This is a genomic window from Actimicrobium antarcticum (assembly GCF_039536745.1).
Classification (GTDB): Bacteria; Pseudomonadota; Gammaproteobacteria; order Burkholderiales; family Burkholderiaceae_D; genus Actimicrobium; species Actimicrobium antarcticum.
Map to the genome: position 1 here is coordinate 56,956 of NZ_BAAAZE010000007.1, position 54,246 is coordinate 111,201.

The 54,246-nt window shown below is 60.0% G+C and carries 36 protein-coding genes (1 of these 36 only partly in view); 10 read left to right on the forward strand and 26 right to left on the reverse strand.

All coding sequences use genetic code 11. The annotated features are described in order from the left end of the window. Positions 1-709, forward strand: the 3' portion of a protein-coding gene (locus ABD720_RS06540; protein ID WP_344762460.1) for an MBL fold metallo-hydrolase. The gene continues 356 nt to the left of window position 1, outside the view; the window shows 709 of its 1,065 coding nt (coding positions 357-1,065); the start codon falls outside the window, past its left edge; its stop codon occupies positions 707-709. A gap of 439 nt (positions 710-1,148) precedes the next feature. Here ABD720_RS06540 and ABD720_RS06545 read toward each other — a convergent pair whose 3' ends face one another. The 6 genes from ABD720_RS06545 to ABD720_RS06570 form a co-directional block, all read right to left on the reverse strand. Then, complete coding sequence (locus ABD720_RS06545) at positions 1,149-1,322, reverse strand: hypothetical protein (protein WP_344762461.1); 174 nt, start codon at positions 1,320-1,322, stop codon at positions 1,149-1,151. 613 nt (positions 1,323-1,935) lie between these two features. Further along, positions 1,936-2,856, reverse strand: a complete 921-nt coding sequence (locus ABD720_RS06550; protein WP_344762462.1) for a delta(1)-pyrroline-2-carboxylate reductase family protein — start codon at positions 2,854-2,856, stop codon at positions 1,936-1,938. 41 nt (positions 2,857-2,897) lie between these two features. Beyond that, positions 2,898-4,091: an aminotransferase-like domain-containing protein gene (locus ABD720_RS06555; protein WP_344762463.1), complete on the reverse strand. Its 1,194-nt coding sequence runs from the start codon at positions 4,089-4,091 to the stop codon at positions 2,898-2,900. A 107-nt stretch (positions 4,092-4,198) separates the two neighbouring features. Then, positions 4,199-4,657 carry a RidA family protein gene (locus tag ABD720_RS06560; RefSeq protein ID WP_344762464.1) on the reverse strand — a complete coding sequence of 153 codons (459 nt, stop codon included), beginning with the start codon at positions 4,655-4,657 and terminating at the stop codon, positions 4,199-4,201. A gap of 102 nt (positions 4,658-4,759) precedes the next feature. Then, positions 4,760-5,362, reverse strand: coding sequence for a LysE family translocator (locus ABD720_RS06565; RefSeq protein WP_344762465.1), 603 nt, complete (start codon positions 5,360-5,362; stop codon positions 4,760-4,762). Continuing rightward, positions 5,363-6,340, reverse strand: a complete 978-nt coding sequence (locus ABD720_RS06570; protein WP_344762703.1) for a threonine dehydratase — start codon at positions 6,338-6,340, stop codon at positions 5,363-5,365. 103 nt (positions 6,341-6,443) lie between these two features. On the opposite strand from ABD720_RS06570, the gene ABD720_RS06575 reads away from it, so the two are divergent. Then, positions 6,444-7,859: an aminotransferase-like domain-containing protein gene (locus tag ABD720_RS06575; RefSeq protein ID WP_344762466.1), complete on the forward strand. Its 1,416-nt coding sequence runs from the start codon at positions 6,444-6,446 to the stop codon at positions 7,857-7,859. Positions 7,860-8,437: 578 nt separating this feature from the next. Continuing rightward, entirely contained in the window at positions 8,438-9,403 is a 966-nt protein-coding gene (locus tag ABD720_RS06580; protein WP_344762467.1) for an IS110 family RNA-guided transposase, read from the forward strand. 109 nt (positions 9,404-9,512) lie between these two features. On the opposite strand, the gene ABD720_RS06585 is transcribed toward ABD720_RS06580, so the two are convergent. From ABD720_RS06585 to ABD720_RS06615, 7 genes are all read right to left on the reverse strand, one after another. Next, entirely contained in the window at positions 9,513-10,844 is a 1,332-nt protein-coding gene (locus ABD720_RS06585) for a hypothetical protein (RefSeq protein ID WP_344762468.1), read from the reverse strand. 9 nt (positions 10,845-10,853) lie between these two features. After that, complete coding sequence (locus ABD720_RS06590) at positions 10,854-12,167, reverse strand: HlyD family type I secretion periplasmic adaptor subunit (protein ID WP_344762469.1); 1,314 nt, start codon at positions 12,165-12,167, stop codon at positions 10,854-10,856. Next, positions 12,164-12,829, reverse strand: a complete 666-nt coding sequence (locus ABD720_RS06595) for an OmpA family protein (protein WP_344762470.1) — start codon at positions 12,827-12,829, stop codon at positions 12,164-12,166. The genes ABD720_RS06590 and ABD720_RS06595 overlap by 4 nt, the downstream gene beginning before the upstream one ends. Positions 12,830-12,838: 9 nt before the next feature. Further along, a complete protein-coding gene (locus tag ABD720_RS06600; protein ID WP_344762471.1) occupies positions 12,839-14,293 on the reverse strand; it encodes a TolC family protein in 1,455 nt (484 codons plus the stop codon). Next, positions 14,290-16,023 (reverse strand): peptidase domain-containing ABC transporter, encoded by a 1,734-nt coding sequence (locus ABD720_RS06605; protein ID WP_344762472.1) that lies wholly within the window; start codon positions 16,021-16,023, stop codon positions 14,290-14,292. The genes ABD720_RS06600 and ABD720_RS06605 overlap by 4 nt, the downstream gene beginning before the upstream one ends. 662 nt (positions 16,024-16,685) lie before the next feature. Beyond that, positions 16,686-34,070 carry a beta strand repeat-containing protein gene (locus ABD720_RS06610; protein ID WP_344762473.1) on the reverse strand — a complete coding sequence of 5,795 codons (17,385 nt, stop codon included), beginning with the start codon at positions 34,068-34,070 and terminating at the stop codon, positions 16,686-16,688. Positions 34,071-34,554: 484 nt separating this feature from the next. Beyond that, a complete protein-coding gene (locus tag ABD720_RS06615) occupies positions 34,555-35,622 on the reverse strand; it encodes an SDR family oxidoreductase (RefSeq protein ID WP_344762475.1) in 1,068 nt (355 codons plus the stop codon). A 99-nt stretch (positions 35,623-35,721) separates the two neighbouring features. Between ABD720_RS06615 and ABD720_RS06620 the strand changes: the two genes are divergently transcribed. Next, the gene (locus ABD720_RS06620) at positions 35,722-36,636 is read left to right on the forward strand and encodes a LysR family transcriptional regulator (protein ID WP_344762476.1); all 915 of its coding nucleotides are present in this window, start codon (positions 35,722-35,724) and stop codon (positions 36,634-36,636) included. A gap of 102 nt (positions 36,637-36,738) precedes the next feature. Beyond that, complete coding sequence (gene htpG, locus ABD720_RS06625; RefSeq protein WP_344762477.1) at positions 36,739-38,652, forward strand: molecular chaperone HtpG; 1,914 nt, start codon at positions 36,739-36,741, stop codon at positions 38,650-38,652. An 83-nt stretch (positions 38,653-38,735) separates the two neighbouring features. On the opposite strand, the gene ABD720_RS06630 is transcribed toward htpG, so the two are convergent. The 8 genes from ABD720_RS06630 to ABD720_RS06665 all read right to left on the reverse strand — a co-directional run bounded on the left by ABD720_RS06630 (position 38,736) and on the right by ABD720_RS06665 (position 43,526). After that, the gene (locus ABD720_RS06630) at positions 38,736-39,050 is read right to left on the reverse strand and encodes an antibiotic biosynthesis monooxygenase family protein (RefSeq protein WP_344762478.1); all 315 of its coding nucleotides are present in this window, start codon (positions 39,048-39,050) and stop codon (positions 38,736-38,738) included. 21 nt (positions 39,051-39,071) lie between these two features. After that, complete coding sequence (locus ABD720_RS06635) at positions 39,072-39,662, reverse strand: hypothetical protein (RefSeq protein ID WP_344762479.1); 591 nt, start codon at positions 39,660-39,662, stop codon at positions 39,072-39,074. 2 nt (positions 39,663-39,664) lie between these two features. Further along, the gene (locus ABD720_RS06640) at positions 39,665-39,868 is read right to left on the reverse strand and encodes a hypothetical protein (protein ID WP_344762480.1); all 204 of its coding nucleotides are present in this window, start codon (positions 39,866-39,868) and stop codon (positions 39,665-39,667) included. 258 nt (positions 39,869-40,126) lie between these two features. Beyond that, entirely contained in the window at positions 40,127-40,489 is a 363-nt protein-coding gene (locus ABD720_RS06645; RefSeq protein WP_344762481.1) for a hypothetical protein, read from the reverse strand. 1 nt (position 40,490) lies between these two features. Then, on the reverse strand, positions 40,491-40,835 hold the full coding sequence (gene imm45 / locus ABD720_RS06650) for an Imm45 family immunity protein (protein ID WP_344762482.1): 345 nt from the start codon (positions 40,833-40,835) through the stop codon (positions 40,491-40,493). A 180-nt stretch (positions 40,836-41,015) separates the two neighbouring features. Then, positions 41,016-41,393, reverse strand: a complete 378-nt coding sequence (locus tag ABD720_RS06655) for a hypothetical protein (protein WP_344762483.1) — start codon at positions 41,391-41,393, stop codon at positions 41,016-41,018. Between the two features lies 1 nt (position 41,394). Further along, positions 41,395-42,690 carry a polymorphic toxin-type HINT domain-containing protein gene (locus tag ABD720_RS06660; RefSeq protein ID WP_344762484.1) on the reverse strand — a complete coding sequence of 432 codons (1,296 nt, stop codon included), beginning with the start codon at positions 42,688-42,690 and terminating at the stop codon, positions 41,395-41,397. Beyond that, the gene (locus tag ABD720_RS06665) at positions 42,681-43,526 is read right to left on the reverse strand and encodes a TadE family protein (protein WP_344762485.1); all 846 of its coding nucleotides are present in this window, start codon (positions 43,524-43,526) and stop codon (positions 42,681-42,683) included. Before ABD720_RS06665 ends, ABD720_RS06660 begins: the two co-directional genes overlap by 10 nt. 502 nt (positions 43,527-44,028) lie before the next feature. On the opposite strand from ABD720_RS06665, the gene ABD720_RS06670 reads away from it, so the two are divergent. From ABD720_RS06670 to ABD720_RS06680, 3 genes are all read left to right on the forward strand, one after another. Further along, entirely contained in the window at positions 44,029-45,324 is a 1,296-nt protein-coding gene (locus tag ABD720_RS06670) for an acetyl-CoA hydrolase/transferase family protein (protein WP_344762486.1), read from the forward strand. 781 nt (positions 45,325-46,105) lie between these two features. After that, positions 46,106-47,185, forward strand: a complete 1,080-nt coding sequence (locus tag ABD720_RS06675; protein ID WP_344762487.1) for a calcium/sodium antiporter — start codon at positions 46,106-46,108, stop codon at positions 47,183-47,185. 319 nt (positions 47,186-47,504) lie between these two features. Continuing rightward, a complete protein-coding gene (locus tag ABD720_RS06680) occupies positions 47,505-47,858 on the forward strand; it encodes a cupin domain-containing protein (protein WP_344762488.1) in 354 nt (117 codons plus the stop codon). Positions 47,859-48,129: 271 nt separating this feature from the next. Here ABD720_RS06680 and ABD720_RS06685 read toward each other — a convergent pair whose 3' ends face one another. The 5 genes from ABD720_RS06685 to ABD720_RS06705 all read right to left on the reverse strand — a co-directional run bounded on the left by ABD720_RS06685 (position 48,130) and on the right by ABD720_RS06705 (position 52,428). Beyond that, entirely contained in the window at positions 48,130-48,339 is a 210-nt protein-coding gene (locus ABD720_RS06685; RefSeq protein WP_344762489.1) for an antitoxin, read from the reverse strand. A 356-nt stretch (positions 48,340-48,695) separates the two neighbouring features. Beyond that, positions 48,696-49,850 carry a hypothetical protein gene (locus ABD720_RS06690; protein ID WP_344762490.1) on the reverse strand — a complete coding sequence of 385 codons (1,155 nt, stop codon included), beginning with the start codon at positions 49,848-49,850 and terminating at the stop codon, positions 48,696-48,698. A gap of 228 nt (positions 49,851-50,078) precedes the next feature. Next, positions 50,079-51,092: a 2-dehydropantoate 2-reductase gene (locus tag ABD720_RS06695; RefSeq protein WP_344762491.1), complete on the reverse strand. Its 1,014-nt coding sequence runs from the start codon at positions 51,090-51,092 to the stop codon at positions 50,079-50,081. Between the two features lie 10 nt (positions 51,093-51,102). Beyond that, positions 51,103-51,552 (reverse strand): Mpo1 family 2-hydroxy fatty acid dioxygenase, encoded by a 450-nt coding sequence (locus ABD720_RS06700; protein WP_344762492.1) that lies wholly within the window; start codon positions 51,550-51,552, stop codon positions 51,103-51,105. Between the two features lie 60 nt (positions 51,553-51,612). After that, positions 51,613-52,428 carry a YoaK family protein gene (locus ABD720_RS06705; protein ID WP_344762493.1) on the reverse strand — a complete coding sequence of 272 codons (816 nt, stop codon included), beginning with the start codon at positions 52,426-52,428 and terminating at the stop codon, positions 51,613-51,615. A gap of 84 nt (positions 52,429-52,512) precedes the next feature. Between ABD720_RS06705 and ABD720_RS06710 the strand changes: the two genes are divergently transcribed. Further along, entirely contained in the window at positions 52,513-53,010 is a 498-nt protein-coding gene (locus ABD720_RS06710; protein WP_344762494.1) for a DNA-deoxyinosine glycosylase, read from the forward strand. Positions 53,011-53,033: 23 nt separating this feature from the next. Further along, positions 53,034-53,861, forward strand: coding sequence for a spermine/spermidine synthase domain-containing protein (locus ABD720_RS06715; RefSeq protein WP_344762495.1), 828 nt, complete (start codon positions 53,034-53,036; stop codon positions 53,859-53,861). Positions 53,862-54,246 lie beyond the last annotated feature (385 nt).

The window sequence follows — 54,246 nt, forward strand, 5'->3', positions numbered from 1 at the left end:
GGCATCGCCGGTCAGTTTTTACGGACCGAAGCGCAAGGTGCGGCTGCCGCTGACAATCGCGCAATTGCCGCATGTCGATGTGGTGCTGATCTCGCACAACCACTACGACCATCTTGATCGCGACAGCGTCGACCAGCTCAACCGGCAAGCCGGTGGCCCGCCCTTGTTTCTGGTACCGCTAGGATTGAAGGCGTGGATGGCCGATGCCGGCATCACCAATGTGCGCGAACTCGACTGGTGGCAGCAGACCGATGTGCCCGGACTGGACCTGCATCTGGTACCAGTGCAGCATTGGTCGGCACGCAGCCTGACCGATCGCTTCGAGACGCTGTGGGGTGGCTGGATGGTGCGCACTGCCGCCAGCGCGAAGCAGCCGTTTTCCTTCTTCTTTGCCGGCGACACCGGCTACTCGGCCGATTTCACGGACATCGGCAAACGCTTCCCGACGGTCGATCTGGCGCTGCTGCCGATCGGGGCGTATGCGCCGCGCTGGTTCATGGCGAAGCAACATATCAATCCGACCGAAGCGGTGCGGATACATCGCGATTTGCATGCGACGCGCTCGATCGGGATTCATTGGGGGACGTTCGAATTGACTGATGAGCCGCTGGATGAGCCGCCTAAAGCGCTGATGCAGGCGCTGAGGGATGCTGCGGTGCCGGTTTCGGAATTCAGCGTGTTGCGGCATGGGGAGACGGTCAGATTTTGAGGGGGAAGCTGTCCAGCTGGTCGTATCAACCGGAACGTAGGTTTGGCTGCGAAGTTGAACATGGGGTAGGGTTGGTGCGCGGTTGGCGGTTGGCGGTTGGCGGTTGGCGGTTGGCGGTTGGCGGCCTGCGGTCTGCGGTCTGCGGTCTGCGGTCTGCGGTCTGCGGTCTGCGGTCTGCGGTCTGCGGTCTGCGGTCTGCGGTCTGCGGAAGCTAAAACGGGTTGCGCTCCGTTGATGCAAGCCGGGGGCGGCCCGGCAGCCGGTCACTTCTTTTTGCTTCGCCAAAAAGCAGTAACCAAGAAAAAGGCGACCGCAAGACCGCTGCCCTGCGGGTTCCCAAAAACCGGGTACGGCAAGAGGGAAGCCCGCAAACTCGCTTCGCTCAGACAGTGCGGGCTTCTGATCCTCTTGCCGCACCCGGTTTTTGGCAGCGATCTTTTTATGCGGAATTCAACGTCAAGACCAAGCCAAGCCTTGGAACCAGCGAGATGGTCGTGCTCGCTTTGCGCGAGAAAACTTCCTCGTCGTGATCGACTTCGAGTTCAAAACCAACGTCAAAACCAACGTCAAAACCAACGTCAATACCAAAACCTACAAGGCTTTTACAATCCATCTTTCTCGCGCAAAGCGAGCGTGACCCTGATCGAACCACCAAGGCTGGGCTTGGTTTTGAACTTGAATTCCGCATAAAAGAGCGCTGCCAAATACCGTGGCTGGGCAGGGGATAAGAGGGCCGCACTGTCTGAGCGCAGCGAGTTTGCGGCCCTCCCCCTGCCCGGGCACGGTATTTGGGAACCCGCAGGGCAGCGGTCTAGCGGTCGCCTTTTTTTGCTTACTTTATTTGGCGAAGCAAAAAAAGTGAGCGGCTGCCGGGCCGCACCCGGCTTGCATCCACGGAGCGCAACCCGTTTTAGCTACCGCAGCCCGCGCGTCGCGGCGACCCGCAAAGCAACCTGACGCATGTTGGGCTTCGCAGCCCAACCTACGACCCAAGGCCGTAACGCCGCCGCGCAAAGAACCGGTTACCGGGCCGCACCCGGCTTGGCGCCACGGAGCGCAACCCGTTTTAGCCACCGCAGACCGCGCGTCGTGGCGACCCGCAAAGCAACCTGACGCATGTCGGGCTTCGCAGCCCAACCTACGAACCAAGGCAACAACGCCGCCGCGCAAAGAAGCGGCTGCCGGGCCACACCCGGCTTGCCTCCACGGAGCACAACCCTTTTCAGCTACCGCACACCCGCCAGCACCACCCGCGCCGCCGCAAGATCCCACGCCGCCTGCCCCACGGTCTTGAACACCGGCACCACAGGCGTGACCGCAACGTCACCCGACAGCATCGACGCCAATCCACGCACCGCCGTCCAGTCAATCCGCGCCTGGATCAGGTCACCCGCTTCATGGTGCGCACCCTCGAGATCATCGACAACGATCTGACGGGCATGCAATAGCGCCGCCGGGAACTCCACCATGTCCGGCTTGAACGCACCGACGCCGATGGCCAGGGTCGACGCCGCGATATGCGCCGGAATGACAGGCATGCGCGAGGTCGTCAGCGCGATCACCAGATCGGTGTGCGGCAGATGATGTTCGAGCATGGCGCTGTCCACGGGGACTGCACTGATCTGCGGATAACGCTGCCGCAAGGCCGCGCAAAACTGCGCTGTCTTTGCGAAGTCACGCGCCGCCACATGAAACCGGACGATGCCAAAAAATTCGATCAGCGCCGTCACATGCGCCAGTGCCTGCACGCCGGTGCCGATGATCAAGGCCGACTCTGGCACACGTGGCAGCAAAGTCTGAATGCCCAGCAAGGTCACCGCTGCAGTCCGCCGCGCCGTCACGGTCGGGCCATCCAGCAGCGCGAGGCGCTGGCCGGTCGCGGTGTCGAAGACCACTACTTCGCCCTGGATCACGGGCAAGCCGTGGCGGGCATTGTCGGTATGGACGGTCACCAGTTTGGTGACGCCGATATCGCTGGCGGTGGCCGGCATGCATAGCAGCACGCCGCCGCCAGCCAGCGGCACGATCTGTCGTTCGGGGGCACGGAGTTTTCCGGAGGCCAGTTCGAGCGCGGCGACGGCTATGGCGGGAACCAGCTGGTGATACGGCAGCGCTGCGGCGGTCTGCCCGGCGGTAAAGAGTCGCATGAAAAAGATCCTGTCGGGACAAAGACCGACAGGCTACAACATCAGAGCCGGGCGGCGATCAGTTTGCCTAATTTTTCGACACCTTCGCGGATGCGGTCCGGCGTCACCGTCACGAAACTCAGTCGCAAGGCATGGCGTACGGGATCATTGGCATAGAACGGCGCACCCGGTACAAAAGCGACGTTCTGCGCAATCGCTGCATCCAGCAATTGCATGCTGTCGATATGTTGCGGCAGCGTGACCCAGATGAACATGCCGCCATCGGGTTTGGTCCACGTCACACCCGCCGGAAAGAACTCGGCCAGCGCCGCCAGCATCGCATCACACCGGGCCGCATACAGCGCGCGGGTGGCCGGAATATGCTGATCCAGGAAGCCATCCTTGATCACTTCGTGCACCACCATCTGGGTCAGTTGCGCGGTGTGCAGGTCGCTGGCCTGCTTGGCCTGTTCGAGCTTGCGCACCAGCGGTTGCGGTGCGACCACGTAGCCGAGACGGATGCCTGGCGTGAGCGTTTTGGAAAATGATCCCATGTAGATCACGCCTTCCGGATGCATCGTCAGCATGGTCGGCAACGGCGTGGCGCGGTAGTTCAGTGCGCCATACGGATCGTCCTCGATCAGCGGCAAACCAAGACGGGCGCAGATATCCACCAGCGCCACGCGGCGTTCGAGCGACAACGTGCGGCCGGTCGGGTTCTGAAAATTCGGCAGTGCATACAGCAATCGGGCACCGACACCCAGCGTCTCTACCGCCTCCGGCAACAGGCCGCCATCATCGGTCGGCAACGAGACAAATTCGGGACCGTAGACGGAGAACGCCTGCAGCGCACCCAGATAGCTGGGCGTTTCGACCAGCACCTTGCTGCCCTCATCGATGAACACCTTGCCCAGCAAATCCAGCCCCTGCTGCGAGCCCGACACCATCAGCACCTGCTCCGGCGAGATCGTCACGCCATCGATCGACAGTGAATTGGCGACCCATTCGCGCAGCGGCAAATAGCCATCGGTCGGACCATATTGCAGCGCTACGCGGCCGTTGGTCGACAGCACCTTGTCGAAGGCTGCCTGCATGCGCTCGATGGGGAAGGTATCCGGCGATGGCAGGCCGCCGGCAAACGAAATGACTTCCGGGCGCATCGTGATTTTCAGGATTTCGCGGATCACGGAGCTTTGCAGCCGTTGCGCGCGTTCGGCAAAGTGCCACTGGATTGGGGTTGGTGTGTGGGTGTTCATTCTGGTCCCGGTGAGTGGAATGATCAGGCCTGCTTTTGGCTGCCCTGGGGGAACGGAACAACGCCGGGTAGGCGCTGTTCCGTGTGCTTCTTTTTATAGCAGAAAAATCAGGCGATCTCGGCAATCATTTCGATTTCAACGCAAGCGCCCATCGGGATCTGCGCCACGCCAAACGCGGACCGCGCATGGATGCCCTGCTCGCCAAACAGTTCGCCGATCAGTTCGGAGGCGCCGTTGGTGACCAGGTGCTGCTCGGTAAAGTCGCCGGTCGAATTGACCAGGCTCATCAGTTTGACGATGCGTCTGACGCGGGTCAGGTCACCGCCGCAAGCGGCCTGCAACGTGGCGATCAGGTCGATGGCAACGGCGCGCGCCGCCAGTTTGCCTTCTTCGGTAGTGATGTTCTTGCCGAACTGGCCGACCCAGACCTTGCCGTCTTTTTTGGCGATGTGACCGGACAGGAACACGGTGTTGCCAGTCTGGACCGACATCACGTAGGCGGCAGCAGGAACGGCGACGGCCGGCAGCGTGATGTTGAGTTCGGTCAGTTTGTCGTAAATGGACATGCGGTACTCCAGAAAAAAATCGCCGGCGGCACCTGCCACCGGCCAATAAAAAAGCAGGGTTGGATTATCTCAAAGATTCGGTGCGCCACCCGGAAACCAGCATCACAACCAGATCGCCACTGCCGAATACAGCGTCAGCACCACCATCACCACACAAAAAACGCGCTGCCATTTCGGCTCCGCCAGAAAGCGCCGCAGCACCGAACCGGCGCCGGCCCAGACACTGACGCAGGGCAGATTAATCGCGCCAAACACCAGGCAAAACAGTGCAATCGACAGCCATACCGGTTGCACCACGGGCAGAAATGCTGCCACACCGGTCACGGCCATGACCCATGCTTTTGGATTGACGAACTGGAATAGCGCTGCGCCGAAAAACGTCATCGGTCGCTGGTTTTCATCGACGCGCTGCCGGAATGCGATGCTGCGCAACTGCCACGCCAGATACACCAGATAGCCGGAACCGGCGACTTTGAGCGCGACGTGCAAGGTGGGCATCGCCAGGATCAGGCTGCCGATGCCCAGCGCGCACAAGGCCAGCATCACCGCAAAACCGAAGGTAATGCCGAGCATGTGCGGGATCGAGCGCTTGAAGCCAAAGCGGATGCCCGAGGACGTCAGCATGATGTTGTTCGGCCCCGGCGTGATCGACGAGACAAAAGCAAACACGGCCAGCGGAAAAAGTGACGAGAAAAGTGAGTCCATTCAGGGTACCGGTTGCGACATGAGCACGGCAGCGAATTGATCGTGATCGACATTACCGCCGCACAGCGGCAGGCCGATCTGCTTGCCGGCGATCTGCGTGCGCAGTTGCATCGCTGCCGCGAGCGCCGCAGCACCCGCGCCTTCGGCGACGTTGTGGGTCGCCACGAAAAACAGTCGCATCGCTGCCGCCACTTCATCATCCGTCACCGCCACCACCTGGTCGACATGCTGCAGGATGATTTCCAGCGACTCGGCATCGGGCACCCGGCAGGCCATGCCATCGGCAATCACCGTCGTCACCGGCGACTCCTGGCGGCACTTCTGGTCGAACGATTTCTGATACGCCAGCGCATGCGCCGACACCACGCCGATGATGCGGGTCTGCAGGCCAAGCGCATTGCGCGCCGCCACCGCGCCGCAAATGCCGGAGCCCTGCCCGATCGGCACGAACAGACTATCCAGGCCGGGCTGCGCCACCAGCAGTTCGGTCCAGTAGCTGGCCACGCCACTGACCAGGTCGCGATGAAATGACGGAATCATGTGCAGGTCGCGTTCGGTGGCAAGCTGTGCTGCATGCTCGCGGCTGTCCTGGAAGTCGGTGCCGTATTCGATCAGCGTTACGCCCAGAGCGCGCATCGCCGCGTTTTTTTCTTTACTGTTGCAGAGCGGGACGACGATGGTTGCCTGCACCCCGTGACGACGCGCCGCAAACCCGATCGACTGGCCATGATTGCCTCGCGTGGCCGAAATCACGCCACGCACATGCGGCGCACGGCGTGTTAGCGCATCGAGATAGACCAGCCCGCCACGCACCTTGAAGGCACCGGTCGGACCGTGGTTCTCGTGCTTGATCCAGGCCTGCGTGCCCAGCGCGGCGTTGATCAGCGGCCAGGAGTATTGCGGGGTCGGTGGCATGGCCCGATATACGACGGCAGCGGCGGCATCGAGTTCGGCCAGGGTGGGCAGCAGCAGGGACATGGAGGCTTTCGTGGTGACTTTGGTGACGAATTCATCGTAATCGACATTACCAGTACAGCACCAGTACAATTCACCATTCATTTTCTGAGACTGTTACGGTGCCATGACCAGTACAAATCCTCCGCTACTCTCGCGCGACAGTGCCGAATCGCTGGTTGAACAGATCGTGCGTTCGGTCGGCTTGCGGATCGATGACAAGCTGCTGCGCACCGGCGCCCGGATGCCGTCGATCCGCCAGTTCTCCGATCTGCATGCCGTGTCGCGTTTCACGGTGGTCGAGGCGTATGACAGATTAGTCGCCAAAGGCTATCTGGAATCGCGGCGCGGTTCCGGTTTTTATGTGCGCGAACGGCATGCGATGGCTAGCGCCGGATACCCTCCGGATGCCGCCGCAGCGACTCCGCCCAAGCTCGATGTGGTCTGGCTGGTGCGCAATATGTTTCGGCAGTTACCACCCCAAAAAATGCCCGGCAGCGGCTTGCTGCCGAATGACTGGCTCGATGCCGACCTGATCGGCAATGCGTTACGCGCGGTGGGTCGCAGCAACCAGAACCTGCTGCTGCAATACGGCGTGCCGCAAGGATTTTTACCGCTGCGCCAGCAACTGCAATTGAAGCTGGCCGAACTCGACATCGCCGCCACGCCCGAGCAATTCATCACCACCACCGGCGTCACGCAGGGACTCGATCTGGTCGCGCGGCATTTCCTGCAACCGGGCGACACCATCTTTGTCGACGATCCGGCCTGGTTCCTGATGTTCGGCTCGTTCTCGCTGCTGGGTGCCAAGGTCATCGGCATTCCGCGGCTGGCCGATGGCCCCGATATCGCCCGCCTGGCCGAGATGGCCGCACTCCACAAGCCGCGCCTGTACGTGATCAATTCGGTGCTGCACAACCCCAGTTCGACCTCGCTCTCGGCGGCGAAAGCATTCCAGATTTTGAAACTGGCCGAACAGCACGATTTCATGATCGTCGAGGACGATATCTATTGCGACATGCATCCCGGTGGCGCGACGCGCATCGCCGCGCTGGATCAGTTGCAACGCGTGATTTACCTCGGTGGCTTTTCCAAAACGCTGGCCGCCAACCTGCGCGTCGGCTTCATCGCCACCTCGCCCGAACTGGCAGTGCAACTGGCCGACCGCAAGATTCTCTCGACCCTGACCACCAGCGAAATCGGCGAGCGCGTGGTCTACAAGATCCTGTCCGAAGGCCGCTACCGCAAACACCTCGACCGCCTGCGCAGCCGCCTCGACAGCGTACGCGACGCCACCACCCGTCGACTCGACGGCATCGGCATCCGGGTCGATACCGGCAGTACCAGCGGCATGTTCGTCTGGGCCGATGCCGGTTGCGACACCAACCTGCTGACCGAAAACGCCATGGCCGAAGGGTACTTGCTGGCACCGGGCTGCCTGTTCTCGCCGCGACAATTGCCGTCGCACCGGATGCGGATCAATGTGGCGACGATGGAGGATGCGGGGGTGTGGGGGTTTCTGGAGCGGTCCGTGGGAAGGTAAGTGGCGGCGGTTTCGGCCGGGGCGGCCCGGTAGCCGGTCCTGTTCGCGCCGTCGGGCACGTTGCCGGATCGTTGCCGGGCTGCGAAGCCAGCCCTTTCAAGGTGTTCGTCGAGTCGTAAATTTCACCACGCAAACCACCGGCTGTAGGTTGGGCTGCCAAGCCCAACATGCGTCAAGTTCCGTAAACGGTCGGTGCAAGCGGAAGTGATTTGGCTCCGTCGGGTAACGCCTGGCTTAATGCTTCGGAGCGCTAACAACTTCCGCTACCGAATACCGTACAACAACCGCACAGCAAGCTTGACGCATGTTGGGCTTCGCAGCCCAACCTTGTATTATAAATTTGAAGATGTCGTTGGTTTTAAAGTTGTTCCGGTGCCATCGCATCGGGATGAAGTGGTAGCAGTTCTTGGGGGGCACCCCAAGGACGAGCGGCTGGATGCAGTGCCCACCCTTTGGCCTCGCGCCAGTAAGGTAGATTTTTGCAGCAGCCGCTCACCCTCACAGAAAGATCGGACAGTATCTTTGGCCCGGCTTGCCGGCAGCCCGTATTGACAAGGTAGATCACCGGAGGACGTTGTATGCAGAACTATTGTTTAGGAATCGATGTTGCAAAGGCCAAACTGGATTGCGCTTTGCGCCTGCCCGATGGCAAATACAGAAACAAAGTCGTCGACAATTCACCCACCGGCTATGCCACGTTGCGCCAATGGCTGGTCAAGCATGAAGCCACACAAGCGCACGTCTGCATGGAAGCCACTGGCGTGTACTGGGAAGCTTCTGCCGAATACCTGGCCGCGCAGGACATGATCGTTAGTGTCATCAATCCTGCTCAGATCAAGTCGTTTGGCGCCTCCCGCCTGGTACGTACTAAGACCGATCGCGTCGATGCGCAATTGATTGCCACGTTCTGTTTCGAACGTCGTCCCGATGCGTGGAAAGCGCCAGCGCCGGCCGAGCAGGCTTTACGGGCCTTGGTGCTGCGGCTCGACGCGCTGCAAAACATGCATACCCAGGAGCACAACCGCCATGGCGTCGCGCGTGATGCCGTCAAGGCCGGTATTGCCAAGCATCTCGACTGGCTCGATGGCGAAATCAAAGCCGTTATTGCCTTGATACGGGATCACACGAATGGCGATCCCGACCTTAAGGACAAGCAAGCTCTTCTCGATAGCATTCCCGGCCTGGGCGAACGTACTATTGCCATCCTGTTGGCCTTTTATGCCGATACGGAACGCTTCACCAATGCCAGAAAAGCAGTCGCGTTCGCTGGCCTCGACCCGCGACAGCATGAGTCTGGTAGCAGCGTCAAAGGAAAGCCGCGCATGTCCAAAGTCGGCCATACCTTCCTGCGTAAGGCACTTTACATGCCAGCCATGGTCACCTTATACAAAACCGCATGGGGCAAAATCTTCCGCGAGCGCTTGAGCGCTGCCGGCAAGCCGCCGATGCTCATCATTGGCGCCATGATGCGAAAACTCGTTCATGTCGCCTTCGGCGTTCTTAAATCAGGAAAAACTTTCAATCCGAAACTGCATAGCACTTGACCGGCTTAACAGTATCTACAAATCGGCAACAGAAATGACATTAGGTAGGTAACGCTGAATTGACAAAGGCAAGCCCAACAACTTGCCACTGGCTGCAGTCTGCTGCCACTCAGCGCTTGGTTGCAATCGCCGCCCCAAACGCATCCCGCAATACGTCCTTTTCGACATCCCACAAAACACCATCCATGCGCGTGACCACCACAGTCTGCTGTCGCACGCCCGCTTCGATGGCCTCTGTCGATTTTTCGAGATTACCCACTTGCGCGCCAAGCCGGTTGATACGCGCGACCACCTGCACGACTTCGTCAGTCAACTTGTCTTGTGCAGGGATCAGTGCCAGCATTTTTTCGACGCGCACATTCGATGTCGCGACCTGCTCGAGGATGCTGACAGACGCATTGGCAAGGTTAGCCATCGAAGGAATGACCAGCGCGACGGTACTGATTTTTTCCGAAGCGGCTTCCAGTGCGTGCTGCTGGGATTGCGTGCAGCGGACCAGTTCGGCGGTGGTGTTTGCGCTGCTCCTGACTTCAGGCACCAGCTCATCGAGCCGGCGGATGACGCTGGCAAGTCCGGTGCTGGTGTCCTTGTGCGCCGACAGGATGTCGGTCAGCAGACTCGCCAGAAACTGTTCGGAGACCTCGGCTTGCGCATTGACCTTGTTCTTTTCGGCCAGCGACAAGACCTCGCGCCGGACCCGTTCGACAAAGTCCTGCGCCGTCTTGCGCACGATCACCATCTGGAAACCCAGCGTGATCGATCCGACCAGACCGAACATCGATGCCGAAAACGCCGTGCCCATCGCCGTCAGCGGTCCCTGCAAACCACCGACGATCTTGGCAAATTCCTGTTCCATGTTGTTGCCCGCGCCGGAGCTTTTGGCAATCGTGCCGATCAGCGAGCTGGTTTGCACCAGGGTTTCCAGCAAGCCGACAAAGGTACCCAGCAAGCCCAATGCCACCATCAGGCCCACCAGGAATTGGGACAACTCCTGCTTTTTGTCGAGGTACTGCTCCAGCGAGTCCAGCTCCGGCTGCATCACTGAACTGTGCAAATACACCTGATGCCCCAGTCCCATTTTGCTGAGCCGTTCAATCATTCCCAGCACATAGGCATGGGGGGTGCGCGGCATCGCTGGCCCGTTACTGTCGGTGCCGCCCAGCAGCCAGACCAGGCCATGCCGGAACACTGCATCCTCGCGATAAATCCGGGCCACGTGACCGAACATCGTGAACGCGCCCCATGCCATCACCGCAAAAATCAAGCCATTGAGGGCAGGATTGGCCATGATCGCAAAGCTGACGAAATGCCAGAACGCCGCCGCGAAAACGAACACGGCAACCACCGGCAGCGCGACGAGCAAGCGGTAGCGACGGCCCATGCGGACCGGCTTTGCGCCTTCGAGTGTGGGTAGAAGCTTGATGGTCGATGTCGGGTTCAAGGCAAGTCCTCAGTGACGGTCTCTGAACGCAGTCGAGGCCAGGCCTCTCAGCGGCGATAACAAATATTGCGCAACGGTGCGCTGGCCGGTGACCAGGTCGGCAGTGACTGCCGAACCTGGCGTCAGTGGCCGATCGAAGCTGCGCTGGCTGGCCGCATCGACCAGCAGGCCGATCCGGAAATACCGTTCACCGCGTTCATCGGTCAGCGAATCGGCACTGATCTCGGTGATGCGCGCCGGCAGCGTGCCGAACACCGTGTAGTCGAACGCAGCCACCCGCACCACCGCCCGCTGCCCTACCTGCAGCGGGCCGCGTTCTGCCGGCGTGGCGCGCGATTCGATCACCACGGCACCATCGGCAGGCGTCAGTTCCAACAGGGTTTCGCCAGGACGAATCACACCACCAACCGTATTGGCCAGCAGCTTGTTGACGGTTCCCGCCACCGGTGCCGTGACGACGGTGCGATTGACGCGATCGTCTTCGGCGGTCATATCCTGTTCAAGGCGCTGCAATTCGACCCGGGTTTCGGTCAGCGCCGATTGCGCTTCGCTACGGAACTGCGCGCCGATTTCGGCTAGCCGGGCCTGCAACTCGGAGGCCGCCGAGGCCAGCCGGGGCAATGCGGTTTCGGCTTCGCGCACCTGCGTGCCGAGGCGTTCGACGCGCGCCTGCGCTTCCAGCAATTCAAACTGTGACGCCGCATTGCGGGACATCATCGTGCTCACCAGCGCCAGTTGCTGGCGCGCGACTTCGGCTTCGGCAGCCAGGCCCTTGCGACGCGCACCCAATTCGGTGGACTCTTGCCGCTTCTGCGCCAGCTGCTCTTCCAGCACGCGACGGCTCTGGCGCAGGCGTCCCTGACGCGCGGTGAAGGCGTCGGTCTCGCTCAGGACTTCGGCGGCATTGGCAGGCAAGCCGCTCGGCAATCCGACTCGGGACAAGCCATCGGCTTCCGCTGACAAGCGGGCGATGCGCGCCTTCATGCCATTGAGTCTGGCGCGCTTTTCACCACGCGACGAATTCGCCATCAGGTCCGACACCGCCACCAGGCTGGCTCCCTTGGCGACCACATCGCCCTCGCGCACGAACACCGTCGAGACGATGCCGCCCTCCAGATGCTGCACCAGTTGCGGCTTGACCGACGGCACGATCCGACCCTGCGTACGCACCACCTTGTCGACCGGCGCCAGCGTGGCCCAGATCATCAATATCAGTACCAGCACCGACGCTGTCGCCAGCAAGGCACGCGGCAAACGCAACCGGCGCCGGTCACCGAGTGCGCCGTCGAACGGGGCCAGCACCATGTCCATCGCGCCGCTCATGGCGCGCCATCCTCGATGGCAATACTGACAGTGGGGCGGGCGGAATTGGCCTTCAGGTCGAAGCGCGTGCCGATGCGCGTGCCGGGAATGCCTTTTTGCAGCAAGGCGTTACGTACTGCCATCGTGCGTATGAAACCCGAACGCTGGTTTTCCGACAGCGCCATGTCCGGGCCACTGGCGATGAGCATGACGCGGGTATTCTTTGGCGCGTTCTGCAGGCGACTGGTGATCTGGTCAAGTGACTGGCCAAGCTGCTTGTCAGCTGCCTCGTCGAGTGTCAGCGCACCCGGCTCGAACTCCAGCAACAGGTAGCGCGCTGCCACACGGATTTTTCCACCCTGCAGTTTGGTCACGCCCTCATTGCCGCGCACGGCGATGCGCGTGGCTCCCGGCACGCCCGAATCCGGCGGTGCCGGGGTGCTTTGCGCTGCTGCTAGCGGGGGCGGCACCGCTGCCGTCGGCGGCGTGACAGGCACTACCTGCGTGCTTTTACCCTGCTGTTCCAGCTCTGCAATTCGGGCCGCCATGCGCTTTGCCAGCAACTGCGCCGAGAACGACAACGACAATGCCAGCACGATAATGACGAACACCATTGCAATAACCACGTTGGTCAGCGCATCGACAAAGCCCGGCCAGTAATTGGTATTTTTGCCACCTTCCATGACGACACCTCAGGGTTGGATAGGGGTTGAATTGGCCACCGGCGTTGGCACCAGCAGTTGCGCCAGTGTGCCGGTCAGGTGCGCCACCCGTAACTGGTTCTGGGTCTCGGACACCAGCACCTGCATCAGGTCGAGACGACTCTGGTGCAAGCGCTGATACGCATCCAGCACATCCAGCAACGGTCGGTTCGACCCCACCATCTGGGCCCGGAACGCCGCCACGACGGTGGTGTTGGCATCGAGCTCGTCGCGCACGGATCGGAAGCGCTGGTCGGCGGCATCGAGGTTGGCATAGGCGGTGTCGATCTCCTGCACCAGCTTGCGTTCGACGTTGCCGGCCTTGGCGCCGGACTCCAGCATGCGTGCGCCTGCTGCGCGCATTTGTGCCAGGTCACTGCCACCGTTGAGGAGTGAGATATTCATGATCACCATCGCTTTGGTGTCACGCGTGAGTGCGTCCAGTCCGGCGGCGTTGACAGCGCGGGTATGGCTGACTTCAAGGTCCATGCGCGGAATAAAGCGCGCGCGCTGCCCGTCGCGCTCGCTCTGCACGGCCTCGGCCTCGATCAATGCGGCCAGCAATTCATGATTCTGGCGCGCCGCCAGGTCACTGGCCAGCAAGGCATTCGCCGGCAACGCAAATCCCGGCGAGATCAGGCCGAGCTGAATCGCCGTCGGCGCCGCCCCCGTCAGTCGTGCCAGATTGCGCACCGCCACTTGCAGATTGGCCCCGGCATCGGTTTGCAACGTGCGCGCATTGGCCACGCGTGCGCGCACCCGCTGCAGATCGGCCTTGCTGGTGCCACCGGCATCGGCGCGTTCGCCGATGTAGCGCAGCAGCTCGGCCAGCATGGTTTCGTATTCCGCGCCGAGGCGCACTGCGATGCTGGCCTGCATCGCGGCCAGAAAAGCGTTCGAGGACTCCAGCAAGGTAGTCGAGATCGCATTCGCCAACTGCTCTTCGGAGGACGCGACCAGCTTGCGCTGACGCTGCATTTCGTTGCGTGCGGGCTCGTCGATCAGGGCCTGCCGCAGCGTGACGGTGACTTCGCGACGCGGCAGTATCACGGCCGGTTCGACACTGGTGAGGCGGCCACGCCCATCGGACATGCGCACATCGGCGCGTGGCAACAACGCGCCACGGGCCGCATCACGTATGAAGCCGAACGAGGCCACGCGCTGCCGGGCAGCCTCGACTTCCAGGCTGTGGTCGAGCGATGCGCTGGCAATCTCCTGTAGGTTGGGCGCGAGCTGGCCGGCAGGAACGACGGACCTGGCATTGCGTGCCACAGGCCCCAGCGGCAGCACATTGGGCAACTCCAGCAACGCACCCAGCGCACCCAGACGCAACGACCGGTCGGGCTGGATCGGCGGCACGGCATCGCCCGAATACTGGGCCTGGCTGGCCGTAAAAAACAGCAGCAGCGGCAGCCCCGCCAGCAGCATCGACACAGAAAAATTCATGCGCGTTTCCTTGCTTCGCTGGATGACGTATCCAGCAAGCGTCCCGGCGGCGCATCGGCAACGATGCGCCCGCCATCGAGTACCAGTACGCGATCGGCGCACTGGATCAATTCGGTGGTGTGGGTGGCGACGACCACGCAACGGCCCTGGTCGCGCAAGCCGGCAAGTGCGCGCAACAGGCTTTCCTGTGCGCTGCGGTCGAGTCCCAGCGTGGGCTCGTCCAGCACCAGCAACTGGCGGTCCGATGCCACTATCCGGGCCAGCGCGAGCATCTGGCGTTGGCCGCCCGAGATGCCGGCGCCGTTGGTGCCGACCGGACTGGTCAGACCGAGCTGGCCTTTATCCATTACCGGTCCGAGGCCGGCACCGCGCAAGGCGGCCACGACGGCGGCATCGTCCATCGACGGCTGGCCCGGCGCCACGACGTCGCGCACCTGCCCGCCCAGAAATACCGGGTCCTGCGGCTTGCACGCCACCTGTGCACCGAGCCAGCGGCGCGCCGCATCGCTGTCGATCACATGGGCCGCAAACACGATCCGTCCTGCGCTCGCCGGCAACTGTCCCGACAGCAGGCGCAGCAGCGTACTCTTGCCCGCGCCCGACGCACCGACCACGGCGACCAGTTCGCCGGCCTTCAGGGCGCAGGTCACGCCATCGAGAATCGGCCGCTCGGCATACCCGAAACCCACACCATCAAGCCGCACGCCTTCGGCTGCAAATGCTCCAGCGGTCTCGGCGCCCTGCCCGGCCTCCAGCGGCGCCGCATCCATATCGATCTCGCTGCGCAACGCCAGCAAGGCGCGCTTGAATTCCTGCCAGCGCGACAGCACCGGCACCAGCCCGCACAGCGACGCCACCATCCGTGCTGACAGCATCGACGACGAAATCAATCCGCCCACCGACAGCGCTTGCGCCTCGATCAGGAAAACACCGCAGACCAACGTCAGCACCGACGTCAGCGACAAGCCGACCGGCACCACCTGCTGCGACAGTTGCGTCCACAGACGTCCCCGTGATGCCGCGCGTGCGCCCTGCAATGCCGGCTGGCGCATACCGCTTTGCGCAACGGTTGCGGCGCGTGGGTCGGCCAGGCTTTCGCGGGTCAGCAGTACATCGGCCAACCAGCCAATCTTGTTGCTGTGCGCCGCATTGGCGGTTTTCTGGTAACCGCGTGCGACGCGTTGCAGGCCGTAACTGAGCCCGAAAAATCCGGCCGCCATGCACAGCGGCACCAGCAACAGCGGTCCGCTGATCAGCACCAGCACCAGTGCAAACAGCACCGCGAATGGCACGTCGGCCAGCGGCAACAGGAACTGCGCACTGAGCACGTCCCGCGTACTCGACAATTCGCGGTAGCGTGCCAGCACGTCACCGACCGGCAGCGATTTCGACAACGGCGCTGCCAGCACACCGCGCAGCAGGCGCTCATCGAGGTGCACATCCCAGCGCGTACCGGCATGTTCGACCATATAAGTGCGTGCAATACGCAGGCACATTTCCAGCGTCAGCAGCAGCACGACGCCGATGGTCAGCGCCCACAGGGTTTCGTGGATTTCGTTACCGATCGCCTTGTCGTAGACCAACATCGAAAACAGCGGCACTGCCAGCACGAAGGCATTGATCAGCAGGCTGGCCAGCAGCAGCTCGACCATGGCACGGCGGTTCGCGCGCAAGAACAGCCGTACGGGATGGGCGCCGGCGGGTGTCGTCACGGGGGAGGATTTTGTCATCAGGTTGACCGCAACGAAGGCGATGTACTGACTGGAAGAGTGGTGCTGGTGGTGGAAGCGATCCGCAGGTCGAGCGTGGCATCACCGGTGGTACTCCGTTGGATGACAGGATTGCTGTTCATGATGGCTCCGGGTTCGTCTGTCACAGCGGCGAGGTGATGCGTGCTGGTCGTGATGTTTGCAAACAGGGCAGTACTGAATTGGCGGTTAGCGGCGCTTTACTGCAAGCAATGGCCCCGCAAATAGATACTAGTGGTAATGAGGTCTTGATAGCAACTGTTTGTATCTATGAAATAATACTATTTATCACTTAATTGCTTTTATGGAATTTTATCGCCCCATAGAGTCCGGCGTGGGATGCGGTTGACGTGCGCTATGGCACTGTTGCCGGTAAGTGAAAAGGGCTGTGCCTGGTAGGATCAAGCCGGGTCCGACACGGCAGGCGGGTGTATTCGCGCGGTCGGTTACGTTGCCAAATCGCAGGCTGGAGTGAAAACCCAGGCCTAACTCAGGGTTCCTGAATGGGTGGCGGGTAGCGACGCGCGATCTGCAGGCTGCAGGCTGCAGGCTGCATTCGGCGGTAGCTAAAACGGGTTTTGTTCCGTTGATTCAAGCCGGTATCGGCCACGCAGCCCAACCGCCGAAACTGTGCTCCCGCGCCATCAAGCCGCCCACAGCAAATGCAGCGTACCAACCGCAGCCACACTCTGGTCTGCCGTGGCAAACACCTGCTGATCAACATAATGCGAGCCATCGCCATTGGTACCGGACGACACCGTCGCCGCGCTGGCACCGCCGCCCAGGTTGAGCACGTCACCACTGTCGAGCCGGATTGTGAGGTCATGGTTGGTATCGGTAATGCTGGTCAATGCCAGGCTGCTCAGGTCAACACTGCCATTGCTGTTGTTGCGCAGGTCCAGCGTCTCGATATTGGTGGTGGTGGCAATCAGCGCATCGATGTTGAAGCTGGCCGAAGTGGCAGTCAGGCGCAAAATATCGCTGCCAGCGCCGCCATCGGCTTGCGTCAGGCTGGCGGCGTCGGGCGCCACCAGGGTGTCGTTGCCGGCGCCGCCAACCAAGCTGTTGTTGCTACCAGCCACGGTGAGAATGTTGTCGAAGGCGTCACCAGTGAGGGTGTTGTTGCCGGCGTTGGAGCCGGTCAGGTTCTCGATGCCGGAGAGGATATCGCCCGATGCATCGCCACTGCTGGTTTGCGCCGTCGTCAGGTTCAGATCAACGGCAACACCGGCTGCCGAGCTGGAATAATCCGCCGTATCGTTACCGGCACCACCGATCAAGGTATCGGCACCGGCGCCACCAATCAACACATCGTTGCCGGCACCACCATCGAGCACATTGGCACCGCCGTCACCGGTCAAGGTGTCGTTATAGGCACTGCCGGTAATGTTTTCAAAGCCAGAGAGGATGTCGCCGGAAGCATCGCCCCCACTGACCTGGGCAGTGGCCAGCAGCAGGCTGACGGTAACACCAGCCGAGGAACTGGCATAACTCACCGTATCGATCCCGGCACCACCGGAGAGGATGTCGGCACCGGCACCGCCCTCGATGAGGTTGGTATTGGTGTCACCGGTCAGGGTGTCGGCGTAGGCACTGCCGATCAGGTTTTCAATGCCGGAGAGGATGTCGCCGGAGGCGTCGCCGGCACTGGTTTGCGCTGTCAGCACCGTCAAATTCACTGTAACGCCGGCAGCCGAGGTGGCATAGCTGGCGGTATCGATACCAGCACCACCGGTTAAGGTATCGGCCCCGGCACCACCGATCAAGGTGTCGTTGGCCGCACCGCCAACCAGCACATTGGCGTTGGCGTTACCGGTCAGCACATTGGCCATCAAGGATGAGCCGGTGGCATTGTCGAAACCGGTTTCGGTGTCTTTGGCGACGCTGGCGGCGCCGCTGTAGAAGTTGTCGACTGCACTGCTGCTACCAACGCCTGCCAGGCCGGCGATTTCGCTGGCGGACAAGGCTGTGTTGGCAATGACGAGATCGTCCATCTGGCCGTTGAATTGCGTGCCGCCTGATTGGGATTTTCCGATCCAGTTGTTCGTCCGGGTGATAGTCGGCATGTCGAAGCCGATCGCGGTCGAACCAGCCAACGCCCCGTTGACGTAGAGCGACGCAACTCCGTTGTTGATCGTCGCTGCAACATGCATCCATGTGCCATTTACGATCGAATTGTTCGCCAACACTTCGGAGCGCCCGACGCCATAATCGATGTAAAACGAAAGGTCACCGTTCGTGACGCGGCGAAGGACCAAATTGCTGACGTTGGAGCCGCTGCCGAAATCGAAGATGCGCGCTAAATTCTGCGTCGTATCGAACTTGACCCACCCGGCAAAGGTGAACGCATTGCCGAAGCTTAGGCCCGCGATAGTGCCGAAGTTACCATTCGCCGCGAAAGTCAACGCATTTCCGTGCCCGGTCAGGCCAGGGGTGAATGTCACGCCGCTGGTTAGCGTTATCGTCGTATTCGTGCTGCCATACGTCGATGCCGCGCTGGTACCGCTGGTTTCATTGAAGGCATACACATCCATGGCGACCGTCAAGCCATTGTCTTTAATCGTCCCGGCATTCAGATCAATCAGCAGTTGCGAGCGCGAGGCGCTGTAGTCCAGCGTGTTGACGCCAGTGCCGCCAATCAGTGTGTCGTGCCCGCCGCTACCCACAACGATGTCGTTACCCGCACCACCATCGATGACGTTGTCATTGATGTCGCCGGTTAAGGTATCGGCAAAGGCGCTGCCGGTGAGGTTTTCAATGCCGGAGAGAATATCGCCGGAGGCGTCGCCGGCACTGACCTGCGCCGTCAGAAGACCCAGATTAACGGTGACGCCCGCTGCCGACGTGGCATAACTAGCGGTGTCGATGCCGGCCCCGCCAATGAGCGTATCGGCACCGGCGCCGCCGATCAACACATCATTGCCGGCACCGCCATCGAGCACGTTGGCAGCCGCATCACCGGTTAAGGTATCGTCGAACGCGCTGCCAGTGAGGTTTTCAATGCCGGAAAGGATATCGCCGGATGCATCGCCAGCACTGACCTGGGCGGTGGCCAGCAACAGGCTGACGGTTACGCCAAGGGTTGAGGTGGCGTAACTGGCGGTATCGATGCCGGCGCCGCCTGTCAGGGTATCGGCGCCGGCACCACCGCTCAAGGTGTCGTTGGCCGCGCCACCGATCAGTACGTTGGCATTGGCGTTACCTGTCAGCACATTGGCCATGGTGGCGGAGCCGGTGGCGTTGTCGAAGCCGGTTTCCGTGTCTTTGGCATAGCTTGCGGCGCTGGTGTAGAGATTGTCGATGGCGCTGGTGGCGCCCACGGTTGCCAGGCGGGCGATTTCGGCGGCGGAGAGTGCGGTGTTGGCGATGACGATGTCGTCGATCTGGCCGGTGAAGGGCAGGTCGTTATTTTCTGATTTGCCGATGTAATTGTTGGTGCGCGTAATGGTGGGAAGGTCAAAACCGAAAGAACTCGAGCTTATGAGCGCACCATTGATGTATAACGACTGTGTGCCGTTGTTCAATGTGGCAGCAACATGCATCCAGGTGCCGTTGACGATCACATTGGTGGCCGTTGCGGTGCTACCGCCAACACCGCTGTATAAAACCTGAAATATAAGGCTGCTACTCGTTGAGCTTCGTCCAATTAGTATATTACTGGAGTTGTATGCATTACCGGCGTCAAAAACCCGCGCCCAGGCCTGCGTTGCATCGAACTTCACCCACGCAGAAAAGCTGAACGTATTCCCAAAAGTAAGGCCAGCAATATTGCCATATGACCCCGTGGCGGCTGTTGCGGCACTATTATTAAACGTCAACGCATTCCCATGCCCCGCCATGCCGCTACTGAACGCCACGCCATTAACCAGCGTCATCGCCCCATTCACACTGCCATATACCGATGCCGCACTGGTGCCACTGACTTCATTAATGGCATACACATCCATCGGCTGCGTCAAGCCATTATCGGCCACGGTGCCGGCAGACAGGTCAATGGCTAGTTGCGAGCGGGAGGCGCTGTAGTTCAGTGTATTGATGCCAGTGCCACCAATGAGTGTGTCGTGCCCGCCGCTGCCGACGATGATGTCGTTGCCCGCCCCACCATCGATAATATTGTTGTTGACGTCGCCCGTTAAAGTATCGGCAAAGGCGCTGCCGGTGAGGTTTTCAATCCCGGAGAGGATATCGCCGGAGGCGTCCCCCGCACTGACCTGGGCTGTCAGCAGCCCCAGATTGACCGTGACGCCGGCAGCAGCGGTGACGTAACTGGCGGTGTCGATTCCTGCCCCGCCAATAAGCGTATCGGCACCGGCGCCACCAATCAGCACATCATCGCCGCCAGCGCCATTAAGGACATTGGCGCCGGCATCACCCGTGAGGGTATCGGCGGCTTCAGAGCCGATGGCATTCTGGAAGTTGCTGATGACATCGCCCGTGGCGTCACCACCGGAGACCGTATTGGTCGCCAGGTTGACCGTGACACCGGTAGGTGCGGTGGTGCCGGCGTAGACGACGATGTTGTCAATGGTGCCGGTGAAAACGCCATTGCTTGCATAAATAGTGAACTTGCTATCTTGTGCAACAAATGTCCCGGTCACGGTACCCGATCCAAGAGGCAACGTCGACGTGGCAAACAACACACTACCGACTGTGGATACAATCCGGAAGGTGCCGACAGCGGTCGCGGTGTAATCGAATGAAAACGAATACGTCTGGCCGGCAACCAACGCAGCGTTCTGCGCCAGAAAATTGAAGCCGCTAGTGACTGTTGCGACGCCTCCGGTGTAAGTGACTATGGGGCCTGTCTCGGTAATCCAGCCCACGCCACCATTACTGAAATCCCCATTCGTCACCAGATTGTTTTGGTAGCTGATGGTATTGACACCGGTACCGCCATTGAGCGTGTCAGCCCCAGCGCCACCGGTGATGGTGTCGTTGCCGGCACCACCGCTGATGGTGTCGTTGGCCGCGCCACCACGCAGCACATTGTCCAGCCCATCACCGGTTATGACGTTGACCATGGTGGAAGAGCCGTTGACGTTTTCAACGCCGGAGACGGTGTCCTTGGCCACGCCTGGGGCGCCGTAGACGTTGTCGACGGTGCTGACGGCACCGGTGGACGCGAGTTTGGCAATGTCGTAGCGCGATAACGCGGTGTTGCTGATGACGACGTCGTCGATCTGGCCGGTAAAGGGCAGATCGTTCCACTGCGATCTACCGATCCAGTTATTGGTGCGTGTCAGGTTTGCAACATCGAAGCCTAGGACGGTACTGCTAGCCAGGGCGCCATCGACATAGATCGAGACGGTGCGCCCGCTGACTGTTACGGCAAGATGCTGCCATGTGCCGGGCGCTGCAAGAACTGATGCTGGGCCGAACTGCGTACTGGATCCACCACTGTTAAAACGCAGATACAGGCCGTTGGAAGTGTCATTGCGGGAAAAGTCGATTTCCTCATTGGCCTTACCGTTACCAAAATCAAAAATATGGGCATAACTGCGCGTGTCACTGAAATTGACCCATGCCGCAAACGTAAAAGATGGTCCAAACGTCAGGTTGTTGACCACACCGTAAGCCTGCGTGGCATTGGTATACAAGCTGTTATCAAACGTCAGCGCATTGCCATGCCCGGCCAGCGTGCTACTGGCGAAACTGCCGCCATTAACCAGCGTAATCGCACTGTTGACGCTGCCATAAGCCGACGCTGCACTGCTGCCACTGACTTCGTTGAAGGCATAGGCATCCAGCGGCGCTGCCAGGCCGTTATCGGTCACGTTACCGGTGGCCAGATTGATGTTGAGCGCGTAGGTCAGTGGCGAATAATCCACCGTATCGATACCGGTTCCGCCGATGATGGTGTCGTTGCCGGCACTGGCCACCAGAAAGTCGTCACCGGCGCCGCCATCGAGCACATTGGCGTTGCGGTCACCAATGAGGGTGTCGGTAAAGCCGGACCCGGTCAGGTTTTCAATACTTAGGAAGGTGTCGCCAGCGGCGTAGCCCCCAAAATACAGGGGTGCTTCCAGGTTGACGTACACCGCCGCCGTCGAACGGGCATAGCTGACGGTATCGAGACCGGCACCGCCGTCAAACACATTGGCCGCGCTGCTGGCGTAAAACAAATCATTGAAGGCGCTGCCGGTAACGTTTTCGATATTGCTGAGCTTGTCGCCGGAGGCGTCGCCACCGCTGGTTTGTGCGGTGGTGATGGTGAGGTCAACGGTGACGCCAGCGCTGGACGCCGAGTAATCGGCAGTATCGAGCCCAACACCACCATCCATGGTGTCCGCACCCGCCAGGCCAGCCAGCACGTTGGCGTTGGCGTCGCCGGTCAAGGTGTCGGCAAAGGCGCTGCCGGTGAGGTTTTCAAAGCCAGAGAGGATGTCGCCGGAGGCGTCGCCGCTGCTGACCTGGGCCGTCAGCAGGTTCAGGTTGACGGTAACGCCCGCTGCCGAACGGGCGTAGCTGGCGGTGTCATTGCCGCCGCCCCCGGCCAGGATATCGGCGCCAGCATCGCCGGTGATCAGGTCGTCGCCATAACCGCCAGTGATGGTGTTGACACCGCTGTCGCCGGTGAGGACGTCGCTATTGTTGGTGCCCACAAGATTCTGGAAATTGCTGATGGTGTCGCCAGCAGCGTCGCCGCCCGAGGCGGTGTTGGTGGCAAGGTTGATGTTGACGCCGGTTTGCACGGCGACAATCACATAGTTGTCAATCGTTCCGGTAATAAGAAACCCACCAACATTCAACTGAATCGCCGAACTTCCGTTACCGGTAAAGTAGGCACTTGCCTGCCCCGAAAGTACACCACCATTTGCACCTGTGTCCAGCATCGTGGCAACGTACACCCCCCCCAATAGTATTCTCAGGTTGCCATTGGAATTCGTTCGCGTGTAATCAAATGTCGCCAGGTACAGCTGTCCGTTTACGAACGAGCTTGCGATTGTCTGCTTCAAAAAATTCTGGCCGTTCGTTACACTCGCTTTCCCTGTGCTGTAGTCCGGATCCGGCCCAGCGGACGTGGTCCACCCCGTCCCCCCATTACTGAAGTCGCCATTGGTGACCAGATTGGCCGGGTAATAATTGGCATAGCTGAGAGTATTCACCCCCGTACCGCCATCCAGCACATCGCCACCCGCCCCCCCATAGATGGTGTCGTTGCCCGCCCCACCGTTGATGGTATCGGCCGCTGCCCCACCCACCAGCAGGTTATCGTTGGCGTCACCCGTCAAGGTGTTCTGTCCAGTGACCGAGCCCAGCAGGTTTTCAATCCCGGTCAGGATATTGCCGGAGGCATCACCGCCACTGACTTGTGCGGTGGCTAGTGTCAGGTCAACGGTGACCCCTGCTGCCGAGTTGGTGTAGACCACCGTATCCACGCCAGCGCCGCCATCGAAGGTATCGACGCCGCCATTGCCGGTGAGGGTGTCGTTGCCGGCACCGCCGGTCAAGACATTGGCGCCGCTGGTGCCGATGAGGATGTCGTTGAAGGCACTACCGGTGAGGTTTTCGATATTGACCAGCGTGTCGCCGGAAGCCTCGCCGGCGCTGGTCTGCGCGGTGGTGATGCGCAGATCGACCGTGACACCGGCGGTGGAATTGACATAGGTGGCGGTGTCGATGCCATTGCCGCCGTCGAGGGTGTCGCTGCCCGTACCACCCTCGAGGGTATCGTTGCCATTCATGCCGGAGAGGGTGTCGTTACCAGCACCACTACTCAAGATATTGTCGCCACTGCTGCCGGTCAGGATGTCCGTACCGCTGCCGGTGGTGGCATTTTCAATACCGGAGAAGGTGTCGCCGGATTGCAGGGCATTGCCGCCAGTGCCTGTGACGGTTTGCGCGGTGAGATCGATGGTGATGTCGCTGGTAGCATTGGCATAACTGAGCGTGTCGTTACCTAACCCGCCGACGAAATTATTGGCCAGCGTGCTGGCCACGAACACATCGTCGAAGCTGCTGCCAATGGCGTTTTCAAAGCCGCTGATGACGTCGCCGGTCGCATCCCCCCCGGTGGCGGTCATGGTGAACAGGTTGACGGTGACGCCCGCACTGCTGGCTGAATAATCCAGCGAGTCGGAACCCGCCCCGCCCACGAGGGTATCGGCACCGGCCAGCCCGGCCAGCACGTTGTTGTTGGCGTCGCCAGTCAAGGTGTCGGCGAAGGCGCTGCCGGTGAGGTTTTCAAAGCCAGAGAGGATGTCGCCGGAGGCATCGCCGCTGCTGACCTGGGCTGTCAGCAGGTTCAGGTTAACGGTGACGCCCGCTGCCGAACTGGCATAGCTGGCGGTGTCATTGCCGCCCCCCCCTGCCAGGATATCGGCGCCAGCACCGCCGGTGATCAGGTCGTCGCCATAACCGCCATTGATGGTGTTGACACCGCTGTCGCCGGTGAGGACATCGTTGCCTGTGGTACCGACAAGATTCTGGAAATTGCTGATGGTGTCGCCGGCGGCGTCGCCGCCCGAGGCGGTGTTGGTGGCGAGATTGATGTTGACCCCGGTTTGGGCGGCAACGATGGCGATGTTGTCGAAGGTGCCGTTATAGGGTCCAATACTCGCATAAAATCCGATACCGGAGGTCGTAGTTGCAGTGAAGTATGCGTAGGCAGATCCAGATGACACGCCACCATTAGAACCCGTTGGCAGTATAGTCACGGACCTGCCGGCCCCGAAAAATACCACAGCACCAGCCAGATTGGTTCTGACATAATCGAATGCCACCAGATATTGCTGACCGACGACAAACGGTAGGATTGCAGCAGAATACAAAAAATTTATTCCACCACTGACGGTCATCACACCACCGGTGTACGTCGGGCTAGGTCCGGCATTCGTGGTCCACCCCGTCCCCCCATTACTGAAGTCCCCATTAGTCACCAGATTGCCTGAGTAATAATCCGCATAACTCAGCGTATTAACCCCCGTACCGCCATCCAGCACATCGCCACCCGCCCCCCCATAGATGGTGTCGTTGCCCGCCCCACCGTTAATGGTGTCCGCCGCTGCCCCACCCACCAGCAGGTTATCGTTGGCGTCCCCCGTCAAGGTGTTCTGTCCCGTCACCGAGCCCAGCAGGTTTTCAATCCCGGTCAAGATATTGCCGGCGGCATCGCCGCCACTGACTTGTGCGGTGGCCAGTGTCAGATCAACGGTGACCCCTGCTGCCGAGTTGGTGTAGACCACCATATCCACGCCAGCACCGCCATCGAAGGTATCGGCGCCACCATTGCCGGTGAGGGTGTCATTGCCGGCACCGCCGGTTAAGACATTGGCGCCGCTGGTACCAGTCAGGATGTCGTTGAAGGCGCTGCCGGTGAGGTTTTCGATATTGACCAGCGTGTCGCCGGAAGCCTCACCGGCGCTGGTTTGCGCGGTGGTGATGCGCAGATCAACTGTGACCCCGGCGGTGGAATTGACATAGGTGGCGGTGTCGATGCCATTGCCGCCGTCGAGATCGTCGTAACTGCTGCCACCATCGAGCGTGTCGTTGCCATCCATGCCCCAGATCTTGTCGCTGAGCACACCACCGCTCAGGTAATTGTCACCGCTGCTGCCTGTGAGGTAATCGTTGCCGTTTCCGCCAATGGCATTTTCAATACCGGAAATCGTGTCACCCACATAAAAGCTGTTGTTCGCGCCTGTGACGGTTTGCGCCGTCAGGTCGATCGTAATTCTGGTTCCGGCATTGGTGTAGCTAATGGTGTCATTACCCAACCCACCCACAAAGTTATTGGCATTGGTATCGGCCACAAACACATCGTCATAAGCACTACCAATCACATTCTCAAAGCCACTGATGGTGTCGCCGGTGGCGTCTCCCCCGAGGGCCGTCATGGCAAACAGATTAACCGTCACCCCCGCACCACTAGCCGAATAATCCAGCGTGTCGGAGCCGGCCCCGCCGATCAGAACATCGGCCCCAGCCAGCCCGGCAATGACGTTGTCGTTGGCGTCACCGGTGAGCCGGTCGTTGTAGGCGCTGCCGGTCAGGTTTTCAATACTGACTAAGGTATCGCCAGCGGCGTCGCCACTGCTGATTTGAGGCGCCGTGCTGTTTAAATCGACCGTCACCCCCAGCGCCGAATTGGCGTAGCTTGCCGTGTCATTGCCCAAGCCACCGCGCAGCACATTGGCCGCACTGCTGGCCACGAAGGTGTCGTTGTAGGCACTACCGATGACGTTTTCAAGATTGGCCAGGCTGTCGCCCTGAGCGTCCCCCCCCACCCCACTGCCGCCATTCAAATTAATGGCCACGCCAGCGCTGGAGCTGCTGTAGTCCACCGTATCGATGCCGGCGCCACCATCGATGCTGTCAGCACCAATGCCACCAATGATGACGTTGTCGCCGGCGTCACCGGTCAAGGTATCGTTGTAGTTGGAGCCGGTAATGTTTTCAATATTGCTGAAGGTGTCGCCCTGGGCGTCGCCACCACTGGCACTGTTGGTGGCCAGATTGACGGTGACCCCGCTAATGGAGCCGATATAGCTGATGGTGTCGACACCGCTGCCGCCGATTAGGGTGTCGGCACCCAGGCCACCAATCAACACATCGTCACCGATACCACCGTCGATACGGTTGTTGCCGGCGTCGCCCACCAAGGTGTCGGCGTAATTGGTGCCGAGCAGGTTTTCAATACCGCTAAAGGTGTCGCCGAAGGCGTCGCCGCTGTTGGTGCCGCTGGCGTCCAGATACACGGTAATGCCATTGGTGCTGCCGGCGTAACTGGCAGTGTCGCCAACGCTGGTGTTGTTGCCGCCCACCAGGGCGTCGGCACCAGCGCCGCCTTCCAGCACATCGTCGCCACTGCCACCGTCCAGGCGGTTGTCACCGGTGTCGCCGGTGAGCAAATCGTTGAAGCTGCTGCCGATCAGGTTTTCAATGCCGGAGAGGGTGTCGCCATTGGCGTCGCCACCGCTACTTTGCGGAAACAGTACCGCCAGATTGACCGTTACCCCGGCACTGGAGTTGGCGTAGGTGACGGTGTCGACCCCGGTGCCACCACTTAACCCATCGGCGCCGGCGCCACCATCGAGCACATCGTCGCCACCGTAGCCAAACAACTGGTTGTTGCCAGCATCGCCCACCAAAGTGTCGGCCAGCTCAGAGCCGCCGAGGTTTTCAATGCTGGTCAAGACGTCGCCGGTGGCGTCGCCGCCCAGCATGGTGGCCGTGGCCAGGTTGATGCTGACACCGGCACTGCTGGTACGATAATCGGCCCAGTCACTGCCGGCGCCCCCACTCAAGATATCGGCACCAGCGCCGCCGCTCAAGTGGTCGTTGCCACCGCCGCCGTTTAAGGCATTGGCACCGGCGTCACCGGTCAGGATGTCGTCGTAGGCACTGCCGGTGATGTTTTCAAAGTTGGTGAAGGCGTCGCCCTCGGCGTCGCCACCGGTGGCAATACCGGAAGCCAGGTTAACGCTCACGCCTTCGACCGAGGCGGCGTAGCTCAAGGTATCGATGCCGCTGCCGCCATCGAGCACGTCGGCACCGGCACCACCTTCAATGGCGTCGTTTCCGCTTCCGCCGCTCAGGGCATTGACCGCCGTCGAACCGGTAAGGTTGTCGGCAAAGTTACTGCCGACCAGATTTTCTATACTGTTGAAGGTGTCACCATCGGCGTCGCCGCCGGTGGCGCTGTTGTCGAGCAAGCTAATCGTGACGCCGCTGGTGCTGGCGGCGTACGAGGCGGTGTCGACGCCGGCACCACCGATCAAGACGTCGCTGCCGGCGCCACCGATCAAGGTGTCGTTGCCCGCGCCACCGGTCAGGACATTGTCGCCGGCGTCACCGGTCAAGATATCGGCAAAGGCGCTGCCGGTGAGGTTCTCAATGCCGGAGAGAGCGTCGCCAGCGGCGTCGCCACCGCTGGTGGTGTTCAGTTCCAGATTGACGACCACGCCCTGGCCCGAACTGGCGTAGCTGGCGGTGTCGATCCCGCTGCCACCGATCAAGGTGTCAGACCCGCCGCCGCCTTCCAGCACATCATTGCCAGCACCGCCATCCAAGACATTGTCGCCAGCGTCGCCGCTCAGGTTGTCGGCGTAGGCGCTGCCAGTGAGGTTTTCTATGCCGCTGATCTGGTCGCCTTCGGCGTCGCCGCCCAGGCCGACGTCGCCCGCCATGCCAATGGTGACGCCGGCAGTCGAGCCGGCATAGGTGGCAGTGTCGATGCCGCTGCCGCCAATTAAGGTGTCAGCGCCAGCACGCCCTTCCAGCAAATCGTTGCCGCCGCCGCCTTCTAGCCGGTTGGCAATGGCGTCGCCGCGCAGAATGTCGGCAAAGCCGCTGCCGATGGCGCCTTCGATGCTGATCAAGGTATCGCCATCGGCCTGGCCACCGGTGGCCGTGGCGCTGGCCAAGTCAACGTTGACGGCGCTGCTGTTGGCATAACTGACCTGATCGCTGCCCAGCCCGCCCCGCAGGATGTCGGCGCCCAGGCCGCCTTCCAGAATGTCGTTGCCACTGCCGCCGTCGAGAATATTGTCGCCATCGTCACCGGTCAAGCGGTCGGCAAAGGCGCTGCCGGTCAGGTTTTCAATGCCGGTCAGGATGTCGCCGGCCGCGTCGCCACCGGTGTTGGTGCCGGTTAGCAAGTTCACAGTCACAGCGGCGTCGCTGTTGGTGTAGGTGACGGTGTCGTTGCCGGTGCCGCCTTTCAGGACGTCGGCGCCGGCGCCGCCATCGAGCACGTCGTTGCCGCTGCCGCCGTCGAGCAGGTTGGCACTGGCGTTGCCGGTGAGGCTATCATCTTGCGCCGTGCCGATCAGATTTTCAACGCCGCTGAGGACATCGCCCTGGGCGTCGCCACCCAGGCCGCTGCCGCTGTTCAGATCAACCGTCACGCCGGCAATCGAGGCGGCGTAGGTGGCGGTGTCGACCCCGCTGCCACCGATTAAGGTGTCGGCACCGGCGCCACCTTCAAGCAAATCGTTGCCAGCGCCGCCATCCAGGCGGTTGGCTTGGGCATCGCCGCGCAGGCTGTCGTTAAAGGCTGAGCCGGTGGCGTTTTCAATACTGATTAAGGTGTCGCCGTCGGCGTCGCCACCGGTGGCGCTTTGGGTGCTGATGTCAACTTGCACTGCCGCTGCAGAGGTGCTGTAGCTGGCCGTGTCGCTGCCAGCGCCGCCGTCGAGAACGTCGCTGCCGGCACCACCCGAGAGCACGTCATTGCCCAGTCCGCCAATTAAGCGGTTGTCGCCGGCGTCACCAGAGAGATTGTCGTTGTAGGCGCTGCCGGTCAGGTTTTCAACCTGACTGATGGTGTCGCCGTCGGCGTCGCCGCCAATACCGGCACTGCCATCCAGGCTGACAGTGACGCCATTGCCCGAGGCGGCGTAGGTGGCGGTGTCGTTACCACTGCCACCAACTAGGGTGTCAGCGCCAGCGCCACCATCGAGCAGGTCGTTGCCGCCACCGCCGTCGATGGTGTTGTCGCCAGCGTCGCCGGTGAGCGTGTCGGCATATTGCGAGCCGGTCAGGTTTTCGACACTGCTATAGCTGTCGCCAGTGGCGTCGCCGGTATTGACGCTGGTATTAGCCAGACTGACGATCAAGCCGCTGCTGCTGCTGGCATAGCTGGCAGTGTCGCGCCCGGAGCCGCCGATCAATACGTCAGCGCCACCTTCACCTTCGAGGATATCGTCGCCACGGCCGCCGTCCAGGCGGTTGTTGCCCGAGTCGCCAGTGAGGGTGTCACCCTGGCTGCCACCGATCAGGTTTTCGATGCTGAAAAGGGTGTCGCCCTGCGCGTCGCCCCCCGTTGCTGTGCCAGTATCGAGGTTGACGTTGACGGCCTGCAGCGAGGTAGTATAGCTGGCAGTGTCGCTGCCCAACCCGCCGATTAGCACGTCGGCACCGGCACCGCCTTCGAGCACATCATTTCCGGTGCCACCGTCGAGACGGTTGTTGCCAGCATCGCCAATAAGGGTGTCGTCGAAGGCCGACCCAAGCAGGTTTTCAATCTCGCTCAAGATATCGCCCTGGGCATCGCCGCCTACGCCGATGGTGCCGTCGAGGGCGACCGTCACTCCAGTGGCCGAGGCGGCGTAGGTGGCGATGTCAATCCCGCTGCCGCCGATCAGAGTGTCGGCCCCGCCCCGCCCTTCCAGCACATCGTTGTCGCCACCGCCACTGAAGATGTTGTTGCCGGCGTCGCCAGAGAAGGTATCGGCATACTGCGAGCCGATCAGATTTTCGATGCTGACGAATATATCGCCCACGGCGTCGCCACCACTGGCTGCACCGCTGGCCAGATCGATCGCTACCGGGCCACCGGAGCCGCTATAGGAAGCCGTGTCGCTGCCGATGCCGCCATCGAGCAAGTCGGCGCCGGCGCCACCTTCCAGGATATCGTTGCCAGCACCGCCATAGAGCCGATTACCCAGACCGTCGCCGGTCAAGGTGTCGTTGTATTGCGAACCACTCAAGTCTTCTATGCTCACCAGCACATCGCCGCTGGCGTCGCCGCCGTTGGACGTGCCGGTGGCCAGGTTGACTGTCACGGCCAGTGCCGAGTCGGCATAGCTGGCCTGGTCGCGACCGTCGCCACCTATCAAAGTATCGGCGCCCACGCCACCACCGAGGATGTCGTCACCGGCGCCGCCAGTGAGCGTGTTGGCCGCTGCGTCGCCGGTGAGCACGTCATTGAAGGCGGTGCCGATCAGGTTCTCGACATTGACGAGCGTGTCGCCCTGGGCGTCGCCGCCCAGCGCCAGGCTGCGCCCGAGGTCAATCGTCACGGCCTGCGCCGATGCCGCATAGGTGGCGGTATCGTTGCCGGCGCCACCATCGAGCACGTCGGCACCGGCACCACCGGTGAGCAGGTCGTCGCCGGCACCGCCGTCGAGGCGGTTGGCACCGGCGTCACCGGCCAGGGTGTCATCGAAGCGCGAGCCGGTCAGGCCTTCGATGCTGTTGTAGACATCGCCCTGGGCGTCACCGGTGTTGGTGGCGGGCGCGGCCAGACTGGCGAGGATGGCGCTGCCGGCACCGGCGTAACTGGCAATGTCGTTGCCGTCACCACCGATGAGGAGGTCGGCACCGGCACCGCCTTCGAGGGTGTCGTCGCCGCTGCCACCGTCGAGCCGGTTGACGCTGCTGTTGCCGATGAGGGTGTCGTCGAAGCCACTGCCAAGCAGGTTTTCGACGCCGCTGAGGACATCGCCTTCGGCATCGCCGCCGCTGCTGGCAACACTCTGACCGGCCTCGTTAAGTACCACCTGGGCGCCAGCGCTACTGCTGGCGTAACTGGCGGTATCGATTCCAGCGCCACCGATGATGACGTCGGCACCTGCGCCGCCGGTCAGCAAATCGTTGCCATTGCCGCCATCCAGACGATCGTTGCCAGCGCCACCATCGAGCACATCGTTGCCGTCGTTGCCGAGCAGTATATTGGCGCCGGCATTGCCAGTCAGGACATCGTCGAATGCACTACCGGCGACGCCTTCGATGCTGGTGTAGGCGTCACCCTGTGCATCGCCGCCGGTGGCGGTACCGACGTCCAGATCGACATTGACCAGTGCCGCGCTGCGGGTGTAATCGGCGATATCCTGGCCCTCGCCACCGGCCAGCAGGTCGGCGCCTGCGCCACCTTCGAGGGTGTCGTTTCCGGCGCCGCCATCGAGCCGGTTGGCGCCGGCGTCGCCGCGCAACGTGTCGTCGAAGCTGCTGCCGAGCAGGTTTTCGATCCGGATGAGCTGATCGCCTTGCGCATCGCCGCCGCTATTGGCCAGCCGACCAGACAGATCGACTTGTACGCCGGCAGTTGACGACGCATACGAGGCGGTATCGCTGCCGCTGCCGCCATCGAGCACGTCGGCGCCAGCGCCGCCTTCGAGGATATTGTCGGCAACGTCGCCGATCAGGACGTCGGCGAAGGCCGAGCCGGTCAGGTTGTCGATGCTGTCGAAGGTGTCGCCGAAAGCGTCGCCGGTATTGCTGGCTGGGTTGTCGAGGCTGACCTGTAGTCCGGCCAGCGCACTGGCGTACACGGCGGTGTCGCTGCCGGCACCACCGATCAATGCATCGGCCCCTGCACCACCACTCAGCAGGTCGTCGCCAGCACCACCATCGAGTCGATTGTCAGCCGCGTTGCCGATCAATGTATCGGCGTTGTGCGAGCCGATCAGGTTTTCAATGTCCTGCAATACATCGCCTTGCGCGTCCCCGCCCTGCGCCGTGCCGGTCGTCAGGCTTACTGTGACGCCCAGCGCCGACGCTGCATAGCTGGCCGTGTCATTGCCATCGCCACCGCGCAGCAAGTCCGCCCCGGCGCCGCCTTCGAGCGTGTCGTTGCCGGCACCGCCATCGAGCGTGTTGGCACCGGCGTCACCGGTCAGGGTGTCGTCGAAAGCAGAGCCGATCACGGCTTCGATCCCCGAGAACGTATCACCCTGCGCATCGCCGCCACTGCCTTGCCGGGTGGCGAGATTGACGACCACCGCACCAGCCGATGTGGCATACGACACGGTATCGAATCCTGCGCCGCCGATGAGCTGGTCTGCACCGCCGCGACCTTCGAGCAGGTCGTCGCCAGCACCACCGTCGAGCCGGTTGGCGTTGTCGTCGCCGCGCAGGATATCGTCGTAACTGCTGCCGGCCAGGTTCTCGATGCTGTCGAGCGTGTCGCCCTGTGCGTCACCGCCGGTGGCAGTGCCATCGCGCAGATCGATGACCACGCCGATGGGCGATCCTTCGTAACTGGCGGTGTCGTTGCCGGTGCCGCCAAACAAGCGATCGGCGCCCGCGCCGCCGACCAGCCAGTCATTGCCCGCGCCACCATCCAGCGTGTCGTTGCCGGCATCGCCGTACAGGCGGTCGTGCCCGACCAGCCCGAAGACCTCATCGTTGCCGGCACCGGCGTGGATCTCGTCACCCAGACCGAAGGCCGGGAACACCACGCCGGCACGCCCGGACGCATCGCTGTAGAGCATGTCCGCGGCACCATTGACGTCCCGCACGATGGCCGGCAGGATCAACAGGCCGCCGATGTCCTTGCCATCCATCTGTCCCACTACCGCAATGCGCAGGTCGAACGTGGCGGGCGTGAAGGCAGCGGCATCGAACGCCACCGGATACTGGATCATGACCGTCAGTCTGCCGGTGGCACTAGCGTCGGCCGGCAACGTGACCAGCCAGGAGGTACCGGACTGGACGGCGCCGGTAATGATCCAGCCCGGCGGCAGGCCAGAAATCGTGACGCTCTGTACCGTGACAGCGGAACGTCCCGTGATATCGATGTCGAGCAGACGCGCAAACCCGCTGCCCATGGCGCGACCGCCATCGCCGCGGATGATGTCGTCACCGCTGGTGCCCACGATCAGTTCGGGCGCGGCTTGCGCCTCGGCGGACCGGTCGGTGGCCGCGCGAGCCGCACCGCCCGATCCGGTGATCATGTTTCCGCTGACGCCACTGCTGCCAGGAGAAATATCCTGCCCGGTGACGTTGTAGACCACACCCTTGACGGTGAGCTGGACCGCTTCGGGAAGCGGTGGTGGCGGTGACGGATTGCCGGGCGAGGATGTGCCGGAGCTGGTGCTCCTGTCGATACTGAGGATCAATAGGCGTTCGGGGGCATTGGACGTAAATTCGGATGTCGTGGTCAGTTCGGCGCCCAGTGCAATCGGTGCCATGCCACTGGCTACTGGCGGTGTCGGCTCAGGCCGGACGTCGTCGGCGCTGGTTGCTGCCGACGCGGTCTCGGCCGGCTGGTCCGGAGCGGCTGCGTTGTCAGGAACCCTGTCTTTTTTTGTTTCAAATGTGCGGCTGATCGCGTCGACCAGTTCCACGCTGCCGGACTCGCCGGTCAGCGTGGCGGCATCCACCGTCGCATCGCTGAACACCACCCGCAGCAGCGGCTCGGCCATCGCCCGCAGCGCCAGTCCCTGTAACAGGTGTTGCACGCCGTCGGCAGTTTGCAGGATGACGTCGACACCGACCACTGTGACGCTGACGACGGATGCGCGCGTGAAGTTTAGTGAGACAGCGCCGTTGGCAGTCGGGTGGATGACAAGGTTCTTGTTCATGGCAACTCCAGAAGAGTACAGCGCAGCTGTGGTCGTACTTTCTGGAGGCGCGGCGGATGGAATTGATCAGGCGTAGTCGCGCTGTTGAAACCAGAAGTATTGATCACTGATACTAGCTGTAGTTACTTCTTTAGCGCAACTATTTGTCGATGAGAAACAATTCTTTTGATTACTTTTTTGCTTTGCACGAGTGCACGCTAAAAAGCCGTATGGTGGAAATGAAATGATTTGTGCTCTGTAACAACAAGCTGCGCACGGACTGGTTGGCGGGCCTGTTCGCGCCATCGACTCTGTCGCCAAAATTCAGGCAGAGTGGCGACGCCCAAGGTTCGCACCAGGAGCAATTGCGGTTCGGATGACGCCGCCGGCGGCTAAACGATTGCTGCTTCGTGGCGCGGAGGCTGTGCGGGCCGGCGGGTGCAAATGGCGAGCCTTGCACCCGCCGGTCCACCCTGTCGTGGGAGCCGCAGGCCGCCAACGCTGATTACGGAATCAGCCGCTCGGCACGCAACCTGGCGAATAAGTCAAAAAACGAGTCCTCGGTCGTTTGATAGCCAGTAAAACCGCGTTGCCGGCTGCGGGTCATGTCAGTCATGACTTCAATCGGTCGTCCCAGGTCAAGATCGGTATGCCATGCCGATGCCAGTCGATCGAGGTCGGGCTCGGCCAGTCCGTGGCGCTGTGCCATCGCGCGCCACAGGTCGTGGTCGCCCGCGATGGCTTGTTCCAGCGGGTGGATTGTGCCGTCGAAACCCGCGGCGTCGACACCAAACCAGTCGGCCAACCGGCCCCAGAGCCATTGCCAGCGAAACGAGTCGCCATTGACGATGTTGAACGCCGTGTCATGCGCGGACTCGGTCTCGGCTGCCCAGATCAGCTGAGCGGCCAGTTGCCGGGCATCGGTCACGTCGGACAGTCCTTCCCATTGAGCACGTGAACCGGGCCATTGAAACAGACGTCCGGTTTCCTTGCAGAGCGCGGCGTAGACCGCGAGCGTGGTGCCCATGTTCATCGCATTGCCGACCGCCTTGCCGATCACGGTATGCGGACGATGCACGTTCCAGCTGAAGCCATCGCGGGCGGCTGCGGCGAACAATTCATCTTCTTGTTCGTAATAAAAATTTTCGATCGGCAGGCGTGGCTGTTCCTCGCGCAACGGCGTTTCTGGCAGCGTTCCGGCGCTGGCGTAGGCCTCGAATGGTCCAAGATAGTGTTTCAGTCCGGTCACCAGCGAGACATGCAGCACGGATTTTTTGGGTGCCAGTGCGGCCAGCACGTTGCGCACCATCGCGCCATTGACCCGGATGTTTTCGGCTTCGGTCGCCTGGCGCATCCACGCCGTGATGAAAACGTGGGTCGGTGCGATGTTGGCCAGCGCGGTGTCCAGGCTGGCCGGATCAAGCAGGTCGGCGGCGACCGGACGCAGGCCGGGCAAGGTGTCACGCGGATTGCGCGCCAGGCCATGCACGGTCCAGCCGCGGGCAATCAGTTCTGCTGCCAGGTTGCTGCCACCGATACCGCTCGCGCCGACTACCAATGCTGTTTTTTGCATGCTGTTTGCTCCGTCATTCGTCAAAGTAAATAGTCTACTGGTGAATTATTCTGCGATAAACTACCGTTCTTTCCCCACTCAGTAGACTGAAAATCCCCAATGGCCCAGACAGAGCAATTCACCGGCGTCGCCATTTTTGTTGCAGCGGCACGCGCTGGCAGCTTCACCGCTGCGGCGGAACGTCTGGGCATTACCAAATCTGCGGTCGGAAAAAGCATCGCCCGCCTCGAACAGCGGCTGTCGATCAAGCTGTTCCATCGCACCACCCGCAAAATTGCCCTGACCGTCGATGGCGCGGCGTACTTTGCCAGTTGCGCGACCGCGCTGGACGGCATCGCCGACGCCGAACTGGCGCTGCAAAACGGTCATCAGACCCCCAGCGGACGGCTGCGCATCGACATGCCGGCTGCCTTCGGACGCGGCGTGATATTGCCCATTCTGGCTGAACTCACGCAGGCCTATCCCGCTTTGACCCTGACCCTGACCTTCACCGACAACCTGATCGATCCGATCGAAGAAGGCATCGACCTGTTGATCCGGTTTGGCGCGATCAAGGATTCCAGCGGACTGGTCGCCAAGCTGCTAAGCAGCCAGCGCCAGCTGATCTGCGCCTCGCCGCACTACCTGGCCAGAAAAGGCGGTGCACCGCAATCGATTGCCGACCTGGACCGGTATGACTGCATCGTTGGTTACCGGCGCAATACGCCAATGACCTGGAGCGCGATGGACGACCATGGCCAACCGATGCGCTTTGCGCCACCGTCGACGTACGAAGTCGGCGATGGCGATGCGGTGCTGGCGATGGCGCTGGCCGGCTGCGGGATATGCCAACTGCCGTCGTTTCTGGTGCGCGAGCCATTACGCAGCGGCGCGCTGGTCAGCGTGCTGGATGCCGTGTCGACCTGCCAGACCGAGATCTATGCGGTGTGGCCGCAGACCCGGCATTTGCTACCGAAACTGCGCTGCGTAATCGATGTGCTGGAGATGAAGGGACGGGACGGCTTGCTGAGTTGAGGATTTGGCATGACTGCAGATCAGTCGCGCCTTGAATTCACCCGCACCATCCCCACGTTGACCGCTAGCAGTAACCACGATCAATCCCACTCCGAGGCAACAATGACCACAACCGAAAAGCAAACCCTTGGCTTTCAGACCGAAGTCACCCAGCTGCTGCAGCTGATGATCCACTCGCTGTACTCGAACAAGGAAATTTTCCTACGCGAGCTGATCTCGAATGCCTCCGACGCCGCTGACAAGCTGCGCTTTGAAGGCATCAACAATGCCGCGCTGTACGAAGAGGATTCCGAACTGAAAATCACGGTCGGTTTCGACAAGACGGCACGCACCATCACCATCGCCGACAACGGCATTGGCATGAGCCGCGAGGAGGCCATCGCCCATCTCGGCACAATTGCCAAATCAGGCACCAAGGATTTCTTTTCGCAGCTGTCGGGCGACCAGCAAAAAGACGCTGCCCTGATCGGGCAATTTGGCGTCGGTTTTTATTCTGGCTTTATTGTTGCCGACCGGATCACGGTGGATACGCGCCGTGCTGGCCTGCCAGCGTCCGAAGGCGTGCGCTGGGAATCCGAAGGCGCCGGCGACTTCACGGTCGAGGCCATCGACAAGCCACAGCGCGGCACCACCATCACGCTGCATTTGCGCGCCGACCAGGACGAGTTCCTGTCGGACTGGAAACTGAAATCGATCATCCGCAAATACTCGGACCATATTTCGCTGCCGATCCAGATGCAGAAAGAAGAATGGGACGAAGAGAAAAAAGAATCCGTCGTCACCACCGACGTCGAGACCATCAACCAGGCCAGTGCCCTGTGGGCCCGCAACCGCAACGAGATCACGCCGGAACAGTACGTCGAGTTCTACAAGCATGTCTCGCATGACTTCGAAGCGCCGCTGACCTACACGCATAACCGCGTCGAAGGTCGCAGCGAATACACGCAACTGCTCTACATTCCTGCGCGCGCGCCGTTCGACCTGTGGGATCGCAACAAACGCGGCGGCATCAAGCTGTACGTCAAGCGCGTGTTCATCATGGACGATGCCGAGCAGCTGATGCCGGTGTACCTGCGCTTCACCAAGGGTGTGATTGATTCGAACGACTTGCCGCTGAATGTCTCGCGTGAATTGCTGCAGGAATCGCGCGACGTCAAGGTGATCCGTGAAGGTTCGACCAAGCGCGTGCTGTCGATGCTGGAAGAGCTGGCCAACAATGACGAGCAAGCCGAAAAAGACAAGTACGTCACCTTCTGGAACGAGTTCGGTCAGGTCCTGAAAGAAGGCATCGGCGAGGACGCGACCAACAAGGACCGCATCGCCAAGCTGCTGCGCTTCTCGTCGACGCAGACTGACGACAGTGCGCAAACCGTGTCGTTCGCCGATTACATCGGACGCATGAAAGAAGGCCAGGACAAGATCTATTACGCCACCGGTGAATCCTTCATCGCCGCCAAAAACAGCCCGCACCTCGAAATCTTCCGCAAGAAAGGCGTCGAAGTCCTGTTGATGACGGATCGCGTGGATGAATGGATGCTGTCGTTCCTGACCGAGTTCGACGGCAAGGAACTGACCTCGGTGGCCAAGGGTGGACTGGATCTGGGCAAACTCGAAGACGAAGCCGAGAAAAAGCAGCACGAAGAAACCGAAGTCCAGTACCACGACCTGGTCGCGAAAATGAAAACCGCGCTGAGCGACAAGGCCAAGGATGTTCGGGTCACGTTCCGCCTGACCGATTCACCCGCCTGCCTGGTGGTCGACGAGAACGAACTGTCGGGCAACCTGATGCGCATGCTGAAGGCAGCCGGTCAAAGCGCGCCGGATTCGAAACCCATCCTTGAAATCAATCCGGATCATCCGCTGGTGCAGCGCCTGAAATACGAAGAAGCCAAGTTCGACGACTGGGCGAATATCCTGTTCGACCAAGCCATGCTGGCTGAAGGCGGCGCGCTGACGGATCCGGCGGCGTTCGTGAAGCGGTTGAATGAGTTGTTGCTGGGGATGGCTAGTCGGTAAGACTGGCTGCCGGTAACAACCGGCGACGCTAAATAATGGCGCAATCACTTTCGGGTGGCTGCGCCATTTTTGCGTCCGGGTATCTACAACCCGTACTCCCGTTCCACCCGACAAATCCGTACCCGATACGTCGCATACCAGTCGTCCCGGCCACGTTGCTGTGCTACCAGATGCGCGGCGTTGTTCTTCCATGCGGCGATTGCCTCCAGCCCGGTCCAATAGGACACAGTGATGCCGACCGACTCCCGCGCCGATTCGATCCCGAGAAAGCCCGGTTGCTGTGCCGCCAGCGCCACCATCGCTTCAGCCATCTCATCGTAGGCCGGATTGGGTTCGGACAGCAGTGACGTGAAAATGACGGCGTAATAAGGCGTTGCGGGTGTCGTGGCGATGGGCATGGCGGAATGGACGAAGTTGATTTACCGCTTGAGCGCGGGACTCAGGTATTTTAGCTGGCCCCATCCCCGCCGGATGGATTCGTCGAGGTGACGCATCTTGCCTTGCAGGGTGTAGACCGTCAGTGCGACCGGGAATGTTCCCGGTGCTTGTCCGACAAATATCCTGACGTCCATCGCCACGCCGTCCGACTTACCCACGAAATCGGTTTCGAAGCCCTGCAAGTTGCCATGGGTAGCCGGCTTGATCGCCAGGCTGCGACTGCGACCGGCATCCAGCCCAAAGTTCTGGCTGGCTTGCCGGATCGCCGAAGTTGCCACATCGGGCAGCATCGCTGGCGTGACCAGTAATTTTGGCCAGCTGGCATAGGTCATCACGGTTGGCGGATGGTAGGTCAACGGGCTTTGCGCCGCGAAGGTTGTATGCCCGGAAATATTGGTTAGCTTTGCGTCCCACGGCGGCTGATTCTCTACCCAGATTTCCAGGCCTAGCTCAGGAACCTTGTGGATTTCCATTTCGCGCGGAGCCGGCTTTGCCAGCAGCACGGTTGGATGCGCCGCAATGATTGCTGCCATCACCGCGAAGCGCCGACGTGGTCGGGATGGTGCATGCATCGTCATAACCCGCCCTTGCGCACAACCGCTGCGCCCATCCCGAGCAGCGTCAGTACAATGACCGCCAGCACGCTGTACCAGCGGCCACTGCGCGTGAACGCAATGCGCCAGTTCAGGCGACTCGCCAGCCAGCAAACGAGCCAGATCAGCGCATAGCTGACGAGAGCGCGGCCAAGCAGGTTGCCGAGGATGAAGGTTGATGGCATGGGGTTTCTCTTGATGTTGGTTGGTTTATTAATGGACGATACTGGAGCTGCATTTCAGAACTCATAGGCTGGCTTTGTCTCTCTTTGTACAAAACCGGTAATTTGGTATGTAATCCCATTATCCTATCGTCGATTAATTAAAAAGAGTTATTCATTAAATTGATCAAAACGGTCTGTAAATGGTGACGCATGTTGGGCTTTGCAGCCCAACCTACCGGTTTTCAATTAACAAACGTAAGTTACCGGCGCCACCTGACACTAAAATCCTGTGCCAACAGAAAACCATATATGTTCTAGTTTCGGAAGTAACACCCCGAAATGAGAATCCCAGTTACTGCATAACCATTGCTTATCTATGCACTTTCCAGGTCCTTTAAAAAGAGCCTCTTCTGGAAAATAACCAAGAGGAACACCTGCAATATCATTTGAAATTCCATAAATTTCATAAGCTATTCCATATCGGTAGGATGAACAAATTATTGCTATCGCATCCTCCTTTCGGCAACCAAATACTTTCAGGTCCTCCGAGAACGCTATGAATATTCCATTCCAGAAAATATCATCTTGCCATTGTTCAGCGCTTATCCAATCAAAATTGGATGTAGAAAAATTTAATTTCATTTCACACTTTTTCAAAAGGAAGTTTTTTTATGGATCTTTTCCTTCCAACATAAACGTCATGCAGATTAGACTCTGAATAAATGTACTTGTACCAGTTTTCGATAAGCCATGAAGTTCCCAATTGATCGCCCTTATCCATTGAAGCAATTGGCACAAAACCTATTCTGGTTCCACTTTCGTATCCCGCGGTAACGAAAAATTCAAACACTGCATAGTCTGAACTTGAAGGACACATCATGATTTCGACCACACGCTCTCCGGCGAAAAAATCGCAAGGATGAAATCTAAGACACGTACCAACTTTTAAATATTCATCCTTTAAATCTATCAGTCGTTGCCATTTCATATTATTAGTCCGGTTGGGCTGCGAAGCCCAACATGCGTCAACCACCCTGCCCGACCTGCGGCAACTGAGGTCGCACCGCAACTTGACGCACGTTGGGCTTTGCAGCCCAACCTACCGGACCAGATGAAATATATCCTGAAATTTTATTGTCCACTCCTGAGGTGGAAGCGATTCCTCGTCCTAATCATCATCTTCGTCCTCATCGAATCGAGGAAGAATGAAACTTTCAATTTTAATGGGATCGATAACCAGTTCCACACCTGGATTTTTTACAGTAATGTCATGTATATAAATCAAATCTCCGTTTGCATATAAAGCCCAATAACAAAGTGCCGTATTTACATGCATTTTATTAATATCGGTAACCAGCATGCATTTTTTCACTTTTCCTTCATAAAGAAAGGTGAGCGCAGTCCGCCATTGTCGCCTGTAGTCCTCGAGCCCCCACAGGTCAGTCATCAAAGGACAGTTTTCAAGATAGCCATTCATTTCAATTTCGCATCTTGGCAAATCGTCACTGTAATTTACCCCATCTACTGCAGTAATATTAAAAGTCATTTCAGTCCTTTATTACTTTCAACTCACCATCCAACGTAGCAATCCGCTGGCCTTTTTTATTTACAAGCTTCCACACTCCCCCATTGTGGCCGTCGACGTCGGGACTAATAAAATTTTTTCCATTACCGAATACTTTCTGTCCATGAGGATTAAACGGCGGGTCTTTTATCAATCGGTCATATCCAAGCTTCGCAGCATCCTCAGCGTTAGCTTTACGCAGCCGATTAATAGTGCACTTCGCGTTATGCGCCCAAACCCCACCCGCCCCGACAAAATAACCGTCGGTCCCCGCAACACTAAAGTTGTACACCTGCAGCGGCAGCGCTACCGCATCATTGCGCAACACCAGCGCATCGCCGCGCTGGCCTGCGATGACGTCGTCGTCGGTGATATGGCGGGCTTCGGTCCAGCCTTTGCCCTGCACCCACAGCGGGTGTTCGTCCGTCAGCTTGAAGGTGTCGAACTCGGTTTGCAGCAGGCGGTAGCTCGGGGCGATGCGGCCGAAGGTGCGGGTGACGGCTTGCGGTCGGTCGGCGTAGCTGCGCTCGTGGCGCGAGGCGACTTGCCGGCCGATGGTGATCTGCTCGATCGGGAGCAGACCTTGCGACGTCCGCACCAAGGTGCCGGCGGCGAAGCTGGCGCAGCCGAAGTCATGCTTGACCGCTGCGACTGCCTCTGAAAGCTTGCCGGCATATTTAGTCAGGCGCGTGGCCAGCTTGAGCATGATGGCGGGGCTGACGTAGGTGCCGATGACCTTGCCGAGGTCGTAAGCGCCACATTGCGTAGCGCGGGTGATGACGTCGACGGCTTCCTGGCCGAGCAGTTCGGCCAGTTTCAGCAGGGTGCCTTTGGGATCGGCGTAAAAGGCTTTGCCGAGGTCGATCAAACCGAGTATGACGTCGTCGAGATTGCCGATCAGGCTGAGCAAGTCAGTGATCTGGTCTTTCAATCCGGTCAGCAAACCCTTGACGAATTCATAGCCGTAGACCAGTCCGGCTTTGACATCATTCCATGCACTGCCCCATAAACCCTGGTCGGCATCGCTGGCACCTTTGTTGTCGGCACTGGCAGATGTTTGGTCGCAAACATCTTCGATGAATCGGCAATGGTTTTCTTCAGCCCAGACTTGTTTGGCTTCCTTGCTGGCGAAGCAGACCGGAGGCGGATTACAGATTTGCCAGACCGGCGTGGCGGCCTGCGCCAGAGGTGACAAACCCTGGGTCGCGCTGATCACGACAAGCAGTAGGAAGGCGACAAAGCGCTGCAAGGATGTATGCCGCAAGAACATCAGAAGCATGGCGGCTCCAGAGGCGGTTCAGAAGCGGATGGCGATGCAGGTTCGGTACAAAAGGCGCTGCCGCAATCCGGTGCGGGGCCTGCGGGTGATCGCGGATTGCCTGGATCGGTCGGTGGCACGCCATGGATGGGACCGGATGTCGAGAAGCTGCTTCCTTCGATCGCATCCGATTGCATCTGCAGCGTGACGTGGGTGACGACAGGGATGCGGCCGGCTTTGATCAGGGCAGACGCGGCCGGATCGGCACCGTTGTCCAGCCAGCGCAGATAGCGGGTGTAGATCTGGCCCACGAGCGGCACTTGCGGCCGATAGCCCATCGTGATGCGCAGCTTCAGCAGATTGGCGTCCTGGATGTTCTGGCCGGATTGCGGCATGACGATGCTGGCTGGCTTGAACGCCTGTCCGCTGTTCGGGATGACGTGCCTGCCGCCTTGCAAGCCGTAGCGTGCCTGCAAGATCGGGCTGTTGAAATCGGTAAAACTTTCAGAGGTGGGATTGAGGATGTCGATGCGGGCGTTGGCCTGAACGTCGCTCAATGCGCGTGCGAACGCGGCCTGCAGCATGGCGGGATTGGTACCGCCGCCATAAATCGGGACGAGTGCAGCAGCGTAGGCTTGTTCGATGCTGGTCAGGCTGGCGTTGGTGACACTGCCGGCGCGAGCGGCCATGAAACTTGCATGGTTGTACTGGTTTTTTGCAAAGTACAGCAGGCCGTATTGCAGTATCGACAGACCCATCATCACCAGCAGCGGGCCGATCACCGTGAATTCGATGACGGCCGAGCCTTGCTGCTTGCAGACGGTCTGAATAGGTACGCTGATAGTTGTTGGGATCATTGGACTTGGCAGGTTGGAACCGACAGCAGCCATCGCTGCTGATAGTTACAAGATACTGTCCGCGACTTGCCGGAATCACCATGATCGTGACAGGGCGCACTACCGAATGCTTTCCGGAAGCGACAATGTGAACAAAAAGCCAAGCGCCACGCACTCGGCTAAGCCAACTTCAGCCTGGCCACACGCATCGGGATAGCGCAACCGTTCCTGACGCGCCAGACCGGGTAATGCGCCAGCTGGTTTTGTTGTCAGCGCTTCGGTAACGTCCGGCCCGCATAACCGAGACGACTCCCGCCACAAGGCGCAGACACGATTGAAAGAAATACTGCGTGCCTATCGTGTAAGGTGCAGGAAAGGTAACTCGGTCATCATGCCGGCACACGCAAGTTGGAGGAACTGCAACACGTCAGCAGAAGTTTCTTCCAAGGAAATTCACGCCCCATCATCATAAAAAAGCCGCACTTCCAGACCAACGGAAAGCGGCGCACCGTCAGGAGACAGCATGTCCGCACAAGCAAGCTACAACAGCAAGCGCACGACCGCCGATGAGGCCATCCGGCTGGTTCGCAATGGCGATTCCATCATCGTTCCGACCGGCGTGGGCGAGCCACCGACCTTGCTGACGGCGCTGTCGGAACATCGGCGTGACTTTCAGGGCGTGAAGGTGCTGCAGATTCTGGCGGTACGCAAATACGGCTATTTTGATCCCGAGACCGCCGAGAACGTGCAGCATTCGGCACTGTTCTTCGGACCCGCGTCGCGTCCGGGCGGCCAGGCTGGCTGGGTGGATTACATCCCGAATTATTTTTCCGAAATTCCGGTGATGATCCGGCAGGGGCTGATCGCTGCCGACGTGGTGTTTGCCATCGCCTCGCCGATGGATGCCCATGGTTATTTCTCGATCAGCCTCGGTACCGATTACACGATGGCAGCGATCTCCAGAGCGCGTGTGGTGGTGCTGGAAGTCAATCCGCATGTGCCGTTTGCGAACGGCAATTGCCATATCCATATTTCCAAAGTCACTGCGCTGGTGGAAAGCGACGAAGCACTGGCCGAAGTGGGCATGCCGGTCATTGGTCCGGTACAGCAGGCGATCGGCAGTTATGTGGCCGACCTGATCGAGGATGGCTCGACACTGCAGATCGGTTACGGCGGAATTCCGGACGCGGTAGTGATGCAACTCAGTAAAAAGAAAAACCTTGGCATCCATTCCGAAATGATCGGTGACGGCATCCTGTCACTGGTCGAATGCGGTGCGGTCGATTGCAGCAAGAAGACCTACCTGCACGGAAAAATCGTCGGTACCTTCGTGCTCGGTTCGCGCAAGCTGTACCAGTTCATCGACCGCAACCCCATGGTCGAGATGCATCCATCCGACTTCACCAATGATCCCTACCTGGCCGGCCAGAACAACAAGCTCGCCGCCATCAACGCCACGCTGCAGGTCGACCTGCTCGGCCAGTGCGGCTCCGAAAGCCTGGCCAGCCTGCCGTATTCCGGCACTGGCGGGCAGTCGGATTTTGTGCGGGCAGCCAACCGTTCCGAAGGTGGCAAGGCCTTCATCGTGGTGCCTGCCACGGCGAAGAACGACACCATTTCACGGATCTCGGCAACCCTGCCGGAGGGCACCCATATCAGCACCAGCAAGAACGATGTGAACTACGTCGTCACCGAATTTGGCGTCGCGCAACTGCGTGGCAAATCCGCCAGGCAGCGTGCACGTGAAATGATCGCGATTGCGCATCCGGACTTCCGCGGAGAACTGACGCTGGCGGCGAAGAAGATGGGCTTGTTGTAGGCGTTGTGACAGGTCACCGTTGACAAACCAACCCGCTGACCGGCGTTCGCTTCCGAACGCCGGTCAGCGGATGCCAACTTATGCCCACATTGTGTGAATAACATTGTGCATAACCCTGTGCACCTCGTCCGCAGGCCAGTAACCATGCCGGATTTTAGCTGTGCCCGTTTTTTACGCAAGCGTTGGGAATCTCGCGGTAGCTGAGTTCATATCTCGCTACAAGGCACGGCAAACCAAGGCTCCAGGTGTTCCAATCGCCCTCTGCACGAAATCGCGGCCGCCGAAGTTGCACGCCTGCATGGTGACTGAACTTGCTGCCGGGCGCTGCCCCCGATAGCGTCGTCGTTTGTTTTCGCGGCAGGAACCGCGGCGCCGCGCGATGGCCCATGGGTCCGACAATCCCGGGGAGTCTTTACAGGAACATGGATAAGAATTTCTCTGCTTTTTAAAAAGCGATTTAGTCGTTATGGTGAGCGCGTGTTTCACTTGCGCCCAATGGAGACAATTCCATGCGGAAGATTGTTGAATCCCGCGCCGACGGCAACCAGACAAGCGACTGGTCCATCATGCGGTTTCGATCAGTTCGTGCGCCGGGCATCTTCACACCGTCGCCTGCACAAAGTCGCGGTGGCCGTCCGCAAGGGGAACCGATTTAACAGGATCACATCAATGCTTTGTCGCGCATCAGGATGCACGTTGATGTGCTCTACCAGGATCGCGAAATCGTCCGAGGAATGAACCGCGAACAACGATTGCCAACAAACAACGATGGGGTAAGCACATGAGCTTTGTTATGTTCGCGATCGGCCTGGTCGCTCTGATAGTCGGGGCGCAGTTTTTGGTGCGTGGCGCGTCGAAACTCGCGCTGTCATTTGGTATTTCGCCGCTGGTGCTGGGACTCACCGTGGTTGCTTTCGGTACCAGCGCGCCGGAATTGGCAGTATCGGTCCGTGCAGCGTGGGGCGGTCAGGTCGATATCGCGATGGGCAATGTCGTCGGCAGCAATATCTTCAACATCCTGTTCATTCTGGGCGTATCGGCACTGATCACGCCGCTGGTGGTGGCGCCACAACTGATACGTCAGGAAGTACCGGTCATGCTGGGTGCTTCGTTACTGCTGTTTGCGCTGGCTCTGGATGGCGGTATCGGTCGCATGGACGGCGCGTTGCTGTTCGGCCTGCTGGTCATGTACATCGTATTTCTGATTAGACAAAGCCGCGCGGAAAGCAAGGCAACCCAGGACGAATACGCGCGGGAATTCGCTGCGCCGGTTGTCGACGGATGGGATCGCCACTGGAGCATGCAACTCATGCTGATCGCCGGCGGACTGGTCTTGCTTGTGCTGGGCTCAACGTGGCTGGTGGACGCTGCGGTGACATTCGCCAGAGCGCTAGGTCTGAGCGAAATGGTGATCGGCTTGACCATCGTCGCCTTCGGGACTTCTCTGCCCGAGGTCGCCACCTCACTGGTGGCTGCCCTGCGTGGTGACCGCGATATCGCCGTCGGCAACGTCATCGGCAGCAACACGTTCAATATCCTCGGCGTGCTTGGTGTGTCGAGTCTGGTGGCGCCAGCAGAACTGCCGGTGGCGCAGGCCATGTTGAGCTTCGACATGCTGGTCATGATCGCCGTGGCCCTGGCCTGTCTGCCGATCTTCTTTACTGGTCACGAAATCTCGCGTTGGGAAGGTGCGCTGTTCTTGGGATACTACGTGGTGTATATGTCCTTTCTGCTTCTTGCAGCACAACAGCACGACGCCGTGGCGACCTATGGCCCGGTAATGCTGACGGTCGTGCTGCCGCTGACAGCGCTAACACTTGCCGTGCTCGCCGCCCGCCATTGGCGGGGCCGGCATCGCTGAAAAATCACGGGCTTGGCGTGCTTGCAGGTGATCGATCCAAGGCCGGGCAGACGCACTTGGCTCTGGGTCGGAATGGAAAATCAAACCCGACTGGCGGCTGCTGTATGGTCATCTCTGGCGCACTGCAAATTCCACTTATCTTCGCCCTGATTGACCTATCCGGTTGCCAATGCTGCTATATCTAGTAGATTCCTTGTAGATTCAGGAAAAGCCGTTCTGTTGTGGCAGGTGACGAAGCAGATCCTGCATAGGAGATCAAACCATGATGACCAGGTCGAACGTTTTCGGTTGTTTGCTTGTATTGTCCGGACTATCTTCGATGGCGCAAGCGCAGGGTGTCACAAAGCCGCAGCTGCTCCTGAAGGAGCTTGTGCCGGGCATGCCCAAAGGCGACCGGCAAGAGGTCAGCGTACTGACGGCGAGTTTCAAACCGGGCGACAAGACGGTTTTCCACACCCATCGCTTTCCGGTGGTGGTGTACGTCCTCGAAGGCACATTCACGTTGGAACTTGAGGGACGCGCGCCGATCACGGTGAAAGCCGGTGAGGCGATGGTGGAACCTGCGAATGTAAAGATGACCGGTTTTAATCGCAGTGCAACCGAGCCACTACGCGTGGTAATTGTCTACTCCAGCGATCCGGCGATGCCATTCCTTGATGCGCTGGACAAGTGATTGCAGCGCGCCGGCGTAAATGGAAACATGTACCTCGTAACGTTTTGCAATGATGCGATACCAAGGCAACACAGCAACGCACTGAAAAATTACCTTAAGGAAATATTAAGTCGCTTAGCCTCGGGGCGCTTTGCCAGATCAAAAAGCAATTCACTCTCGTTAATAGACGAAATGCAAAGGGACGCCATGGGCAAGGCCACGATGCGCCGGGAAACGGCAGGATGCGCCCTGATCAAGTGACTCGCCGTGTTGGTGTCTAGCATGTAACTTTTCACTCGCTCCACGCCTCAAAGGGATCGCGATTTTGCGTTCCCTGATGACGCTCCTTCTTGCCCGGAAAATCGGCTGTTACTGCGCCGTTGTCGAGCGCGGAGAAAAAACTATCCCAGGTGGCTGGCCTGCGCGACAAAATCACATCCCCTGTTTCCGGGTCTTGACGTATGAAAACTTCTTTTGCATCGAAGCGATACGCGACGGACAAACGTACCGCTTGGCTGCGACCGTTGGTGAATGGTTTGGCGACTTGGCTAATGGCTTCCCCTCTTTAACTCCGATAGATACCAAGGCATGGGCAATGGCATGGGATATATCAAGGCATATCCCTCATCAGGCCGATGACCTCGGACCGCCGCCCCACCAATAACCGCCGCCGCATTTTCCTGGCACTGATGGCTGCCAATAACAACTGCCGGTGCCGGCAAGGTCGCAGTCGAAGCGCCCGGCGGGGGACGGTTCTGCAATCCCGTAGCGAAAACATATATGCTGTAACGCACCGGGTGATGCGTGTCGCTCGCTGCCCCTGACCGGCAATCGGCTCGACCGTTCGCCGCTGCTCGCTCAGGAGAAAGCCCGCGAGGTATCCGAACTCCCTGCTTCATCCTCAAGCATTTTTTGCTCGACCAGTTTCATGATGCGCATCTGATGATCGATGCTGATGTCATGCAGGTAGGAATTGATTCCCAGATGTTTGCCACGATGGTTATCGATCACCACCGATTTTTTTGAGCGCATGAAATTCTCCAGCGTCATCACGCGCCCCTTGCCATCCTGAATGCGCATCTGAAGATCTGCCCCGGAAGTGTCGGTCACAAACGCCGTCTTCTGCGCCGTGAAGCATAACTCCTCCGGCATTCTGAACAGCTGAAAATTACGCACGTCGGCTGCAGGCGATGCAATTCGGAGGCGACTTTGCGATGGGGCGACTTTCTCGGGGATGATTTTGGCGTTGATCTTGTCGATCAGGTTGTCGATCGTGAAGGCACGGCAAAGTACTTCGAACGCATCCGTGATGCACGACTGCGAATCCACCTGTCGGGTGCCAGCGTTCAGCAAGACTTTGCAATCAGGAAAAAATTGTCCGACAGCGCGATACGCCCTGGTCATCGAACCCGAGGTCGAATCAAATACAAGTACATGATTGATGTCATTCTGGCGCACAAAAAGTACCGGACAGGCATGCTGCTGGCCAAGAGTGAGGATCACGCCGACAGGCCGGGCTTGATCGAAAACATCGGCGCGGATGGTTTTGCTGAAGCTCTCGAAACGCTTGACCATGCTGTCCTGCGGCGCATTGGATGATTGCTGATCCACGACGCGCAGCGCATGTCCGGTGCGGGCAACGAAGTCCTCGACCAGTAGCGTCAGCCCCTTCGGTGTCGGTTGGCAAATCGTCGGCTCCACCATCATGTGGTTAATGTTTTTTCGGTAGCCTGAGGCGATTTCGCGGAAGTAGTCGGCATATTTTTCGGGGTCCTCTTTGGGCTTGTCCTGACGCATGCCCCATGGACCGTTTGCCTCATGCGGATCAAGTGCAGGGAGCCGGGTTGGCGCCGTGTCGGTTGGGCGATCCGGACCGGCAGGGCGAGTTCGCGGACCCGCACCCGGGAAGGTCGGCGTCGCGTCAAGAGCAAACAGCGATCGCGGTGATGTCGGCGGGCTTGATGCGAGCGGAAACTGGATTTGCGAACTGGAGGCGCGACGTAACGTGTTCATTGGTGGATTAACCTGTGTTGACCATGTCGATGGCCGGGCAGTCATGACGGCCCGGAAACACCATGACGCGGCAGGTCTGCGGAGCGACGTGCGACCTCCGCAGGACGCCAAGCCACGCCTCGGCTCACACTAAGTGGCAACGGCGCTCGGTTGGTTCCACGCACTGACAGCGCCGGCAACGGCTGATGACGTCGCTGTCAGTGCGGACCATCCATCATTACTTCAGGGTCATCGCGCGCACTGCAAAGCCTGCCAGAGCGCGGCGCCGTCCCATGATCCGCTCTCCCCACGTTCAGTTTGATGCACCAGATCCACCAGTAACTGATTGGCCGGCACCGTCCGCCCGAGCGACGCTGCCAGCGCCACCACCGCGCCGTTGAGGTAGTCGATTTCGGTACGTCGCCCGGCCTGCAGGTCTTCCCACATCGATGAACGTGCCTCGGGGTCGATGCGCAGCATTTGCGCCGCGATCCGTTTGAACAGCCAGTTCGGCAAGCGCAACAGCAACGGCAACTTGCGCGGCGGGATTTTTGCGACCTGCGCCGGCACGATGCCGGCGGCGTCCAGCGTGACCAGGGCCTCATCGACCAGCAGTGCCAGGCAGCGTCGCCAGGCGCGTTGCGACAACTGAGTTTTGAGTGGCAGGCCGGACAGCGCATTGAGCGGATTGTTCAGGTTCAGCAGCAATTTTCCCCACTGGACCGCCACAAAATCGGCGCGTTCGAGCAATGGCAGGCCGGCTTTGGCAAAGTGCGCGAGCCAGGGCGATAACTGAGGCGAAGCCTCCACCATCAGTTCGCCCTGCGTGCCGCGATGCAGACGACCATCCGGGGTTTGCACGACGTTGAAGGGCACCATGCCGCCCAGCACCTGCCAGCCGGGCAACTGGCGACGCAGCGCTTCGGTGTTGCCGACGCCATTCTGCAAACTCAGCACGACGGACGATGGCCGGGCATGTTGCAGGATGGTTTGCGCGGCCTGTTCGGTGTCACTGCTTTTGACGGTCAGCAAAATCAGGTCTGCCTCGGTCAGGACTTGCGGGTCGAGCCGGTATGGCACCTGACCGGCGTCGAGATCGATGCGGCGCTGCTGCAAATCGGTGAGTACCAGACCGTGCCGGAGGATGCGTTGCTGCATGCGTTCACGTCCGAGCAGCATCACATCGGCACCGGCATGCAACAGCGCCCCGCCGACATACGCACCGACCGAACCACTCCCGAAGACCACGATGCGCGGACTCATGCGGCCGCGATCAATACGTCACCTGCAGGCGGCGATACAGGATACCGAGCACGAACAGCGGCCCGATCAGCAGAAAGCGCACGTCATCAAAAAAGGACGGCTTCTTGCCCTCGATTTTGTGACCGATGAACTGGCCGATCCAGGCCACCACGAATACCGCCAGCGATATCGTCAGCCGCTGCGCCGGTGGCAACATGGCAATCACGCCCAGCATCGCGGCCGACATCAGCAACATGCCCAGCGCCAGCGGCAGCGACAACCGTACGTAATACGCCAGCGACAGCAGCACCACGCCCAGCGCTGCCAGCGGATGCAACGACCAGAGCATCCCGAGCATCGACAGCACAATCGCCGGCACGCAGACACAGTGGATCAGTTCATTGGCAGGATGCAGATGGCTTTCGGAGTACGTCGATATCAGCGTATCGATGCTGCGCGTGGAACGGAATTGCTCGGTCATGTAATCTCCATCGAATAATTTTTTTTATGGTGCGCGTCGTGCATTTGCCGTGGGCGTACTTCACGGTTCCGGTGCCTTGTCCGCCGCGCTGCTGAACGACTGCTTGAGCTCCTTCAATTGCCGTAGCCGAAGCAGGCGCGGCGCAATATCGTCATACATCGGGATCGCTGCCATCAGCAGCAACAGGAACGCCAACGGCAACGTCGCAATAAAGCCCAGATGCTTGAACCCGAATGCACCCGAGACGCCTCCGACAAAAAACATCGACAGGATCAACAGATGAATCCCCAGTTTGTCGCGATCGGCCCGCACCAGACTGCTGGTGCCATCGCGGTGTCGGCGATTCCAGTAAATCAGTTTGCCCAGTTCGATACCCAGGTCAGTGACCAGTCCGGTGACGTGCGTGGTGCGAATCTGCGCCTGCGAGAGTTTGGTCACGATGGCGTTCTGCAATCCCATGATGAAGCACAACACCATCACGGTGCTCGGCAAAATCACGGCCACATAGGTCTCCAGATTCGCACCCAGCAAACCGAACAGCAGCAACAGCATTGCCTCCAGCGCCAGCGACATCGCGTACTCGCTCGACATTTGCCGATGCCGGGCCCAGTTGATCAGAATCGCGGTCGTGGCCGCACCGGAAATGAACGACAGCAGTGCGCACACCCCCGTGAAGACCACCAGCATATTGCCAAGAATGAATTCATCGGCAATCAGCGAAACGATGCCGGTCATGTGTGAGGTGTACTGGTGGACCGCCAGAAAACCACCCGCATTCACGGCACCCGCGACGAAGGCGAGCACAGCACCAAGCTGCAGATTGGCACGCCGCGTGCGCACGGCACCGGTGAGATTACGCAAAAACGGGACTGGCATGTCGACCCTGGCTAAAACGAAACGTAGTCCAGTGTAACGCCTGCGAGCGCAGTACGAGGGCACCAGCCTGGTTATACTTTGGCGATGACCAATCACGACGACATCAACCTCCCTGGCGGACTTGCGCCGGTATTCGACAGCGCCACCCGCATCCTGATCCTTGGCAGTTTTCCGGGCGTGGCGTCACTGGCCGCAGGTCAGTACTATGCGCATCCGCGCAACCAGTTCTGGCCACTGTTATCGGCCGTACTGGAGCTGCCGCTGGCGGACTTGCCCTACCCGGAAAGGCTGCAGCAACTGCGATTTCTGGGTATCGGACTATGGGATGTTATCGATGCTTGCGAGCGCCGGGGCAGCCTCGACAGCGCGATCCGTCACGCCCGTTCCAGCGACCTCGCCCGTCTGCGACGCGACTGCCCGCAACTGCACCGTGTCTGCTTCAATGGCAAGACCTCGGGCAAATTTGCGCCCTGGTTTGCGGGCACCTGCATCAATACGCTGATACTTCCATCGTCGTCACCGGCCTACGCGCAAATGGGCTTTGCGCAGAAGCTCGACTACTGGCGCGGTATCATTGCCTGACTCATTTTCAGGCAATCAATCCCATGCTTATCAAACGCAAGTCCATCGAAGCCCAGGCCAACCACAAAATCGGCCCTGGCAAAAAACCCGTCATCGCTCTCGCGCCAAAGCCTCCCCGCAAAATCAGATACGCGCCGGTCACGTTGTCCGAACAGGATGGCGTGCGCTTCCTGCATTTTGGTACCGAGTGGGTGCAAGGCGCCATGCGGCTGCGCAAGCCGGACTGGATCGAACTCGAATACGCCCAGCAAATGATGGCCTGGATGCTCTTTATCGACGCGCCCGAACATGTGGTGCAACTCGGGCTAGGCACCGGTGCACTGACCAAATTCTGCTACCGCACCTTTCCCGACACCCGCGTCACTGCCGTCGAATTGAATCCCTCCGTCATCACGATCTGCGAATCGATGTTCAAGCTGCCCCCCGAAGACGACCGCTTCAGCGTTCTGGAAATGGATGCGGATCTGTTCGTCAACGACCCGGTCAACCTGGCAACGGTCGACGCCATGCAGGTCGACTTGTATGACGCCACCGCCAAGGGTCCGGTACTGGAATCGGCCGAGTTTTATCTATCCTGTGCGGCATGCCTGCGCGAAAACGGCATCATGACCGTCAACCTGTTTGGCGATCACCCGAGTTTCAATCGCAATCTGAAAGCGATGCGGTTTGCGTTTGATGATGTGATCTGTTTGCCCGAGGTACACGAAGGGAATGTGGTGGCGCTGGCCTTCAAGAAGCGTGTGGCGATTGATTTTGCTGAGTTGTATGCAATGGCGGCGGGGGTGGTGGCGACGACGCGGTTGCCGGCGAAGAGTTGGGTGAATGGGATTAAGGAGTGGGTGGAGAGTTAGGGCGCCGGTTGGCGGCAGCGGGCCGGGGCGGATGGCGTGGCGGAAGCACGATCGGCATCGCGACGGCGCGTATCACCACCGCTGCTTCCTGTTGCCGAATCGTAGGTTGGGCTGCGAAGCCCAACAAGCGTCAGGCTTCCTGTGTGGGGAGTTCTGCGGTCTGCGGTCTGCGGTCTGCGGTCTGCGGTCTGCGGTCTGCGGTAGGATCGTAGGCTGGGCTGCGAAGTCCAACGTGCGTCAAGCTCCCTGCGCGGTGAGTTCTGCGGTAGTTAAAACGGGTTGTGCTCCGTGGAGCCAAGCCGGGTGCGGCCCGGCAGCCGGTCACTTCTTTTTGCTTCGCCAAAAAGCAGTAACCAAGAAAAAGGCGACCGCTAGACCGCTGCCC

What these genes read in the sequence shown, in the direction of transcription:
- ABD720_RS06545 (WP_344762461.1), bottom strand. Translation starts at nt 1,322, where the DNA reads ATGGATTGTAAAAGCCTTGTAGGTTTTGGTATTGACGTTGGTTTTGAC.
- ABD720_RS06550 (WP_344762462.1), bottom strand. Translation starts at nt 2,856, where the DNA reads ATGCGACTCTTTACCGCCGGGCAGACCGCCGCAGCGCTGCCGTATCAC.
- ABD720_RS06555 (WP_344762463.1), bottom strand. Translation starts at nt 4,091, where the DNA reads ATGAACACCCACACACCAACCCCAATCCAGTGGCACTTTGCCGAACGC.
- ABD720_RS06560 (WP_344762464.1), bottom strand. Translation starts at nt 4,657, where the DNA reads ATGTCCATTTACGACAAACTGACCGAACTCAACATCACGCTGCCGGCC.
- ABD720_RS06565 (WP_344762465.1), bottom strand. Translation starts at nt 5,362, where the DNA reads ATGGACTCACTTTTCTCGTCACTTTTTCCGCTGGCCGTGTTTGCTTTT.
- ABD720_RS06570 (WP_344762703.1), bottom strand. Translation starts at nt 6,340, where the DNA reads ATGTCCCTGCTGCTGCCCACCCTGGCCGAACTCGATGCCGCCGCTGCC.
- ABD720_RS06575 (WP_344762466.1), top strand. Translation starts at nt 6,444, where the DNA reads ATGACCAGTACAAATCCTCCGCTACTCTCGCGCGACAGTGCCGAATCG.
- ABD720_RS06580 (WP_344762467.1), top strand. Translation starts at nt 8,438, where the DNA reads ATGCAGAACTATTGTTTAGGAATCGATGTTGCAAAGGCCAAACTGGAT.
- ABD720_RS06590 (WP_344762469.1), bottom strand. Translation starts at nt 12,167, where the DNA reads ATGAGCGGCGCGATGGACATGGTGCTGGCCCCGTTCGACGGCGCACTC.
- ABD720_RS06595 (WP_344762470.1), bottom strand. Translation starts at nt 12,829, where the DNA reads ATGGAAGGTGGCAAAAATACCAATTACTGGCCGGGCTTTGTCGATGCG.
- ABD720_RS06600 (WP_344762471.1), bottom strand. Translation starts at nt 14,293, where the DNA reads ATGAATTTTTCTGTGTCGATGCTGCTGGCGGGGCTGCCGCTGCTGCTG.
- ABD720_RS06605 (WP_344762472.1), bottom strand. Translation starts at nt 16,023, where the DNA reads ATGACAAAATCCTCCCCCGTGACGACACCCGCCGGCGCCCATCCCGTA.
- ABD720_RS06610 (WP_344762473.1), bottom strand. Translation starts at nt 34,070, where the DNA reads ATGAACAAGAACCTTGTCATCCACCCGACTGCCAACGGCGCTGTCTCA.
- ABD720_RS06615 (WP_344762475.1), bottom strand. Translation starts at nt 35,622, where the DNA reads ATGCAAAAAACAGCATTGGTAGTCGGCGCGAGCGGTATCGGTGGCAGC.
- ABD720_RS06620 (WP_344762476.1), top strand. Translation starts at nt 35,722, where the DNA reads ATGGCCCAGACAGAGCAATTCACCGGCGTCGCCATTTTTGTTGCAGCG.
- htpG (WP_344762477.1), top strand. Translation starts at nt 36,739, where the DNA reads ATGACCACAACCGAAAAGCAAACCCTTGGCTTTCAGACCGAAGTCACC.
- ABD720_RS06630 (WP_344762478.1), bottom strand. Translation starts at nt 39,050, where the DNA reads ATGCCCATCGCCACGACACCCGCAACGCCTTATTACGCCGTCATTTTC.
- ABD720_RS06635 (WP_344762479.1), bottom strand. Translation starts at nt 39,662, where the DNA reads ATGCATGCACCATCCCGACCACGTCGGCGCTTCGCGGTGATGGCAGCA.
- ABD720_RS06640 (WP_344762480.1), bottom strand. Translation starts at nt 39,868, where the DNA reads ATGCCATCAACCTTCATCCTCGGCAACCTGCTTGGCCGCGCTCTCGTC.
- ABD720_RS06645 (WP_344762481.1), bottom strand. Translation starts at nt 40,489, where the DNA reads ATGAAATTAAATTTTTCTACATCCAATTTTGATTGGATAAGCGCTGAA.
- imm45 (WP_344762482.1), bottom strand. Translation starts at nt 40,835, where the DNA reads ATGAAATGGCAACGACTGATAGATTTAAAGGATGAATATTTAAAAGTT.
- ABD720_RS06655 (WP_344762483.1), bottom strand. Translation starts at nt 41,393, where the DNA reads ATGACTTTTAATATTACTGCAGTAGATGGGGTAAATTACAGTGACGAT.
- ABD720_RS06660 (WP_344762484.1), bottom strand. Translation starts at nt 42,690, where the DNA reads ATGCTTCTGATGTTCTTGCGGCATACATCCTTGCAGCGCTTTGTCGCC.
- ABD720_RS06665 (WP_344762485.1), bottom strand. Translation starts at nt 43,526, where the DNA reads ATGATCCCAACAACTATCAGCGTACCTATTCAGACCGTCTGCAAGCAG.
- ABD720_RS06670 (WP_344762486.1), top strand. Translation starts at nt 44,029, where the DNA reads ATGTCCGCACAAGCAAGCTACAACAGCAAGCGCACGACCGCCGATGAG.
- ABD720_RS06675 (WP_344762487.1), top strand. Translation starts at nt 46,106, where the DNA reads ATGAGCTTTGTTATGTTCGCGATCGGCCTGGTCGCTCTGATAGTCGGG.
- ABD720_RS06680 (WP_344762488.1), top strand. Translation starts at nt 47,505, where the DNA reads ATGGCGCAAGCGCAGGGTGTCACAAAGCCGCAGCTGCTCCTGAAGGAG.
- ABD720_RS06690 (WP_344762490.1), bottom strand. Translation starts at nt 49,850, where the DNA reads ATGAACACGTTACGTCGCGCCTCCAGTTCGCAAATCCAGTTTCCGCTC.
- ABD720_RS06695 (WP_344762491.1), bottom strand. Translation starts at nt 51,092, where the DNA reads ATGAGTCCGCGCATCGTGGTCTTCGGGAGTGGTTCGGTCGGTGCGTAT.
- ABD720_RS06700 (WP_344762492.1), bottom strand. Translation starts at nt 51,552, where the DNA reads ATGACCGAGCAATTCCGTTCCACGCGCAGCATCGATACGCTGATATCG.
- ABD720_RS06705 (WP_344762493.1), bottom strand. Translation starts at nt 52,428, where the DNA reads ATGCCAGTCCCGTTTTTGCGTAATCTCACCGGTGCCGTGCGCACGCGG.
- ABD720_RS06710 (WP_344762494.1), top strand. Translation starts at nt 52,513, where the DNA reads ATGACCAATCACGACGACATCAACCTCCCTGGCGGACTTGCGCCGGTA.
- ABD720_RS06715 (WP_344762495.1), top strand. Translation starts at nt 53,034, where the DNA reads ATGCTTATCAAACGCAAGTCCATCGAAGCCCAGGCCAACCACAAAATC.